Raw genomic sequence first — 57,671 nt, forward strand, 5'->3', positions numbered from 1 at the left:
TGTCGGCGAGGTCGGTCATGTCGACGGCGGTGGCGAACGTGCCGCGACGCGGGTAGGCGACGACGAGACGTTCCCGCTCGAGGCGCTTGAGCGCTTCCCGTACCGGTGTCCGGCCGAATCCGAGTTCCTCGGCGAGACGGTCGTCGTTGATCGGTTCGCCGGGCCGGATGTCCAGCATGACCAGGCGTTCGCGCACGATCTCGTACGCGCGGTCGGCGTTGGTGCCGCCGTTCGACGCCGTGTCCGCGACCGATGAATGCGCCAGGCTCATGTTCCGTCTCCCTGATTTTCCGGAGCTATTGACCTTTGTCCGGTGCTGACCTTACTCTACTTTCCAGTTGATATATCAGTTCGAAGTCAACTGACCTTCCAGAAAGGCGAACCATGACCGTGGACACCGCACACCTCACCGAGGTGGCAGCAGCGAACCCGACGCTGACTCATTCGCTCGCCGATCTCGACCCCGCCGTGCACCAGGCGATCGCGGCCGAGCTCGAGCGACAGCAGGGCACCCTGGAAATGATTGCCAGCGAGAACTTCGCCCCGCTCGCGGTGATGCAGGCGCAAGGGTCGGTACTGACGAACAAGTACGCCGAGGGCTACCCCGGACGCCGCTACTACGGCGGATGCGAGCACGTCGACGTCATCGAGCAGCTCGCCATCGACCGCCTCACCGCACTGTTCGGCGCGAAGTTCGCCAACGTGCAACCGCATTCGGGCGCGCAGGCCAACGCCGCCGCGATGTCGGCACTGCTGAAGCCCGGCGACGGCATCCTCGGCCTGGACCTCGCGCACGGCGGTCACCTCACGCACGGAATGAAGCTGAACTTCTCCGGCAAGCTCTACGACGTCGCCGCGTACCACGTCCGCGAGGACGACCATCTCGTCGACATGGACGAGGTGGAGCGTCTGGCCCGGGAGCACCGCCCGAAGCTGATCCTCGCCGGCTGGTCCGCCTACACACGCCAGCTCGACTTCGCCGCGTTCCGTCGCATCGCCGACGAGGTCGGCGCGTACCTCATGGTCGACATGGCGCATTTCGCCGGACTCGTCGCCGCCGGACTGCACCCCTCCCCCGTCCCGCACGCCCACGTGGTCACGTCGACGACGCACAAGACCCTCGGTGGTCCCCGCGGCGGTGTCGTTCTCACCAACGACGAGGCATTGGCGAAGAAGTTCAACTCCTCGGTATTCCCCGGTCAGCAGGGTGGTCCGCTCGAGCACGTGATCGCCGGCAAGGCCGTCTCGTTCAAGCTCGCCGCCGAGCCCGAGTTCCGGGAGCGTCAGGAGCGCACGCTCGCCGGTGCGAAGATCCTCGCCGACCGCCTGCTGCAGGACGATTCGCGGGAGGCGGGCATCAATGTCGTGTCCGGCGGCACCGACGTGCATCTGGTGCTGGTGGATCTGCGCGAGTCCGAGCTCGACGGTAAGCAGGCCGAGGACCGGTTGCACCGGGTGGGAATCACGGTGAACCGCAACGCGGTCCCGTTCGACCCGCGGCCGCCGATGGTCAGCTCCGGGGTGCGGATCGGTACTCCCGCGCTCGCGACCCGCGGTTTCGACCTGGACGCGTTCACCGAGGTCGCCGACATCATCAGCTACGCGCTGCGGCCGGCCACCGACGAGGCCGGGCTCGACGAACTCCGCGGCCGCGTCGACGCTCTCGCGCTGCGTTTCCCGCTCTACCCCGACCTGACGGAGGCGAACTGATGAGTGCCACCCAGCCCCCCGGCGCCCACCTGCCCGACCATCCCGACTTCCTGTGGCGTAACCCGGAACCGAAGAAGTCGTACGACGTCGTCATCGTCGGCGGTGGCGGACACGGCCTCGCCACCGCGCACTACCTCGCGAAGAATCACGGCATCACCAACGTCGCGGTCCTGGAGAAGGGCTGGCTCGCGGGCGGCAACATGGCCCGCAACACCACGCTGATCCGCTCGAACTATCTGTGGGACGAGAGCGCCAAGATCTACGAGCACGCCCTCAAACTGTGGGAGGGCCTCGAGGACGACCTCGACTACCCGATCCTGTTCAGCCAGCGCGGCGTCCTCAATCTCGCGCACAGCCTGCAGGACGTCCGCGACAGCGTCCGCCGGGTGGAGGCGAACAAGCTCAACGGCATCGACGCCGAGTGGGTCGGACCCGACGAGGTCAAGAAGCTGTGCCCGCTGGTGAACATCTCGAGCGACATCCGCTACCCCGTCCTCGGCGCGACGTATCAGCCGCGGGCCGGGATCGCCAAGCATGACTACGTGGCCTGGGGATTCGCGCGCCGCGCCGACGAGGCGGGCATCGACATCATCCAGAACTGTGAGGTCACCGGGTTCGTCACGGACGGCAACAAGGTGACCGGGGTACGCACCACCCGCGGCGACATCGCCACCGGTCAGGTCGCGCTGTGCGCGGCCGGGCACACCTCGACGCTCACCGACATGCTCGGCATCCGCACCCCCGTGCAGTCCCACCCGCTGCAGGCGCTGGTCTCCGAACTGCTCGAGCCGGTGCACCCCACCATCGTGATGTCCAACGCCATCCACGTCTACGTCTCGCAGGCGCACAAGGGTGAATTGGTGATGGGCGCCGGTGTCGACTCCTACAACGGGTACGGCCAGCGCGGCGCGTTCCACATCATCGAACGTCAGATGGCGGCCGCGGTGGAGTTGTTCCCGGTGTTCGCCCGCGCGCATCTGCTGCGCACCTGGGGCGGCATCGTCGACGTGTGCCCCGACGCCTCCCCGATCGTCGGACGCACCCCGTACGACAACGTATATCTCAACTGTGGTTGGGGCACCGGCGGTTTCAAGGCCACCCCGGGGTTGGGCTGGTGTCTGGCGGACACCATCGCGAACGACGAACCGCACGAGTTCATCGCACCGTTCAGCCTCGACCGGTTCGTCACCGGTGCCCTCGTCGACGAGCACGGCGCCGCGGCCGTCGCCCACTGATCCCCCGTCGCGCACTGAAATTCAGGAGCCACAATGCAACTCATCGAATGCCCATGGTGCGGGTCCCGTGAGGAAACCGAGTTCCACTACGGCGGCGAAGCCCACGTCCTGTATCCCGAAGACCCCGAATCGCTGACGGACGAACAATGGGCACATTTCGTGTTCTTCCGCGCGAACCCGAAAGGTCTTTTCGCGGAACGGTGGAACCACAGCGCCGGCTGCCGGCGCTGGTTCAACGCCGTACGCGACACCGCCACCTACCGATTCCACAGCGTCTACCGCTTGGACGAGCAGAAGCCGACGATATCGTGAACGCACCCTTCCGCACCCGCCAGGGCGGTCGCCTCGACCGCGACACCTCCTACACCTTCACGTTCGACGGCCGGGAACTGACCGGTCACCCCGGTGACACCCTCGGTTCGGCCCTGCTCGCGAACGGCGTCCACCAGATCACCACCAGCATCAAACTCGGCCGGCCCCGCGGCATCACCGCGGCCTGGGCGGAGGACACCGGCGGCCTCGTGCAGATCGAGGAGCCGTTCCCCGAGCCGATGCTGCTCGCCACCACGATCGAGTTGTTCGACGGTCTCGTCGCCCGCGGCATCCCCGGTCAGGGACGGCTCGCCGAGATCGCTGATTCGGCGAAGTACGACGCGAAGCACGTCCACACCGACCTTCTCGTCGCCGGCGCCGGACCGGCCGGTCTCGCCGCCGCTCTCACCGCGGCCCGGGCAGGTGCGCGGGTGGTGCTCGTCGACGAGCAGAGCGAAGCCGGCGGAGACCTGCTCGGCAGCACGGACCTCATCGACGGCGCCCCCGCCCTCGACTGGGTCGCGGCCGCGGTCGCCGAACTCGCGACCTACCCAGATGTGCTGCACCTGCAGCGCACCACCGCGTTCGGCAACTACGACGACGGCTTCGTCCTCGCGCTGCAGCGTCGCACCGACCATCTCGGTGTCGAGGCTCCCGCGGCGCTGAGCCGCCAACGGGTCTGGCGGATCCGCGCCCGGCACATTCTCGTCGCCGCCGGCGCGCACGAGCGTCCCGTCGTCTTCACCGACAACGACCGCCCAGGCATCATGCTCGCGCACGGCGCCCGCACCTTCCTGCACCGCTACGGTGTCAAGGTCGGCGAGCAGGCCGTCGTGTTCACCACCAACGACAGCGCGTACGAAGCCGCGATCGACCTGCACGACGCCGGGGTCCGCATCAACGCGATCGTCGAGGCCCGCGACGAGGCACCCGCCCGCTGGCAGCGTGAGTGCGACGAGCGAGGCATCACCATCCGTACGGCGTCGGTGGTGTCCGGCACCCGCGGCAACGGCCGGATCAGTCACGCCGTCGTCTCGCAGCGCGGCGAATCCGACACCCGGATCGGCGTGCCGCTGGCCTGCGACGTCCTGCTGGTCAGCGGCGGCTGGAACCCGGCCGTGCACCTGTTCTCCCAGGCCCGCGGCAAGCTCCGCTACGACGAGAACCTCGGTGCCTTCGTGCCCGGCGAGACCCTCGACGGAGTCTCCGTCGCCGGGTCCGCGAACGGTGTGTTCGACCTGGACGGGTGCCTGCGCGACGGGCAGACCGCAGGCCAGGCGATCATGCGCGATCTCGGCTTCACCGTTCCCGAACGCACGATCGACTCGGAACCTGCACCCGCGATCGAAAAGTCCACTCCGCTGGTGCTCTGGCGGGTGCGGGACGTCGCCGGTGAGGACACCCAGTTCGTCGACGTGCAGCGCGACGCGACGGTCGCCGACCTCGCCCGCGCGGTCGGCGCCGGGATGACGTCGATGGAGCACATCAAGCGCTACACGACCATCGGCACCGCGCACGATCAGGGCAAGACGTCCGGGGTGATCTCCTCCGGCATCACGGCCGAACTGCTCGGCAGGCCGATCGAGACACTGGGCACCACCACGTTCCGGCCGCCCTACACCCCGGTCGCGTTCGCCGCCCTCGCCGGCCGCAGCCGCGGCGCCCTCTTCGACCCCGAACGGGTGACGGCACTGCACGATTGGCACGTCGGCCGCGGCGCGGTATTCGAGGACGTCGGCCAGTGGAAGCGTCCCCGCTTCTACCCCCTCCCCGGGGAGGACATGGACGCCGCCGTGCTGCGCGAATGCGCCGCCGTGCGCCGCAGCATCGGCATCCTCGACGGCTCCACCCTCGGCAAGATCGACGTCCAGGGCCCCGACGCCGGGATACTGCTCGACATGGTCTACACGAACATGATGAGCACCCTGAAGGTCGGCATGGTCCGCTACGGCGTCATGTGCGGTGTCGACGGCATGGTCATCGACGACGGCACCGTCATGCGCCTGGCCGACGACCGGTTCCAGGTCTTCACCACCACCGGTGGCGCCGCGAAGATCCTCGACTGGATGGAGGAATGGCTGCAGACGGAATGGCCCCACCTGAGGGTGCGGCTCACCTCGGTCACCGAACAGTGGGCCACGTTCCCCGTCGTGGGGCCGCGCTCGCGCGACGTGATCGGTGAGGTCTTCCCCGACCTCGACGTCAGCAACGACGCGTTCCCGTTCATGGCGTGGCGCGACACCTCCCTCGGCGGCGTCCACGTACGGGTCGCGCGGATCAGCTTCTCCGGCGAACTCGCGTTCGAGGTCAACGTCGACGGCTGGCACGCTCCCGCGGTCTGGGCGCGCCTGATCGCCGCGGGCGAGAAGTTCGACATCACCCCGTACGGCACCGAGACCATGCACGTCCTCCGCGCCGAAAAGGGCTACCCGATCATCGGTCAGGACACCGACGGCACGGTCACCCCGCAGGACCTCGGGATGAGCTGGGCCGTGTCGAAGAAGAAGCGCGACTTCATCGGGAAGCGCTCCTTCGCCCGGGCGGAGAACCAGAACCCGCTGCGCAAGCAGTTCGTCGGGCTGCTGCCCCTCGACAAGCAGACCGTGCTGCCCGAGGGCGCACAGATCATCGAAGAGGCGTTGGACGGCATCCTGCCGCCCGCACCGGTGCCGATGCTCGGGCACGTCACGTCGAGCTACCTCAGCGCCGAACTCGGCCGCCCGTTCGGGCTCGCCCTCGTCAAGGGCGGCCGGGCCCGGCTCGGCGACACCCTGCACGTCCCGGTGGACGGAAACCTGGTCGCCGTCGAGGTCACCGGTTCCGTCCTCGTCGATCCCGAAGGAGCACGCCGCGATGGCTGACACCCTCGTCCCCCTCAGCCCCCTGCACGGCTGGGACCAGAAATTGTCCGAACTCCCCGAGTCGGTGACCATCACCGAGGAACCGTTCGTCGCCATGGTCGACCTGTGGGTCGACCCGACCGGACCGGGAGCCGCGGCCGCCGCGACGGTCCTCGGGTTCGACCTCCCCACCGCGGCGTCGACGTCCGCCGGCACCGACGCCGTCACCGCGGTCTGGCTCGGTCCCGAGGAGTGGCTGATCACCACGCGGTCACAGCCGGCGCCCGCGCTCGAATCGGACCTGCGGGCGGCGGTGGCCCCCCACGGCGGCGCCGCGATCGACGTCTCCGGACAGCGAACCACCCTGCGGCTGCGCGGCACTCACGCCCGTGACGTCCTCGAGAAGGGTTGCTCACTGGATCTGCATCCCACGGTGTTCGTCCGCAGCACTGCGGCGCAGACCATGCTCGGCCTCGCGGGCGTGATCCTGATCGCGCTCGACGAAAGGGGAACCGACTACCGGATCCTCGTGCGGTCGTCGTTCGCCCGGTACCTCGCGGAGTGGCTGATCGACGCCGCCGAGGAGTTCGGCGTCGACCCCGTGTAAGCGACAGCGCCGGTTCGGTGGACGGCACGGCGTCGTCCACCGGACCGATCCCCCCTTCTGGAAGGAGGTGCGCCCGAATGGTTCCGTTCCCGACGCTCACCGCCACCGGCCCCGGCCGACTGCTCGAGGCTCTCGCACGCGATGTTCCCCTGGTCTGCGGCATCGTCAACGTGACCCCGGATTCGTTCTCCGACGGTGGCCGATACCTCGACACCGAGGCCGCGGTCGAGCACGCCCTGTCTCTGGTCCCGGAGGGCGCCGACCTCCTCGACGTCGGGGGCGAGTCGACCCGTCCCGGGTCCCGCCCGCCGTCCGTCGCGGAGGAGATCGCGCGCGTGGTGCCGGTAGTCGCGGCACTCGCGATGTCGACGTCGGTCCCGATCTCGGTCGACACCTCGAGACCGGACGTCATGCGGGAGGCGGTTGCCGCCGGCGCGTCGATGATCAACGACGTTCGTGCCCTGCGACTTCCGGGTGCACTGCGGGCTGCGGCCGATCTCGACGTGCCCGTGTGCCTGATGCACATGCGCGGCGACCCCGAAACGATGCAGACGTCGCCGGAGTACGGCGACGTCGTGTCCGAGGTGCGCCGGTTCCTCGTCGACCGTGTCGGCGCCTGCCGGGGAGTGGGAATTCCCCTCGAGCACCTCATGGTCGACCCGGGTTTCGGCTTCGGCAAGACCCTCGCCCACAACCTTGCACTGTTGTCCGAACTTCGGCAGATCACGGATCTCGGTGTTCCCGTGATGGCCGGACTGTCCCGGAAAAGCATGCTGGGCACGATCACCGGTCGCAGCGTCCACCACCGTCAGGCCGCCTCGGTGGCCGCTGCGCTGATCGCCGCACAGAACGGGGCAGCTGTACTCCGGGTGCACGACGTGGCCGCCACCGTGGACGCGGTGTCCGTGCTCCGCGCGCTCGTATATCCTGGTCGCGCCAACGCCAGTCCCGCGTCGAATCGAGCCTCCGCACTGTGAACAGCTCCGTGTCCGCCGCCGGTCTCGCGACCATCGATACCGCTGGGGTCCAGCCGATCGGTAGTGCTGAGGCACAGCTGATCGGTGCCGGTGCACAGCTGATGGAAACGATGTATCACGATCCGCGGACCGGCCTGCGGCACGCGGAGCGTCACCTGCGACGTCTGGCCCGTTCCGCGGCCGTGCTCGGGTACGAGTTCCGGGTACGTGACGTCCGGCGCCGACTCGCGCAGCGACTGTCCGGCGTCGGCGCGGCCCGGGTCCGCGTGCGCCTGCACCGCGACGGCGGTGTGGACGTCGATATCTTCGGGCCGCCGGTCGCACCCACGTCGGTGTCTCTCGTGCTCGACGACGAGCCCGTCGACTCCCGGGACATCCTCCTCGGACACAAGACGACGTTGCGCGAGCGATACGACCGCAGACGACACCGTCACCCCGGGGCCGGCGACGTCGTGCTGGTCAACGAACTCGGGCACGTCACCGAGACCACGATCGCGAATCTCGCCGCCCGGATCGACGGCGTCTGGTGGACGCCACCGTTGGCGTCGGGGTGCCTGCCGGGTGTCGAGCGGTCCTGGCAGCTCGACCGCGGGCTGATGCGCGAACGCATTCTCACGCCGGGCGATCTCCTGGCCGCCGAGGCGCTCGCCGTGACGAGCTCACTCAAAGGCGTGCTGCCCGCGACCCTCCGGCCGTAGCCTGCGTCGTTTCCGGACGTAGTGCACACCACCTCTTGACCCGCCTCCGCACCTGACCTACTGTTATCGCACACACTGATATATCAATATCAGACCTATTGGATCACACGCGCGACTCCGCGACCACAACGCCCGACTGTCAAAGGAAAAGGCATGAGAGCTGGAAAGATTCCCTCGGATCGACGGTTCACGGCGACACACAGCTGGTTGGCCCTCGCACCGGGACAGAGGTTCTCCGACTACCCGCTCCGGGCCGGGGTCACGGACACGGCACTCGACGAGATCGAGGTGGTCGGGCTGGAACTTCCGGCAGTGCGCAGCACAATCGAGGCGGGCGCACCCTGCGCGCTCGTCTGGACGTCCGCGCGGACCGTCGTTACGGTGTTTGCGCCGATCAGCGGACTCGTCACGATGACGAATGACGACGCTCTCGCGAACCCGCAACTCGTCGCCGACGACCCGTTCCATCGCGGCTGGCTGTTCGCCGTCCTCCCCTCACCGACGTCGTCCGCCTACGGACTTCTCACCCCCGCGCAATACGCACACGAACTCAGTGAGGCGGTGTAATCCCATGACCATCAGCGTGTTCGACCTGTTCTCCGTCGGCATCGGCCCCTCGAGTTCGCACACCGTCGGACCGATGCGCGCCGCCGCACGGTTCGTCTCCGACCTCCGCGCTCTCGACGCCCTGCCCGCAGTCGCGGACATCCGCGTCGACCTGTACGGGTCGCTCGCAGCCACGGGAGCGGGCCACGGAACGATGTCCGCGGTGCTGCTCGGACTCGAGGGGTACTTTCCCGAGAAGATCGAGACCGAGGAGATGGAACGGCGTCTCGAGGAGATGCGCAGTACCCGGCACATCAGGGTCGGCGGATCCCACGAGGTCGCGCTCGCCGAGGACGAGATCGTCCTCCATCCGCTGACCATCCTGCCGCTGCACCCGAACGGGATGAAAATAACCGCGTCCACCGCCACCGGCGTCGAGATCCACAGCGAAACCTACTTTTCCATCGGCGGCGGCTTCGTCGTCACCGAAGCGGAGAGCGCGGAGCCGCCGGCCACCGCCACCGGCGGTCTGTCGTTCGGGTCCGCCAAGGAACTCCTCGACGTCGCGGCCCGCCACGGCTACGCCATCAGTGACGTGATGCTCCAGTTCGAACGCGAAACGCGGTCGACCGTGGAGATCTACGAGCGGCTCCTGCATATCCGCGACGTCATGGTGGAATGCGAGAAGCGCGGGATCGCGCGCGACGGAATTCTTCCCGGCGCTCTGCACGTGCGCCGGCGCGCACGGGACTGGTACCTGCGCCTGAATAAGGAAGACCCGCACCGTGATCCCGCATTCGCCGAGGACTGGGTCAACCTCGTCGCGCTGGCCGTCAACGAGGAGAACGCATCCGGTGGCCGGATCGTCACCGCGCCGACCAACGGGGCCGCGGGCATCATCCCCGCGGTGCTGCACTACGCCGTTCACTACACCCCGGCCGGAAAGTCGGATCGCGACGACACCGCGATCCGCTTCCTCCTCGCCGCCGGCGCCGTCGGATCGCTGTACAAGGAACGCGCGTCGATCTCCGGAGCCGAGGTCGGCTGCCAGGGCGAGGTGGGTTCCGCGGCGTCCATGGCCGCTGCCGGGCTTGCGGAGATCCTCGGCGGCACAATCGAACAGGTGGAGAATGCCGCGGAGATCGCGATGGAGCACAGCCTCGGACTCACCTGCGACCCCATCGAAGGACTGGTGCAGATTCCGTGCATCGAACGCAACGCGATCTCGGCGGGCAAGGCCATCAACGCCGCTCGCATGGCCCTGCGCGGCGACGGCACCCACCGGGTCAGCCTCGACCAGGTGATCGAGACGATGCGCTCGACCGGCGCAGACATGCTGTCGAAGTACAAGGAAACGTCGACCGGTGGTCTGGCCGTCAACGTCCCGGTCAACTATGTCGAGTGCTGACATGATCACCGACGAACTTCGCCTTCTCCCCGCCCGCGCCGCGCACTTCATCCGGCGGCACCCGGTTCCGAAGCGCGGCGACTTCGCACCCGAGACCCGGCTGTAGGTGCTCGACGTCCTCGTGCACTGCGCACCGGTCCGCGGCGACGCGTTCGTGGCCTTCCAGCTCCTCAGCCGGCGCGAGCTGCCCGGCTCGTACCTTCTCCACGTCGACGTCGTGGACGACGCGCTGTCCGCCCTCGACACGTTCGCCGTCACCGAGTACGAATGCGAGCAGAGTTTCGGCCCGAACTGGCAGGACGTCGTGCGACACGCCGTGGAAGCGGCAGCCCTCCTGCACGGGCACTTCGGAGCACTGACGCGAACGACAAGCGTCGCCGACAGCCGACGACGGCTCGGCGCCTGGGCCTGCGCACGCGATGCGGCCTGGGAAGCGGGCCGCATCAAATCCTGGTACCGCGCCCAGGACGCCGCGTGGGAACGGCACTTCATGGACGAGGCGACAGTGCGCGAGGACGAGCAACTGTGCGCGGACATCGCGACCGCGGTGCGCGACGCGGCGGCAGCGCACGCGGTGTCGGATCTCGTCGGGCGGCACGATTTCACCAGCGCACACTTCGACACCCTGCTCGCCCCGTGGCGGGTGGCCGCCGCGCACCTGCTCCCGCGGGATGACTACTGCGCGGCCGCGAGCACAGTGTCGACGAACGTCCGCGGCAGGTCGGGATGACCGTTCTCCCGCAGCGCCGACAGCGCCGCGACGACGTTCGGGCCGCCGTCGGGTAGGAACCGGATCAGCCCGTGCCGGGCGCACTCCACTGCCGCCGGCAGCAGCATCGCCTGCGCCTCGTCGCGACGTCCGGCAGCCCACAGGCACGACACGAGCAACCGGACCGCCTGCAGGCGGGCCCGGTGCCGTCCGGTCCCGTCGAGTTGCCGAACCCAGTCGTTCGCCCATTCGCACGCGAGATCCTCGTCCGCCGGATCGCCCTGCGCCGCGAGCAACGTGATGGCCGCCTCTTCCTCGAGTTGTGCCGTCGCCAGGTCGAGCCCGTTCGCCGGGGTGCGCCGGGTCTCGCGTGTGACGGGCACGAACCCGGGTGCCGGGGGCAGCCCGATCCGCACCCGCTCGTTGTCGACGGCGGCCCGCAGCCGGGGCAGGGAGAACGTCTCGGCCGTCCGCACTCCCTCGTCGAGTTGTCGTGCCGCGGCGTCGCAATCGCCGCGCACCGCCATGATCCGCGCCCTGAGGCAGTAGTGCCGGATCATGAAATCCGGTGCGCCACCGAGCGCGGCCGCGTCGAACGTCTCGTTGAGCAGCTCGTCCGCTTCATCGACCCGGCCCTGCTCGTAATGGACCTCGGCGAGTAGTGCGCGGGTGAGCCGCGCATGTTGCGACTGCGTGTTCTCCGCCTCCCGGACCAGCTGGAACGCCTTGCGGTACAGCTCCATCGCACCGCCGACATCGAGCTGCTCGAACTTCGCGAGTCCGGCGAAACAGTACCCGTACGCAACGGAGTACGGTCCCGTGTTCTGCCGGTGGTACGGGGCCGCCCAGCTCTGCCTGCGGTAGGCGTCCTCGAACCGGAATTCACACGTGTCCACGAACGTCTCGATGAGAGCGGCCATCGACACCACGAAGGGGTGGTACTCCGTGGGATGGGCGAGGCATTCGGTGACGAGCTCCCGCACCCCCTCGATGCGGTCCGCGGTCGCCTCGATGTCGCCCTGCAGGACATCCGCCTCCACCCGGAGCTGGGCGGCGCGACGCTCGGGCATCTCGCCGCTGTCGATCTGCTCGAGCGCGCGGGTTCGGGCGGCTTGCGCGAGTTCGAGTCGCTGGAGTTCGCAGTTCGCCCATCCGATGGTGAGCTGCAGCCGCGGGCTGGCGGCCACCAGGTCGGCGGGCAGTTTCCCGATCAGGCAGAGCAGCGTCGACATCTGTGACCGATCGAGGAGGTACAGGTCGTCCTCCTCGAGCAGTTCCACCGCTCGCTGCGGTTCCCCGGCCGCGAGGATGTGGTCGACGGCCTCGCCCAGCAGGTGCCGCTCCCGGAACCAGTCGTATGCCCGGCGGTGCAGGTCGGTGATGCGCCCGGGGTGGTCCCGTTCGAGGCGCTGATGGAGGATCTGGGCGAACAGGTGGTGATAGCGATACCACTGGCGGTCGTCGCCCGTCCTGCCGAGGAACAGGTCACGGGCGGCGACCTGCTCGAGTCTCGCTTGCCCGTCCTGCACGCCGCCCAGCGCCGACGCCAGGTCGCCGCACACCTTGTCGGGGACGGACGTGGCGAGCATGAAGTCGAGCAGGTCGGGTTCGAGGGCGTCGAGCACGTTCTCGGCGAGATACTCGCCGATCGCGTCGGTCCCCGTCCGGAGCTGTTCGATCAGGTTCTCCGGAGTTCCGGCTTCGCGCAACGACAACGAGGCCAACTGCAGTGCCGCGATCCAGCCGTCGGTCGATTCCCGGAGTTGTTCGATCTCGGTGTCCTTCAGTGGAACCTGCACCCGGTCCGACAGGAAGTTCTGCGATTCGCCGAAATCGAAACACAGTTCGTCGGAAGCTATTTCGTTGAGTTCGTCGAGCACCCGCATCCGGCTCAGCGGCAGCCCCGACCGGCTCCGGCTCGCCACGACGATCTTCAAGTGGTGGCAGCCGTTGTCGAGCAGGAACTTCATCGAGTCGATCGGCCCGGAGCCAGTGATGCGGTGCCAGTCGTCGATCACGACGACGAGGGCCTCCTCGCTGTCGTGAAGCCGGTTGATCAGGGACGTGAGGACGAACCGTTCGACCGCGTCCCCGTGCTCCTCCAGCGACTGGCCCAGATCGGTGACGACCTCCGGGCGTACCCGCCTGATCGCCTCGACGAGGTGGGTGAGGAACCACACCACGTTGTTGTCGTCCCGGTCCACGGTCAGCCACGCGACCGCCGTCCCGGCGTCGACCAGGTCGTCGCGCCACTGGGCGACCAGACTGCTCTTGCCGAACCCGGCCGGCGCGTGGACGAGCGTCAGCCTGCGGTCCCGGCCCGCGCGGAGGGCGGCGAGGAGCCGCCGGCGCGGCACGAGCTGCCGGGTGGTGGTGGGTGGGCGGAACTTCGTCACCGGCGCGGGCGGGGTCGGCGGCGTCCGCACGTTGTACGGGAGCCCGGGGCCCCGGGACCGGGTGGATTCGCCGGCATGATCGTGCAGCTGCTCGGGTGCCCGCCGAACGGGGATGTACATGTCGTCGACGACGACACCGTTGCGTCGCTCGACCGCCCGGAGCTCGTTGCCGAAGTCGGCGGCACCGCCCGGCCTGTCCTCGACCGTGCGGGCCATGGCATGTTCGACTGCGCTGCACACGTCGTCGGGGATTCCGGCGTCCCGCAGGTCGGGGACCGCCTGCGTGGAGATCCGCAGGAACTGCCCGACGACCTGCTCACCGCTCCGGCGCTCGTACGCCGCATGCCCGGTCAACGCGCAGAACAGGGTGGACCCGAGACTGTAGACGTCCGACTCCACCGTCGGTGGCCGGCCTTCGAGCACCTCCGGCGCGGTGAACGCCGGGGACCCGGTGATCGAGCCTGCCGTCGTCTCGAATCCGCCGGAGACGCGGGCGATGCCGAAGTCGGTCAATTGCGGTTCGTCGTATTCGGTGAGCAGGATGTTCGCGGGTTTGACGTCGCGGTGGAGCATCCCACCGCGATGCGCGGTCTCGAGGGCGCCGGACATCTTGATCCCGAGCCGCAGCACCTCCTGCCACCCGAGGGGACCCGACCGACGGATCTGCGCATCGAGGGAACCGAACGAGTGGTACGGCATGACGAGGAACGGCCGCCTGCTCCGGGTGACACCGACCTGGTAGACGGCAACGATGTTCGGGTGCCCGGACGTCCGGCCCATCGCCCGTTGCTCACGCACGAACCTCGTCACGTTGTCGGGGTCGAGGTTCGACGTCAGGACTTTGACGGCCACCGTGCGGTCGAGGTCCTCCTGCAGGCAGCGGTAGACGACTCCGAACCCGCCGCGGCCGATCTCCACGGCATCGTCGAACCCTGCCGCGGCCAGCTCGGTCGTGATCTCCGGCTGGCGCTGGGTTGCCCCCGGATCGTCGATCGTCATCGGCCCTGCACCACCTCTGGCACGCTCCACCCAGAATAGTCCGCGGAGTCCATCCGACGAGCGGAGGCGATGCGGTCAGTCGCGGGTCTCGACGGGTGCCCCGAGTCGTGCCGACACCCGCCTGCCGGATTCCGCGACCGCCCGCCCGAGCGACTCGAGCATGGACTCGGGGACCCGGAACCGTGGGGCGGACAACATGACGGCCGCGACCAGTACGCCGCGATGATCGCGGACCGGCGCCGAGATGCCGACCTCCTCGATCGACGTGCGGCCGTCGTTGACGGCGTATCCGCGGTCGCGGGTGTCACTCAGCTCGTCGAAGTACTCGCCGCGTGACTCCTGCTCATCGGGTCCGACGAGCAGACGCCGGTCGAACAGCCGCTCGGTCTCCGCCCGCGGCATCTCGGAGAGGAACACCTGGACGGACGAACTCGCATAGGTGTCGTAGCGGGTGCCCACCGCGGCGGTGTGCTTGACCTGCTTGGGACTGGGAATCTGTTCGACGACGACGGATTCGTGCCCGTTCCACACCATGAGCGCGCTGGTCTCGCCGGTGCGGCTGGTGAGTTCCTCCAGTTCCGGCTGCGCCACGCGGCGGACGTCGAGGTTGGCCAGCAGTGGCCCCGCGAGGGCGATGAGACCGAGGCCGAGCCGGTAGCGTCCGGTGCCCTCGTCACGCTCGACGTAGCCGGCTTTCTCGAGGGTGGCGAGCATGCGGGACACGCTGCTCTTGTGCAGATCGACCTTGCGCGCGATCTCGGTGACGCCGAGGACCGGCTCCGCGATCGAGAAGGATTCGAGCACCCGCAGTCCGTTGAGGAGGACCGACGGGGACGGCTTCGCGTCACCGTCGTGCTCGCCCGGTCCGTTGTCCGCGAGTCGATCGACGTCGTCCACACTCATGATCGTTGCGCTCCTTCGGTTCTGCCAACACCACCGCCGACCCTGCCACACCCGCGGCAGGGTCGGCGTACCGGTCAGACGCCGAGGATGTTGTGCTCGGGTCCGAACGGGAACCGGGTGATATTCTCCGCGCTGTCCTCGCCGACGACCAGGATGTCGTGTTCGCGGTAGCCCCCGGCGCCCGGCATGCCCTCGGGAACCATGACCATCGGTTCCATCGACACCACCATCCCGGGTTCGAGGACCGTGTCGATGTCTTCGCGCAGTTCGAGGCCCGCCTCGCGTCCGTAGTAGTGCGAGAGCACGCCGAAGGAGTGCCCGTACCCGAACGTGCGGTTCGGCAGCAGACCCTCGGCCTCGTAGATCTCGTTCAGCTCGGCCGCGATGTCCTTGCAGACGGCGCCCGGCTTGATCAGGTCGAGCCCGCGGCGATGCACCTTGACGTTGATCTCCCACAGCCGCAGGTGCTCCGCCGACGGCTCACCGTAGAACAGGGTGCGTTCGAGCGCCGTGTAGTAGCCGGCGATCATCGGGAAACAGTTCAGCGACAGGATGTCTCCGCGTTCCACGCGGCGGCTGGTGGCCCAGTTGTGGGCGCCGTCGGTGTTGATGCCCGATTGGAACCAGACCCACGTGTCGCGCAATTCGGCGTGCGGGAAGGTGGCCGCGATCTCCCGGATCATCGCGTTCGAGCCGGCGATCGCCACCTCGAATTCGGGGACACCCTCGGTGATCGCCGCACGGATGGCCTCGCCGCCGAGGTCACCGATCCGCGCCCCGTGCTTGATCAGTTCGATCTCCTCGGGCGACTTGATCATGCGCTGGCGCATCGTGGCCTTTGCGACGTCGGTGAACGTCATCCCGGGCAGAACCGCCGCGATCCGGGCCCGCACGTCGGGGGTCAGGTGGTCGTCCTCGACACCGAGGCTGCCGCGTGAGATGCCCTGCTTCGCCACGACCTGCTGCACGGCGTACTCGAAGTTGTCGCGGCGCCAGTCCGTGTAGACGACGTTCTCGCCGAACGACCGCCGCCACGGCATCCCGGCATCGATGTTGGCGGACACGGTGGTCGAGCCGTCCTGGGTGACGACCAGGGCGTACGGCCGCCCGAACGCCGTGTAGAGGAAGTCGGAATAATAGTTGATGTTGTGGTAGCTGGTAAAGAGCACGGCATCGAACCCGTTGTCCGCCATGTGCTTACGCAGAGCGACTAGCCTGCGGTCCATTTCCACCGGGGAGAACGTGGGAACGACCTTCTCGCCGTTGGGGATGCTCTTGATGCGCTCCAAGTTCATGATGTTCCTTTCGAGTTGCCGGCGGCATCGCGTGATGCCGCACTCCTGTGGGATGTACGGGTGGTCAGGTGTCGGCCAGGGGGCGCTGGGAGGTTTCGCGGGCCATGAGCATCGCCCCCATGGCGACGAGGGCCGCGGCGACGAGATACCAGGCGGGCGCGAGTGTGCTGCCGGTGAGCTCGATCAACAACGTGGCGACGAACGGCGCGGTGCCGCCGAACAGTGCATTGGCGGTGTTGAAGCTGAACGCGAAACCGCTGTAGCGGACCTGGGTCGGGAAGATCTCGGCCAGGAAGGTGGGAAGCGTGCCGTCGTTCATGGTGAGGAACGCGCACAGCACGATCTGGATGAGGACGATACCGACGATTCCGACGGCGCCGAGTGCACTGAACAGCGGGACGGTGAACACCGCGAAGCAGACCGACGCGGCAATGAGAACTCGCTTGCGGCCGAAGCGGTCCGAGAGCGCACCCATCCCGAAGATGAAGACGATGTAGCAGGCGAGAGCGATCGACGCGGCGACGAACGAGGCCGTGTGGCCGACGTTCAACACCTCCGACAGATACGTCGGCATGTAGCTGAGGATCAGGTAGAAGCCGACCGCATTGAGGCAGGTGACACCGAACGCGATGGCGATCGCGCGCCGATGGTGGGTGAAAAGGATCGACAACGGCGCGTTGGACTCCACCTTCTGTTCCATTTCCTGGAACTTCGGGGTGTCCTCGAGCTTCAACCGGATGTAGCGGCCGATCAGGCCCATCGGCGCCGCGAGCAGGAACGGCAGCCGCCAGCCCCAGCCTTCGAGCTGTTCCGTCGACAGCACCGCGGTCAGCAGTGCCGCGATCAACGATCCGAATAGCAGCCCGGCGGCCGTGGACGCGGGCACGACGCTCGTGAACAGCCCGCGCTTGCGGTCCGGGGCGTACTCGGCGAGGAACGCCGAGGCGCCCGCGTACTCGCCGGCGGCGGAGAATCCCTGCACCATGCGGACGAGCAGCAGCAGGACCGGTGCGATGTAGCCGATCTGATCGAAGCCGGGGATCAGGCCGATACAGAACGTCGACGCCGACATGATGAGGATCGACAGTGACAACGCCGTGCGACGTCCGATCTTGTCACCGAAGTGCCCCCAGACGAGTCCGCCGATCGGGCGGATGACGAACGAGATGGCGAACACGGCGAACGTGGCCAGCAGACCCGTCGTGGGCTCGGCCTCGGGGAAGAAGACCACCGCGATAACCGTTGCGAGATAGCCGTATACGGCGTAGTCGAACCATTCGACGAAGTTGCCGATGAAGCTCGCCGTGACGACCCGCCGGAGAACACGGGGCGAGGGGTTCACCGCGCCGTCCTCGTCCGATTGCGGCGGGGCTGAGGGGGAATTGAGGTTTTGGGCCATGCCCACTCCTTCTCGGGGCGTCGGCGCTTGCCGACTGCGACGAATGGCATTTGTTGCGTTGATTGCAACGGCGATTCGTTCACCGACCATATTGTGCTTGGCATCACATGTCAACGATGTTTTGCTTCTCATGACCGGACTGCGGTTGCAATGGATGAACCGAGCTGAAACCGCCGGAAACACGGACGGGCGCGGTTGCGCCACCCCGATCCGCGATTCCCAGCGATGTTCACAGGAATGCAACATCGTTGCAACAGCCGAGTCCGGGGCCGCTTTCCCGGTCACCCGTGAAAGTCAGAGCGCGCTCGCGTCGACCGCACCGCCGAGATAGAGGCGGGTCGCGAGGTGCACGGCAGCGAGACGCGGCGAACCCGTCGGATCCTCGCCGAGTAGCGCGAAGATCTGATCGAGCCGCTGATACAGCGTCTGACGCTGCACGTGCAGCCGGGCCGCCGCCTCGGTCTTGCTGCACCCGCACTGCAGGTAGACGTCCAGCGTGTCGATCAGACGGCGAGCACGTTCGGGACCGACCGCGAGAAGCGGCCCGAGCAATTCCCTGACGAACGACGTCAGCAGGGCCGGATCGCCGATCCGCCGGCCGAGGCGTTCGAGAGCGAGTTCCGCGGCGTCCACGATGGTGTCGGCGATACCCAGATCGGCCGCGAGGTCGAGCGCGAACCGCGCCTCCGCCAGCGTCTCGGGGAGCCCGAGCAGATCGGTGACCACCGGACCCACCGCAACCCGCGCCAACACCGCCTGCGGTGTCGCGCGCAGCGATTCGACCAGCGACGCGCAGGAACCGACTCGGTCGTCGGCCCGGAGCACGACGATTGCGTGCAACTCGTCGCCGGCGATGGACGACACCGTTCCGGCCGCGTACCGGTGCAGTGCCGCATCGACAGCGCCGAGCGATACCGGACCGTCGACCGAACGTCCGACAACCCCGACGTATGACGCTCCGTCGGCCATCCCGGCCGCACGCGCCGCCGCGACGAGACGCTCCGGGGCAGGATTCGGCTGGCAGGCGATCCGTAGCAAGGCCTGCGAGGCGCGGACCGCGGCCGAGGGAGGAAACGAACGCAGGAGCGAGATCGCCAGCGCTGCCGGTGCTCGCTCGACGATCGCCTCCGCGGTGACGCGATCGGCCGGGTGGGCCGCAGACACCATGAGCGTCGCCACACCGACACCCTGGACGGATACCGGCACGGCGAGCACGCCCGAACCGGTGGCAGGGGCGGCGATCTCATTCCCGAGGGCCGCGATCACGTCGCCGGTCGCGTCGAGCAGGGTCACGTCACCGGGCAAGAGTCGCGCGAGCACCTCGAGCAACTCGTCGGGTCCGCCACCGCGGGCCAACTCCTCGGACAACGCGTGCGCGACCGCGTCACCACGACGCAGTCGCTGCACCGATTCGTTGACCAGCAGGCCGTTGATCGCCTCGGCGACCTCGACGAACGGAACGACACCACGCAGTTCGACGACCGGCAAACACGCCTCCGACGCCTCCTCGACCAGCGCAGGCGGGATCTGCGGCAGTTGCGGCCCGGTCTCGATGGCCACTCCGGCGACACGGCGGGCCGACAGTTCACGCACGTACCGCCGCATTCCGGCCGGGTCGGCAGACGCGAGTGCGAACCCGCCGGTCAGCAGCAACTCGCCGCCGCGAAGAAGGTGCGCGATGTCGATGACTTCGCTCGAATGCACCCAGCGCACGGGCTGGGCCAGCAGGTCGGCTCCGGCCCGAACGACCGGGCGTCCGGCAGCGAGGCTCGGGTGTGCGAGGACGTCGGCTAACGACAGCGACATGACATTCCGTTCGTTGACAGCCCGAATTTATTGTCAAAGTGTAAATGGTGTGATGTGGGTCACGCACCGCATGATGGGAAGCCCCACATGGCCTCACAAAGGAGTCCGATGGTCACCGACACTCCCGCAGACAGTCCCCACCTGCACGACTTCGAAGAAGTACTGCAACCCATCCCCGACGAAGCACGCACGACGCGCGTGTCCGGCCAGTTCTGGATCTGGGCGGGGGCCAATATTGCGCCCATCAACTGGGTTCTCGGCGCCCTCGGCATCGGACTCGGGCTCGGGCTGCGCGACACCCTCATCGTTCTGGTCGCCGGAAACGTCATCGGCATGGCACTTTTCGGCGTCTTCGTTCTCATCGGCCAGCGTACGGGCGTCACCGGTATGGTCTTGTCGCGGGCCGCGTTCGGTCGGCGCGGCGCATACCTGCCGGCCGCGATCCAGGCCTGCCTGGCGGTCGGGTGGTGCGCGGTGAACACCTGGATCGTCCTGGACCTGGTCATGGCACTGCTCGGCAAACTGGACCTGGTCGACCCGCACGAGCGGAACCTGGCAGCGAAGATTCTCGTCGGAGCCGTCATCATGACGATCCAGGTGACCATCGCATGGTTCGGCTACCGGGTCATCGCCGCGTTCGAGCGCTGGACGGTTCCGCCGACTCTGGCGGTACTCGTTCTGATGTCCGTCGTCGCCTGGTTCCACCTCGACATCGACTGGTCCTACGCCGGGCCCACCGGCGAAGTCCTGCACGGCGGCGCCCGGATCGCGGCTATGTCCACGGTGATGACCGTGATCGGAATCGGCTGGGGAATCACGTGGTTCACCTACGCCTGCGACTACTCGCGGTTCGTGAGCCGGACGGTGTCCCGTCGCAAGCTGTACTTCGCGAGCACCCTCGGTCAGTTCGTCCCGGTGGTGTGGCTCGGAGTGCTCGGCGCCAGTCTCGCCACGACCAACGGTTCCATCGACCCGGGTGAGCTGATCGTGTCGAACTTCGGCGCGCTGGCGCTGCCGGTGCTGTTCCTCGTGATTCACGGGCCGATCGCCACCAACATCCTCAACATCTACACGTTCTCGGTCGCCGCACAGGCCCTCGACATCAAGGTGCACCGCCGGAAGCTGAACCTGCTGGTCGGCATGTTCGCCCTGGTCGTGGTCATCTTCTTCATCTTCCAATCGAGCCTTGCCACCGTACTCGAGACCTGGCTGGCGGCAATCGTGGCCTGGATCGCGAGCTGGGCAGGCATCATGCTCGTCCACTACTTCCGCCTCGACAAACGACAGATCGACGCTCGACGACTGTTCGAGCCGATCGGATCTCGCAGGCTCCTCGACGTCAACTGGACCACGATGGGATGCTTCGTCGCCGGAATCGCCGGAATCGCCGCAACGTGGCTGTTCATGTACGGCGCCACGAGCCTCACCCAGGGCTTCGCGGCTCGAGCACTCGGCGGGCTCGACCTGTCCTGGCTGGCCGGTGGCGGAGTTGCCGCCGCCCTCTATTCAGTCCTCGGCCCCCGAGCACACCGCCCCTACCGCATCACCGGCCAACCCCCGACACGATCGTCCGCGACCACCGACTCCCCCGACGTCCTCGCCGGCAACTGAACCCTCCCGACACCCCAGGAGCACACCGTGAACAACGACTTCACCTGGCCGCAGGGCCACACCGCAGCCGCCGCCTTCACTTTCGACGTCGACGCCGAATCCTGCGTCCTCGCCCACGATCCCACTTCGGCGAACCGTATGTCGCTGATGAGCCACCAGTCGTACGGGCCCCGCGTCGGTGTCCCCCGCATTCTGCGAATACTCGAACGTCAGGACGTTCGCGCAACGTTCTTCGTGCCGGGATTCACCGCCGAGTGCTATCCCGACACGGTCCGCGCCATCATCGACGGCGGTCACGAGGTGGGGCACCACGGGTATCTACACGAACCGACGAAGGGCCTCGACCCTGCGACCGAGGCACGCTACCTCGACCGGGGGCTCGACGCGCTCGAGGAGGTCGCGGGCATCCGCCCCGTCGGATATCGCGCGCCCTGGTGGGAAATGAACTGGCACACACCCGAGTTGCTCGCCGAACGCGGGTTCATGTACGACTCGAGCCTGCTCGACGGCGACAAGCCCTACCTGATGGCGACGAGCCCGGCGTCGGAACGAACACTGATCGAGATCCCCGTCGACTGGGCACTCGACGACTGGGAACAGTATGCGTTCTACCCCGGTGTCACCGGCAGTGGCGTCATCGAAAGCCCCGCCAAGGTCCTGGAGATGTGGACCCTCGAAGCGGAGGCCCACCATGCCGAAGGCGGGTGCTTCGTCCTCACGAACCACCCGTTCATCTCCGGAAGACCCTCCAAGGCAGCCGCATTGGAACGACTCATCGAGAACGTCAAGGCAATGGACGGGATGTGGGTGACCACTCTCGGGGACATCGCGGCACACGCCCAGCGCGCCTGCACCGAACCCTTCGCACACACCCGATTCGAAGTCCCCACCTTCCCCGACGTCCAGATCCGGCAGATTTCCCCGGCCCCCGTCACTGTTCGCTCCGAACGGTGAGGGATCCTCAATCGTCGACCGTCACCCCGTACTCGGTGGCGAGCATGGCGAGATCGTATTCGTACCCCTGACCCACCGCGCGGAGACGCCACTGCCCGGCGCGTCGGTAGATCTCGGCGAAATGCATCGTCCGTTCGGTCGTGCCGGCGTCCAGAACGAACGATGCGATCGTGTGGTCCGGAGCGTCGACGGTCACCGAGATCGGACCGAGTTCACCGAAGGTGCGATCTCCGCCGATCGCCGCCGATACGGACACGCACTGGTAGTCGGAGTGCAGGGCAGCCAATTCGATCCGCACTCCTTGCTCGCTGCTGCCGTCGCAGGATAATTCCACGGTGCCGTCCGAACTCGTCGGCGAGTTGTAGAAGAGGAAGTCCTCGTCGCAACCGACCCGGCCGTCTTCGCCGAGAAGAAGCGCAACCACATCCACGTCGAATGCATCGTCCTCGGTGTGGGCGCGCCAAGACGCGTTGACCGTCAGCGATGTCGTCTGTGGTGGCAGGTCGATCACCTCTCCGCGAGCGAGCAACGGCGCAACCCACTGAGAAGGCGGTCGGATCGGCTCGCGGAGCGCCCCCCGCTCGGGTGGTGCCGCCGGTTCGAGTGCGGAGTTCACATCGGGGGCGGTGAGCAGAGGCAACTGACGGGCCGACACTCGGTCCATGCGGGGATCGAGTTCACCACCGTCGAGAACGAGGACATCGGTGACTCCTGCGGAGAGATTGACCGACGGCTTGGCACCCAGCTGCACGACGCGGGAGCGCATCAGAACGGAGTCCGCATGCGAGCCACCGACAATGAGCACTCTTCTTCCGTGCCAAGGCTTCGTGGAGGGAACAGTCGTCGCAGGTCGTGGCCGCTGAACTTCGGACGGTGCCGCGGCCGCCTTCGGCTCACCCGGTGTCACGTGCAGCAACATCTCGCCGAGCCGCCGCTCGGTCAGGACAGGAATCCCGTCGGCCACCGCGCGGCGCACCTTTGCACTCGACGAGTGCGGGTCGTTGCAGACGACGACACTCGTCTGACGGCTGACCGAATTCATGACGTCCAGGCCGGCGGCGGTCAAACGTGCGGCGAGCGCAAGACGGGGAACATCCGTACTGCCGCTGATGACCAGTTTCATGCCCTGGACCAGTCCCTCCCCCGGATCCAGCCGACCCGGATTCCGCCACGGAGACTCCACGCGCGGAACCCGATCGGGGTACACCGCCCGCCGATCGGCGCAACCGACGACCGGCAGAGGAAGTCTGAGAGACTCGGCCAGCGAGGCGCTGTGCGCGAAGACCTCCGTCAGCACGAGGGCGTCGTCGTAAGCGTCGTGAGCCCGGTTCTGACGAACCTTCCAGTGCGCAGCCAGAGTGGACAACTTGTGATTGGGGACGTCGATCTCGAGGCGGCGCGACAGGGCGAGGGTGCAGAGCCTCTGCCGTGTCGGCATCGTCATCCCCGCCCGCCGTGCCTCGGCGTCGAGGAAGCCGTAATCGAATGACGCGTTGTGCGCGACCAGCGTCCGACCGTCGAGAAGCTCGAGCAGATCTTTCGCGACGTCTTCGAAACGGGGCGCCCCCACCAGACGCTGTGGCGTGAGATTGTGGATATGGACCGGCCCCGGGTCGTAGCCCGGGTTGAGCAGAGTCACCAATTCACGCTCCACCGAACCGTCTTCACGCAACGCCAACGCCGCGACGCTGAGCACTCTGTGCGTGGACGAACGAAGACCGGAGGTCTCGACGTCCACGACGACCCAGCGGTGCCCTGTCGGCAATCGCGCCGGCCGGTTCATGGTCGAGGAGGCAGATGACAGCACAGAGCGACTATAGAGCCCAGTTCTCGCCGTTCTGATCGACGACACGGAAATCTCCGGCAGATATCGTGCCCATTCTGAATTTCTCGGTAGTTTTTTGTTCAAGTACAGGTCGAGGGTTGTGTCATTCGAGTGAATGACACAGAGGGATATTGCGCCTCAACAGCTTTCGAAGTCCGTTACCAAGTGGCTACTATCCTCGTCACACCGAATGGATTGGCCGTCGTGGCATTTCTCGACCATTCCGTGGAAGCCCCACCCCACCCCTGAACGAGGTAAACATGAAGGCTCGACGGTTAGTTCTCAGCGTCCTCGGTTGTGCCGCCATTTCGATGGCGACCGCACCCTCCGCACAGGCGGCGACGATCTTCGATTTCCTCCCCCCGGAGATTGCGTCCCTGATTCCGAGCGGTTCGGCCGACGCCGTGAACCCCCTCCTGCCGCCCGCGCCCGCCGCTCCGGCAGCACCGGCACCCGCGCCGCAGGTCGCGCCGGCCCCGCAGGCAGCCCCCGCACCGCAGGTGGCTCCGGCACCGCCGGCACCCGCGCCGCGGGCGGGGTACAAGAACTGCACCGAGGCCCGCAATGCGGGCGTGACGCCGATCTACCGCGGCCAGGACGGTTACGCGTCGCACCTCGACCGCGACAACGACGGCATCGCCTGCGAGTAGGCGATCACGATCGCGCCATCCGACACGCACCCCTTCTGTGCCCCCGCACCCGTTTTCGAGCCCGAGAACGGGTGCGTCTACCGAGAACGGGTGCGTCGGTGTCTGGCAACGCCTCGCCCGACGTGCAGGTGTCGCGATTCCCCGTACGGCGCAGTGCGCTCGGCACTAAGTTCGGCGATGACGGTTGAGGTTCTACGCGAGGGGGCGGTCCGGCATGAGCAGGACACATTTCAGGGCTCTGACACTGGGTGCGGTCGCGCTGGCCGGGGGTGCCGCACTCACTGCGGGCACCGGAACGGCCGCGGCGGACGTCCTCACCGAGATCAACGGCTGCAGGATTGTGGCGAATCCTAATCCCGACGATCGCACGACCTGCCCCGGCGCCGATCTGAGTTCCGCGAACCTGGCGGGCCTGAACCTGAGCTTCGCCGACCTGTCGGGTGCGAACATGAAACGGGCGAACCTCACCGGCACCAACTTCGCCGCCGCGAATCTGTCGTACGCCGACCTGAGCGACGCGAACATCACCGGAACGAACTTCACGGATTCGCAGCGCAACGCGGTGATCCTGTACAGCACGGACATCGACATCTTCGGCACGATCGTCGGGGACATGAACATCACGACCGAACCCGAATGGTCCACCGACGCCCACGAGCGCGCACTCGCCTCGGTCGTCCCGGTGACACCCCCGTCGCCGGCTCCGTAAACCATTCCTGACCCAGTGACCCGGGCCGCGCACTGCGCGGCCCGGGTTCTTGCATGCCCAAACCCCTTGACATTGGATACCCGCACTATCCACTATTAGATAGTATCGGTATCCAACATTGGGAGGCATCCGATGACGACGATCGACCCCACCCGTTCGACGCACCACTACGACGGCGAACTGGTGGTCTTCCTGATCGGGATGACCATCAACCGACCCTGGCGACCGGACCTGTGGCTGCCCACGTTCCTCGCGATGCCGAGGATGCTGCGCGAGCTGTCCGAAGATCCGGATTCGGGTCTGATGGGCTACCGCCTGACGTTCGAGGGGCGCGGCCCGACAGTGATTCAGTACTGGAACTCCGTCGACAAGCTGTACGCCTACGCCAGTGACAGCCAAGCGAAGCATCGTCCGGCCTGGGCCGCATTCAACCGGCGGGCCCGCAAGGCACCCGGTGCGGTCGGCGTCTGGCACGAGACCTATTTGGTGGACCGCGCCGAGTCGATCTACGTCGGCACGCCGGCGATGGGCCTGGCTCGCGCCACCGCACGTGTGCCCGTCACACAGAAGTTCAGCCGCGCCCGAGACCGGCTGTCCCGCAGTAACAACACCCACGAACAGTGATCGATTCAGGAGAAGGACCATGGAACCCTTGATCGCCCTCGTTGCCGTCACTCTGGCACTCCTCGTCGCACGCGCGGCGGGTGTGCGCCGGTTCCGGCCGTGGCCCGTTGCCCTGAGGGGCGGACTCGCGGCCATGTTCACGCTGACCGGCATGGCCCACTTCGTGGGGATGCGCGCGGAACTCGTCGACATGGTCCCGCCGTCTCTGCCGAATCCCGGCCTGCTGGTGACCGTGACCGGTCTGCTCGAACTGGCCGGCGCCGCGGGACTGCTGATACGACGCACCGCGCCGTGGGCGGCGGGCTGCCTCACCGCCCTGCTGATCGTGATGTTCCCGGCGAACGTGTACGCCGCCGTGGAGGGACTCTCGACGGGACCGTTCGAAGCCCTGATCCCCCGGACACTCCTGCAGGTCGTCTTCGTGTCCGCGACTCTCGCCGTCGTGATCTCCTCCCTCCGGAGCCGTGCTACGGAATCGCCCTCCGAAGCCCACTCGCCCTCAGCACCCGACGTTGCACTCCCGCCCGCACTGCATCCTCGGACCCGATGATCCGCACGTGCTTTCGTGCCCGGGTGATCGCGGTGTACAGCAATTCGCGAGTCAGCATCGACGACGCCTCGCCGGGAAGAACCACGGACACCGTGTCGTACTGACTGCCCTGACTGCGGTGAATCGTCATCGCGTACACCGTCTGCACGGCGGACAGATGCGTCGGATGCAACAGGAACGGTTCGTTGCCCCGCACGAATGCGGCGACGAGTTCGTCGTCGTCGCGGCGCACGATCACCCCGGTGTCGCCGTTGTAGATCTTCGTTTCGTGATCATTGGCAGTCACCATCAGCGGCTGGCCCGGATACCAGCGATCCGGGTTCAGTCGCTGCCCGGTCGCCTCCCCTATCCACTCCATCGCCTGCCGCGCCCACCACTGCACGCCGTACGGACCTTCGCGGTGCGCGCACAACAGCCGGTGCTCCTCCGAATGCCGCAGCGCAGCAAGGGCATCACCGGATTCCGCGGACCCGGTGACCGCGGCGGCCGTCCCCACCACGTCCGCCCGCAGTGCGTCCAGATCTTCGGGACCGTGGAACGACACCTCAGGAAAGCCGCTCGACAGAATCTCCATGACCTCGTCCGGTTCGCCCTTCCGCACCGCGACGGCCAGCTGCGCGATGCCGCCGCCGAACCGCCGCCCGCGGCTGAGCCGCACCACTCCGCCCCGCAATCTGTCCCGTTCTCCCGCACTCAAGGCGGCTTCGAGCGGGTCGTCGGCTGCCTCCAGGTCATCGCCGACGATCCTTGCGAGCACCGGATTCTCGGTTCCCGTCACCGGCCGGGCCACGAGATCGGCCAGGACCGCGCCCGCGTCGACGGACGTCAGCTGATCGGGGTCGCCGACGAGCACCAGGCGGGTGTCCGGGCGGACGGCCTCGAGGAGACGGCACATCATCGTCAGCGACACCATCGACGTCTCGTCGACCACGATCGCGTCGTAGGGCAGGTGATTGTTCGCGTTGTAGCGGAACCGGCTACCACGTCCGCGCTGCCAGCCCAGCAGCCGATGCAGCGTCATCGCGGTCAGGTCGGGCGGCAACCCGAGTGCGTCGGACTGCTCGCGCACCGATTCCTGCAACCGCGCCGCGGCCTTCCCGGTGGGTGCGGCGAGCGCGATCCGGAGGCCCGGCCCGGGCTGCCTGGTCAGCAGCGCCAGCACCCGGGCGACGGTGTGCGTCTTGCCTGTTCCGGGTCCGCCGACCACCACCGACGTCCACTGTGTGGCGGCGACCGCGGCGGCGATCCGCTGCCGGTCCGGAGCCGGGGCCGGCGCCCCGTGGTCGTGCTGGTCGCGGAACAACGCGTCCAGCCCCTCCTGCAGCGACTGCTCGTCGACGAGGGGATGCCCGACAGCGCGGTGGTCGAGTACCCGCCGGATGGTCGCTTCCTGCCGGAAGTACCGGTCGAGGTAGAGCAGCCCGCCCTCGGCCGTGTCGACGAGCCGCAGCGGTCGCAGCGGACCCGCCGAACCACCCGTGACCAGCGGGCTCTGCCGCAGTGCCTCGACGACCGTGCCGTCGTCCGGCCACGGCAGTGCGTCGAGATCGACTTCGGACTCCTCGTCGACGGTCACCTCACGAATCCGCGTCAGGTCCAGGCACACCGAGCCGGACCGCACCGCCCGCACCGCCAGCGCCGTCGCCAGTACGACGTCTTCCGACGATTCGCCTCCGAGCGCCGACAACCGCAACGCGACGTGCACGTCCGCGGCGGCCAGCACACCGGCCTCGTTGAAGACCCGCAGCATCCCCTTGCCGCGCTGCGCCACCTGCACCTCGGTCATCGCGTCCCCTCCCGCTCGGAGGCCGACCCGGACAGCAGATCGGACAGCTCGGTGATCAGCGCGGCGGGCGGCGCCCAGTCGAAGACACCACAGCCGGGCGGGGTGCCGGGGCCGACCATTCCGCGAACGAACAGATACCGGACACCACCGAGGTGCACCGCCGGATCGTAGTCCGGTTGCCTCCAGCGCAGGTACCGATGCAACGCAACGGAATACAGCAACGCCTGCAGCGGATAGTGCGCCCGCAACATTTCGGCGGCCATCCTCTCGCGGGTGTAGTGCGCGGTGGTCAGGTCGCCCTGCGCGAGGCGATTGGTCTTGTAGTCGACCACGACGTAACGCGGTCCGGGCAACCGCAGCACGACGTCGATACTGCCGGTGAGGTATCCGCGCAGCGGGGTCGGCTCGAGTGTCTGCACGGCATCGGCGTACGACCGCAGCGGATCGTCGACGGGAAGGTGGGTGCGCAGCACCCTGCCGACGCCGTCGAGCATCACGCTGAGCGAGGGTGTGTCGCCACCGGCGAGCGGCAGTTCGAAGTCGAGCTCCGCCAGCAGGTCTGCGGGGGCGATGTCGGCGAGCGTGGGCTCGCCCCCCGCGCCGAGGGGAGTCCGCAGCACGGGCAGCAGCGCCGTCGCCAGCTGGGCGGGGTCGATGTCCGACAGCGTCGACGCGATCACGTCGCGGCAGCACCGCAGGACTTCTGCTTCCAGATCGGGTGCCGCGGTGTCGACGATCTCGAAGACGGCATGGACGAGCGTGCCGAACGTCGCGCCGCCGGGCAGTTCGTTCATCGTCGACGGCACCCCCGAAGTGACGTCGGCCGGAGCCTGCAACGGAGGCTCGTCCGGTTCGTCCGTCTTCTCCTCGACCTCGGCCTCACTGCCCACCGCGGGCGCGTCGTGCGCAGATGCGGTCAACGCCGAGTACGACGTGCGACGCCAGCGCGTGTCGAGCAGCCGCCGGAAGCGCGCGGCTTCCAGGTCTCCGCTGGGCTCACGCTGTGGTGTCCACCCGACCCGCGCGATCGGGTCGGAACCCACCGCCTCGACGGTCACCGTCTCCGGAGCTTCCGTACCCCACGCGGACAACCGTTCCGCGACAACCGGATCCTCGGGGACGGTGACCTTCGGCGGGACCTCCCGCTGCCCGGGCTGCCGCCCCAGGATCATCCGGTGCAGCGGTGCGCCCGCCGTCGTGAACGCCGGTGCCCACCACACCACGAGCCCGCACATCGCCCGGGTCACGGCGACGTACAGCAGCCGCAACTCCTCCCCCGCCTCTTCCGCGTCGTGCCGGTTCCTGCGGTCCGCGTAACCGGGGCTGCCCGGACCGCCGACGTCGAGGATGCGTCGCCCGTCGTCGTCGTGCAGCAGCAGTTTGCTCGGTTTCGAGATCTTCGCGGCGTCCCAGGCGTACGGCAGGTACACGAGCGGGAATTCGAGGCCCTTGCTGGCGTGGACGGTCGCGATCTGCACCGCTGCGGCGTCACTGTCGAGTCGCCGGCTGCGGTCCACCCCACCCGAGGACGGATCCTTCATCCGTTCGGTGAGCCAGCGGGTGACGGCCGTCAGACCGAGCGACTGCTCGACGGCGGCACCGTTGAGCAACTGCGCCACGTGCCGGAGATCGGTCAGTGCCCGCTCACCCGCTGCCACCCGAAGCAGTCTCGCCTCCAGCGCGCCGACCGCGGACAGTCGTTCGAACAGGGCCGCGAAACCGGACTGCGCGAACACCGCGCCGAGCTCGCGGAGCTGCCCACCGACCTCGGCGACGATGTCGTCGCCGCGAGCGTCGAGTTCCTCGGCCGTGTGCCCGAGCAGCGGGGTGAGCGCGGCCAGCCGCACCCGGTCGGAACGATGCGGTTGCTCGATGGCCTGCAGAATCCAGAGCCAGTGCTGCGCAGCCGGAGTCGTGAAGACGCTGGCCCCGCCGGCGAGCACGGACGGCACACCCGCCCGGTCGAGGGCGTCGTGGACCAGTGTGATCTGCGCGTTGGTGCGCACCAGGACGGCGATGTCGCCCGGTTCGACGAGTCGGGCGCTCCCCCCGACGTCGAGTGTCGCGCCACCGTCGAGGAGGGCGACGATGTCGGCGGCGAGGTCCGCCGCGATCCGCTTCCGGAGCGGCCCCACCGTGGGGTATCCCGACTTGTTGATCGGCCCGGCGCCGGTCCTCGGCAGATACCGCAGCCGCAGCGGCACGGCACCCGTCAGACGCGACTTCGGTCTCGCACCGTCGACGCGGTGCACCACGATCTCGGGATGCCCGAGCGCGGCCCCGCCGTGCAGATATTCGAGCCCGTCGAGGAGCTCCTGATCGCTGCGCCAGTTGGTGGTCAACTCCTGGTGACGGTCCGCCGACCGCACCGCGTCCAGATAGCTGAGCACCTCCGCCCCACGGAACGCATAGATGGCCTGCTTCGGATCGCCGACGAGGACCAGAGTTCCGCTGCCGTGGAACGTTCGGCGCAGAATGTCCCACTGCAGCGGGTCGGTGTCCTGGAACTCGTCGACGAGCACGACGCCGTAGCGTTCGCGGACTCGCCGGCGGGCCGCCGCACCGTGCTCGGGATCGCTGAGGACGCGATGGAGCAGCATCGGGAGATCGTCGAAGTCACGCAGACCCACCGCACGTTTGCGCCGCTCGACCTCGGCGCGCACCGCCTCGGCGAACGCCACCCGATCCCCCGCCGGGGTGCCCCGCGCATCTTCCGGGGCGAGCACGGCCTGCGGGTCGAAGATGGCCGCCCGGGCGGCCGCGGTGGCCTCCGCCGGAGTGAACGGCGCCGACTCGACTCGACTGTAGGCCCGCAGGTACAGGTCGGCGATCACCTCCGTCGTGAGGTCGTCGGCGGCCTCGACCAGCACCGTGTCGGAGTCGCGTTCGCCCGCGATGCCGAGCCCGTCGAGCATGCGCTGACAGAAGCTGTGGGTGGTGACGATGGTGGCGGCGTCGAAGTCCGACAGTGCTTGCAGCAGGCGCCGGCGCCGTAGCGTCACCTCGTCGGTGTCGGCTTCGGCGAGATGCCGGATCAGTTGATCCGCGCTCAGCCGCGCCGCCGCCGGATCGGCCAATGCGGCTGCGGCGGAACCGAACCGCTCACGGGTGCGTTCCCGCAGCTCCTGCGTGGCCGCCCGGCTGAACGTCACCAGCAACAGCTGCGACAGGTCCACGCCACCCTCGGCGACGAAGCGGGCGGCCAGACCGACGATCGCGTACGTCTTGCCGGTGCCGGCGCTCGCCTCGAGCACCGTCGTGCCCTCCGGCAGCGGACCGAGGAGGTCGAAGCCTCGCGCGCCGGTCACGGCTGCGCCAACGTCTCGGCGGCGAGCAGCGGCGCCCACAGTTGCCGGGCGTAGTTCTCGATGGTCACCGTGTCGCCGAGGACGTCGAGCCCGGGCGAAGCCCCGTACACGTATGTGATGTGCCGGTCGCGTGAGTCACCGAAGTCACTGCTCCATTCCTTCCGGGCCGCCTCGATCGCGTCCTCCATGCTGCTGCCGCCGTGGCGTCGTTCGGCATAGGCCGCCGACGCGCCCGTGGCGATCGGCAACGGCGCGTGCAGCCCCAGATCGCGCAGTTCGACGAGTCGCACCAACTCTTCCACTGCGTTCTCGGGTGCGGTGAGGGTCGAGCGCCACGCCGGGCGGCTGTACGCACCGCGGCCGGTCGTGACCGCAGTCCACTCGGTCTCGTTGTCGGACGCCGCGACCGCCAGCAACTGCGCCCAAGCGGCGAGACGGTGTTTCGGCCCCAGCTTCGAATACGTGGTGCTCGCGATCACCGACCCGTGCACACCGCCGACGGTGCCGGTGAGGCGCCGTCCGGAGCCGAGATCGACATCGACGTCCACGGTCTCCGCGCGCCCGACGTGCACGGACCCGCTGACGGCGACGAGCGACTCGACCGCGTGCTCGATTCCGCCGAGCACCGACTCCCCCAACTTGAACGGTGGCAACGTCCCTCGGCGCCACTCCGCGGCGCGGAAGTCGGCCAGTTCGACTCCCGCCAGCCTCGCGACGAGCATCCTCTGGCCAAGATCCCACCGGGCCAGCGGATCGGGCGCCACGTCCAATGCGTCGGCGAGGTCCTCGTCCACGTCGGGGACCCGCAACCCGAGCCGTTGCCGCAGAAACGCCTGCGTCGGGTGCACCAGAAACGCGATGAGGTCGGCGAGATCGACGTCCCCCAGCGGCGGCGGCACCAACGGCGCAGGCAGGAACGCGGGCTCCGGATTGGGCGGGTGCTGCGCGGCGCGGGCACCGGCCAGCGCCGCCCGGTCGAAACTGAACGGGTGCCCGGGCCGGAAGTTGCGTGCATCAAACGGCTGCAACGGATGCCGGGTCACGATGCCGGGCAGGGCATCGTTCCCGACGGTGGCCGCCACCGCGTCGAGCAGCTCGGACAGCGGGATCGCCGGCGGTCGCGACATGCCGGTGACGGGGTCGGCGCCCGTGTAGAACAGCAGGAGTTTCTCCCTCGCCGACATCACGGCGTCGAGTAGCAACTGCCGGTCCTCGCTGCGCGGATCGCGTTCACCGAGAAGGGGATTACGGGCCAGCACGTCGTCGCCGTCCACGCTCACACCCCGCGGGAACACCTCGTCGTCGAGGCCGAGGAGAACGACCACACGGTGCGGCACCGACCGCATCGGCACCATCGTGCACACCGTCAGCTCGCCCGTGCGGAAGTTCGCGCGGGTGGGGCGGCCCGCGAGCCGGGTGGCCAGCATGGCGCGCACGTCCGACAGTCGCAGAACCGCGTCGCCACCGTGTTCCATCGCCGCCCCGAGTTCTCGTCGCGCCTGCGCGAGTTGCCACGTGTCGGCGGCGCTGACGTCGACGAGGAGGTCGAGCGCCCGGGTGAGCGCGCTCGACCATTCCGCGACCGATTGCGGCCCGCCGAGCCCGCGCAGCGCGACGTCGAGCCGGTCGACGAATTCCGCCAGCCGCCCGGTGAGGTCGATGTCGTTGCTGTCGACGTCGTCGAGCGGCAGGGCCAGGGCGAGCCATTCGCCTTCGGACTCGTCGGCCGCGGCGCCGAGCAGGATTCGGTCGAGCGCGGTGGTGAACGTGTTCTGGGGGAATTCGCCGAGACCGAATGCGGCGCGCTGCCGCGGCCCGATTCCCCAGCGGGCGCCCGTCGCGGTCGCCCACTCCCGGATCCGTTCGAGGTCGTCGTCGCCGAACCGGAACCGCCTGCGCACCGGCGCGGCCGCCGACAGGTCCAGGACCTGACTCGCCGTCACCCTCGCGTCGGCGAGTTCGAGGAGCGTCGACACCACGGCGAGAACCGGATTGGTCTGGTGCAGGGCACGATCCGCAAGGCGGACCCGGAGGCGATGGCCGGGATGCCCGAGCACGTCCTGCCCGAACGCGGCCCGGATCAGCGGGGCGTACGACTCGACGTCGGGGCACATGACGAGCACGTCGCGCGGTTCGAGAGTCGGATCGTCCTCGAAGAGATGCAGGAGGCATTCACGCAGGACCTCCACCTGGCGGGCCGGTCCGTGGCACGCGTGGACCTGGACGGACGCGTCGGCCGTGCACTCGGCGAGCGCGGGCGCCCGGTCGTCCCGGACGTCCACCTGCAGGCACCCCAGCAGGGAGTCGCGGGGCGCAGGTCCCTCGTGGTGGAGGTCGTCGACGTCGAGACGGGTCAGCCTCGACTCGAGTTCGCGGACGTCCCGCGCCAGGCTCGACAGCAGCGGATGGGCGACGGACAGCGCGGTGTCGTCGTCGGCGCGTGCGAGAACGCTGGCTGCCGTGGACAGCGACGACCACATCGCGGGACTCGGATGCGGAAGCCACAGGTGCACATCACGATTGACGGCGAGGGCGGCGAGGACCGCGATCTGATCGGTCGCGAGGCGTGTCGGACCGAACAGCGACAGTCGGGCGGGGAGTTCGACGAGGTCCGGTTCCTCGCGCAGCCGGGCGCAGGCGGAGTCGAGCCGCTCGGCGGGAGCGGGGCTGCCGACATGCTCACGCAGCCGCCGCCACAGTTCGGCCTGCCAGAGAAGGTCGTCGTCGAGTGGACCACCCGCACCGTCGGTGTCGCGGCCTCCGGCCCAGTCGACCAGCATCGCCGGCCGCTGTGCGGCGTAACTGCGGAACAGATCGGTCAGGTGTGAGGCGGTGGCGTAGCGCCGGCCCGGCCGGTGATCGTCCGGGTCTCGATCCGGGAGGCCGTGGCCGAGGTGTTTCGCGAGGACGGCACACCAGGGCTCACCGAGGCAGTCGTCGACGACGCCGAGCAATGACCACAGCACGCGGGACGGATTCCACGGGTCGTCGTCGGCGGTTACCCCCGTGGCGGCGGCGAGGCATTCGTCGACGAGCCGGGTCGGGGACGGGAAGTCGATGTTCGCGGCCACCCCGTCGCCGACGTCGGGCCGGGCACCGAGCGCGGTCGAGAGGCGCTGCGTGAGCCAGCGCTCCACCCCCTTCGCCGGGACCGCGACGACCTCCCGGGCGAACGGATCGGGCAGCGGGGTCGCGAGCACGTCGCCGAGAGCCGACGCGAGAGTGGTGGAACGCTCGGCGCGATGCAGTACGAGCACGTGGCCTCCCTTCGCTCCCCAACTCCGGTCGGCTCAGACTTACCACAACCCACCGACTCGGGAGGCCCACTCTGCAGGTGAGTGGCAAAGTGTGCCGGGGCACGCTTCGCCACTCACGTCAGCGGCCGGGGCGCGCCTGGGTGAGGTGCGGGACCCAGCCATGGGTGGGCCACTTCTTCAGACCGACCTTGGCGGGGACGATGCGCTTGTTCACGAATTGGCTCTCCAGTTCGGTGTCGGGCTCGCCCGTGAACCGCCACAGCGCCGCGTCGCCCGGTCGGGCGACCGAGGACCAGGACTTGGCACGGTATGCGGCACGAACGATGTTGTCCGCGAACACGATCACCGGGATGTCGTCGGTGTTGCGGACGGCAGCGCCTGCCGCCCACGCGCCGCGGGACAGTTCGTATACCTCCTCGGGCGTCACGCCGCGCCGGGACGCGGCGGGCACCTCGAGGACGACGCAGGGAGTCGGCAGGTTCGGGACGGGTTCTGCTGCGTACTGCAACACGAGGTCGTCGACGGGCACCGCACGATGCTCGCCCGCGCCACCGGCGAGATTGCTGAGCACCGCACCCTCGTTCAGCCCCAGCGCGCCCACGATTCCGCCCCGCACCGCACCGGCGACGTCACCGGTGTCGGCGATCCGATGGGCCACGATGTAGTGCTCGACCTCGTGGCCGGAGTCGTAGATCTCGCGGATGCGGGCGATGGTCGCGGCCTTCACCTCGGCGCTGTCGGTCTCCGGATCCTCGAGCGTCTGCCGGTGCTCGTTCTCGGCCAACGCCTCCCACACGTAGCCGTACACCCGGGTGCCCCGCCCGGCGCCGACGTAGAACACCGACCTGTTGCGGGGATCGAGGAGCGCGTAGACGTAGGTGCCGAGTTCCTCGCCCACCCGCTTCGGGAACGGCTGCGGCGCGTGACGGGTCTGATACACCTCTTTCAGGATCAGGCGCAGCGCCGCCAGTTTCAACGCGACGGGGACGCCGCCGTCGATGCCGTCGAAGAGTGCGGTGGCCGCGCCCTGCACAGAGGAGAAGGTGTGCCCGATGTGACGTTCCAGCGACTTCGTGACGTCCGCGAACTGCGCGAACCGCACCCGGGGGTCGGGTGCCGCGTTGTCCAGGTCGTTGGACGCGAGGAAAGTCTGGACCTCGGAATTGTCGAGCCAGCGAGAAGTGATGTCGATCGGGATCGTCCAGACGGTAGCCATGCCCCTACCGTAAGGGAAAACCCGGGTGAAGAACTCGCACGAGGAAGGCTCGAGGAGATCCGAACCCTTTCGACGTCCTACCGAGTGCGGGAGGATGGAGTTGTACCCATTGCGACGCAGGTTGGGAGAACATTCATGACAGCGCCCAGCTACTCCACCCGCACGGCCGTCGACATCGCGGTCGGCATCCTCATCGCCTTCCGCGGATGCTCCGAGAACGACGCGTTCACCGAACTCGCGGAGACGTCCCGCAGGCACAAGGTCGCCCTCGCCCGCACCGCCCGCGCACTGATCGCGTTCATCCAGACCCATCACCACGACCTTCCCGCGTCCGACGTCACCGCTGCCGCTCTGCAGTGGAGCCATGCCACTCCGTACCGTGGCGCGTTCGGCACGGCGGCCTGAATTCGGTCGAAGTCTGAGAATTCTCTGACTTCGACGGCGCGACGCTGCCCAAACCTTCAGACTCGATGTGAGACCGAACGACCAGCGCACCGAGATACGAAGAGGTAACTGAGTTGACGATCCGCAAAATCACGGTTGCCGCGGTAGCGATCGCCGCAGCCCTCACGATGTCCGCTTGTGGTTCCGACGAGTCTTCCGGGCCGAGCGCGACCACCACGTCCACGACCACTGCAGCCGCCGAGACCAGCGCCGAACTCGAACTGCCGACCGCGGCCGACCTCAACGCCCTGCTGGCGAAGGGCCTCGACCCGGCCACTCCCCTCGAGGAGAAGATCGCCATGGTGGAGGGTTCGGAGCAGGACCCGAACCTGTTCAATCAGGTCGCCGCCGCCGCCCAGCAGGCAGGTGCGCAGGTCCAGGTACTGGACCCGGTGATCGATAACGGCGACGGCAGCGCCAGCGCGCAGCTGCAGCTGACGATCAACGGCCAGGTGCAGCAGAACACCCTGCCCGCCATCTTCGTGCCCGGCGAGAACGGGACGTGGAAATTGTCGAAGGCGACGGCATGTTCCATCGTGGCGATCGCGCAGCTGACGTCACCGGCCTGTCCGCCCGCCTGATCCGGACCTCCGCGTCACGCGCCTTCCAGGGCCTCCCCGATCTCCTGGACGGCGCGGTTGTGCTGGTCGGTGATCAGGATGTGCCCTGCCGCGATGGTCAGGGCGACCGGCCATTCGATGATCTCGACTGCGGCGAGCAAGCCGATCGCCGCGAAGAATGCCAGTTGCTCGGGACGCGGCAGCGGCACCCTGCCGAGGATCGGTAGCTGCACCGCGAAGCTGTGGGCCTCCCGCACCCGCTGGACGGCGTCGCTCTGCGATTCCGCCTCCGACGTTCGTTGGGCCATAGTTCGTCTCCCTTGTCCGTGCCGTTTCCCGGTCAGCCACCTTGATCGCGGACCGTGTCCGCTGTGCTGAGTTCCGTCGCCCAGACCGCTGCCGGTGTCTTCTCCGCAGCCGGGGACCCGTTGACCGGGGTGGTCACCCGAGTGCTCACCCCACCGCTGCGGGAGGTGTACGCCGTGCTGCTGCGGGCGGGCGTGATCGAGATCGTCGACTGATCGCCCACAAGCTTTTCGAGCAGCCCCGGTGCGAACGCGGCGGCCGCGGTCGCCGCACCCGCACAGCCGAGCGCCTGGGCCCACCCGACCGGTCCGAGCGGGGTGCAACCGAGGAGCTGACTGACACCGGGAGTACCGACCATGACGGTGAGTGCGGCGAGTGAACCGCCCGCGGTGAGCACCACGAGCGGACTCCGCGAATCGATGAGCGTCTGACCCAGCTGTGTGCCGACCAGCGCCACCAGCCCGACCGTCGACGCCCGGCGTTGCCTGCCCGTCACGCTCGCCAGCGCCCACGCCGTCGTCGCGCCCGCCGCGGTGGCGGCGCCGCGGATCGCGACTGTCCGCCACAGCGCCGCACCGTCCGGGCCGCGGCCCTCTCCCCGGGCCTGTTCGTTGGGCGGACTGACCGCGAGCGCGGCCGCGGGCAGGGCGTCCGTGAGCACGTTCACCAGCAGGAGCTGACGCGCCGTCAGCGGCGACCGTCCGGCGATCGCACTGCCGATCAGGGCGAACGCCACCTCGCCTGCGTTCCCGCCGAGCAGCACCGACACTCCCGCCTGCACCCGCCGCCACAGTTGACGGCCCTCGTCGAGGGCGTCGAGCAACGCGTCGACGCGGCCGTCGAGGAGCACCACGTCCGCGGCGCTGCGGGCCGGGTCGCTGCCGCGCGAGCTGACACCGATCCCCACGCTGGCCGCCCGGATCGCGGCCGCGTCGTTGGCGCCGTCGCCGACCATCGCGCAGACGTGACCGACACGCTCGAGGGTCTGCACGATCTGCACCTTGTTCTCCGGCGACATCCGGGCGAAGACGACGCACTTCTCGACGGCATTCTCCTGCCCCCGGTGCGACAGGGTGTCCCAGTCGGTCCCGCTGATCACCTGCTCGGACGACACCGCCAGTCCCAGCTCTTTCGTGATGGCGGTGGCCGTGACGGGATGGTCGCCGGTGATCAGCCGGACCCCGACCTGTAGCCCTTCCAATGCCGGGAGCAGTCCGGCCGCTTCGGGGCGCGGAGTGTCCGCCAGCCCGAGCAGTCCGACGAGTTGCAGCCCACTGCCGCACAGATCGTCGAGCACCGCGGTGTCGTCGGCCGCGCGACGCGCCTGGAAGGGCGTGACGGTCCGGCGGGCGACGGCGATGACGCGTAACCCGTCGGCAGCCATGCCGAGAACGGTGTCGTGGACCTCGTCCGCGTCGATTCCGGTGCACGCCGCGACCACGACCTCCGGCGCACCCTTCAACGACACCTGTGTCCCGGACAGCGAGGCGGAGTAGGACCGTCCGGACCGGAACGGAAGGTAACTGCTCCGGTCCTCCCCCTGCGGTAGCAGGTCCACTGCCGCGTCGGCGATCGCGGCGTCGGTGGCGTGTGCGGCCGGACTGCCGTCGGGGGTCACCGCGCTCCGGCCCGCGCACTCGAGCACGTCCTCGCGATCGAACCCCGACTCCGGGACGGCGGTGACGACCCGCAGTCGGTTCTCGCTCAGGGTGCCCGTCTTGTCGAAGCACACCACGTCGACGCGGCCGAGCGCCTCGACGGAACGGGGCGCCCGCACCAACGCGCCCGACCGCGTCAGTCGGCGTGCGGCGGCCTGCTGCGCCAGGGTCGCGACGAGCGGCAGACCCTCGGGAACCGCCGCCACCGCGACCGCGACACCACTCGTGACCGCCTGCCGCAGTCCGGTGCCGCGCAGGAACCCGACGGCGGTGACGAGGGCGCCGCCGCCCACACTGACGGGCAGCACCCGGTCGGTGAGGCTTCTGAGCTGCGCCTGCAGACCCACGTGCGACACACTCGCCGGGGTGAGCGCGCCCGCGCGTCCCGCTTCCGTTGTGTCGCCCACCGCGGTGACGATCGCCGTCGCCGTGCCGGTGAGGATCGTGGTCCCCGCGAACACCATGCAGGCACGTTCGCTGAGCGGTGCGCCCGGAGTCGGCGATGTCTGCTTGCTCACCGGCAGCGATTCCCCGGTGAGCGAGGACTCGTCGACCTCGACGCCGGACACCTCGACCAGCCTGCCGTCGGCGGGCACCACCTCGCCGGGACCGATCTCGATCACGTCGCCCGGCCGCAACCGCGAGGCCTCCACCTGCTCGGTCACCCGGCGCTCCGGGGACCCGGCGACGCGGTGTGCGGGCGGATCACCCGCCGCCAGCAACCGGTTCAGCAGACGTTCCGCGTGCAGCCGTTGCACGGCCGACAGCGCGGCGTTGCCCGCCAGCACCGAGCCCACCAGCACCGCGTCGATCGGCGACCCGAGCAGTGCGCTCGCCGCAGATCCGGTGGCGAGGACGGGGGTCAGCGGATCCGACAGTTCCGTCCGCATCACCCGACCGAAATCCCAGGCCAGCCCGACCGGCCACGCGGTGAGCCGCCCGATCGCCTCGACCGGGGTCAGCACCAGATTCACCGAGCGACGCCGGGAGACCGCGGCATCCTCGCCGTCGCGCGGGGGCAGCAGGCGGCGCACATCCGGCACCGGCATCTCGTGCCAGGCGTGAACCGGGGCAGCGGGTGGAACCTCGGCCCGCAGCACTCTGCGCGCGAGGGAATGCCCCGTCCACAATCCTGCCGCCGCGCCGACCGTGACGGGTCCGGGTCCGCGGCCACGCACTCCGGGCAGCATGACGAGCGCACCGAGCATCGACGCCGCCGTTGCGATCTCGACGCCGCGCCGGCTCGCCGTCCGCGCGTCCGGCAGGGCCCGCAGCACCCGCCACACTCCGACGAGATCGTCGACCAGCAGGTCCGCGCACCACGGTGGCGGGGCGTCGTCGACGAGGACACCGATCCCGACGTCGGCGGACGACAGGGCGTGCGGCGCCCGGCCGGCGATCACCGCGACCGTCGCGCCGTTCGCCTGCAATTGCGCGACGGCGTCGCGAAGGTCCGCGTCCAGTGACCCGCCGGAGGGCAGCAGATCGTCGAACGCCGAGCGGAGTCCGCCGAGCGTGTCCACGTTCACCGACACCACCTGGGCGCCCGACGTGCGAGCCTGCGCGAGCACGGCCGCCGCGCTCGGGTGGTGGGCGGGGGTCACCAGGACAGCGGAATCTTCGTCCGAGGCTGCCGCGGCGATATCGTCCGGAAGGTCGGTCAGCGCGTGCCAGCCCACCCCGAGAGCGCCTGCCTCCACGGCAGAACGCGCGGCCTCCCACACTCTCGTCCGGTCGGCGTCCCGAACCGCACGGATACCGCTCACCCGGAGCTCGGCCGTGTGCAGCACCGACGGGTCCACGACCACCGCGTCGACCCGGTCCAGGCAGCGCAACGCGCCGGGATGCAGGGCCAGCACGGTGTGGCGATCGGCCAGTCCACGGCCGAGCGTCGCGGCGAAGGTCTCGCGTGCGGTGCGCGCCGCCTTCGGCGCTGCGACCAGGGCCGCGTCCGCGGCGCCTGCGACACTTCGGGTCGCCGCGCCCACCGCGGTCGCGCCCACCCACTGCGCGATCGCCGCCCGGTCGACGTCCCGCTCGACCGGTCCCGATGTGCCGCGCGCGCGGGCGGGGCGATCCGTGTCGTCCGCGGGGTGCCGGGCCAGTTCGGGTTCGCGGCGGTGCCATACCCGCCGGCCCGACCACGCCTCCGCCGTGATCGCCGACCGCAGTGCCACGTCCACGGCGAGTGACGCAGGCGCCCGCCGCAGCACGTCGCCGACGGCCTGAGCGGTGGCGAGCAGCAGTTCGGCGGCGTCCGGCCCGAGCCGGTTCTCGACCATGCTGCGCAATCGGGGCTGATAGTTGACGAACGTGACGGCGGCGGCAGGCACCGCCGACGGCAGGGCGGGCATCGGCAGCAGGCGAAGGCCGGCGGCCGCGACCAGCCCCGTCGTGACGGCGGCCAGTGCGAGCGCGCGTTCGGCGAGTGCGACGTCGTCGCCGGGAAGTTCTCCGGGCCGGTCACGGACGGCACCGCGAGCGATCGGTCGCGCGACATCCTCCGCGCCCTCGACCACGGCACACAACGCGGCCACCGACGGTCCGTGCTCGTCGACCGTCACCACCAGCCGGGACAGCGCGCGGTTGAGTTCGGCTCCCGCCACACCGGCGGTGTCCCGGACGGCGCCGAGAACGGTCGCGGCCACGTCGTCCCCGCGAGGTCCGTCGAGTCCGCGGACCTCGATCCAGGCACGGCCGTGTCCGGAACTCGTGCGGCGGGCGGGGGTTCCTCCGAGCACCTCGGTGGCGATGTGTGTCGCGGTCCGTGCGGTGGTCGCCATCAGATCGGCAGCGACCGTGCCCCCGTATGACGCCACCCCGAGTCCGACCCCGGCGCCACGCACCGGCAGGGATGCGGTGGCGCGGAGGTATCGACCGACTCCCACGGCAGCTACTGCCTGGAACCTGCGCCGAACTGCCGCAGCACGAGCGCCGCCCCGCCCACGGTGACCAGCACCGGCCACTCGACCAGTCCCGCCGCGCCGACGGCGGCCAGGGTCAGGGCGGCGGCGGGCGTCGAATGACTGCCGCTCTCCATGCCGGACCGGGCTCCGCTCGCCGCCCCGCGGACTCCGCCGACCACACCGCCGATCGCGGCGCCGCCGACCGCACCGACCGCGCTGGTCGTCGCGTTCGCAGCACCTGACACGGCGTGCACTGTGCCGTCGACGATTCGCATGATGAACTCCCATCGGCCGTGGCCACTACCGCCGATGCGCGGCGGATCATGTCTGCGGTACCCACCTCAGGGTATTCTCAACCTCCGCGCGCCGGAACAGTTTCAGGGAACTCTCAGCGATTATCGGATGCTGTTCTGTCCCACGGGAATTCGATCACCTTGTTCGGTGCGCCAGAATTCCCAGCCGTCGTGGGTTTCGATGTCTCCGCTGATGTGACTGGCAACGGCGGTCGCCGCGGTCGTGGGGTCGGGAAACCGGCGGCCCTGCATCGGACCGCGCATGATCTCCAGAGTCTGCGTGTCGGGGTCGAACCGTCCGACCAGCCGATAACCCTCGAAGTCGGCCACGACCTCGAGGCGGGTATCGATCAGTTCCTCCAACACCGCGGTCGCTTTGGCCGGCTTCTTCCGGGCGGAGGTGCGCGCGGCGGCGTCGGCGCGCAACGTGGCCGCCGTCGTGGCGCGTTGCGCGTCGCTGTAGCGGCTGGGGTCTTTCTCCCCCGCCAGCCCGAGAAGATCCCAGCGCCCGCGACCGTGCGCGACCCGGCTCAGCGGAATCGCGTGATGTCCGGTCCGCGTGCGGCCCGGGGTGTCCATCATCCACAGATCCACCTCGGCGCGGATGTCATCGGCCACCTCGGACGAGGGCACGACGAAGAACTCCTCCGGCGAACTCGCGAGATCCACGAACACCCAGAACTGCGAGCCGGTGTCGTCGTCGTCGAGCGATTCGTCCTGTTTGCGGGCCTGCCAGTCACCGCTGAGCTTGGAGCGCACCCGCACGATGCAGCTCGTGCCGTCGTCGCCCCAGACCTGGACGGGGTTACGTCGCGAGTGGGTGAGCCGGACTGCCTTGCCGCCCCGTTCCACGACATCGGCGATGAAAGCCTGGATTCCCCGGCTGGCGGTGTCTTCCACTGTCTACGTGTCCGTCCCTGATTCTGCGTCCCGTACGCAGGTGGAGAGAGGTGTGGCGACGGGTTTGCGCAGCACGACTCGGCGTTCTTCCCCTCACCTTACGTGCCGAGCCCGGCGCACGGTGACTACCCGACCGCGCGGGCCGCTTCCGCCGCCTCGGCGAAGAACCACGACAGCACCAGGGCACCGGGGTCCACGACGCCGCGCGCCGCCTCCCCGATGTAGCTGGCCCGGCCGCGCCGCGCGGTGATGTCCGCGGTCGCCTCGGCGCCACGTGCGGCGGCGTCCGCGGCCTCGGCCAGACCTGCGGCCGGACTCTTCCCGGCCGGGGCGGCCGATTCGAGGGCAGCGACGGCCGGGTCGATGGCGTCGATCATCGTCTTGTCTCCGGGCTGCGCCCCGCCGAGTTCCTGGATCGTATCGAGGCCCGCCCGTGCCGCGGCGGCGATCGCCTTCAGATCCAGACCGTGCGGTGCGCCGGCGGCCACCCGGTAGAACTGCCGGAACCAGACACCGAACAGCGCGCCCGACGTGCCGCCCGCGTGACCGAGATAGGCGTCGGACAGTGACTCGAACACCGTCGGCGGGGAGTAGCTGTCGCGGATCCTGGGAACGTCGACGTGGTCGAGTGCAGCCGCCATGTTGGTGCCGAAGTCCCCGTCGCCTGCGCGGCGGTCGAGGTCGGTGAGGTTCGCCTCCTCGGCAAGCACCTTCTCCACGAACGCGCCGATCCACGCGCCCACCGCCGCACGGCCCAGCGTGTCGGCGGTGCCGGACACCTCCGGCTCGTCCTCACCGGAGGCGACGTTCGACCGGAAGCGCACCTCGGATTCGTCTGCGATGCCGCGGAATTCACCGGCCGGGGCGTTGGGCCATCCCGGTGCGGCGGTCGGTGCGTCCCACAGGTCGAGAAGCTGGTCGTCGCAGCGCACCAGTGTGATGGACGCGCCGTCCATGTCGAGGGCGGTGACGAAGCTGCCGACCAGCGAGCGCCGGATCACCACACCCCGCTCCGCGAGGTGGTCGGCGAGCTCACCGAACAGCAGTTGCAGCTCCAGCGGATGCGCCGCGCCGAGCCCGTTGACGATCGCGATCACCGGCTCGCCCCGCTCCGCGCCGAGCGAGGCGAGCACGGGGTCGGTGAGCCGGCGGACCAGTTCGGCCGCCCCCATCGCGTCGACCCGCTCGGTTCCGCGTTCGCCGTGGATGCCGATCCCGAGTTCGATCTGCCCGTCGGGGAGGTCGAACGACGGCGAGTCCGCCCCCGGGACCGTGCACGCTCTCAACGCGACCGCCATGCTGCGGGAATTCCGGGCGGTGCGTCGCCCGAACTCCGCGACGGTGGCGAGGTCGTCTCCGCGCTCGGCCGAAGCGCCGCAGATCTTCTCGACCGCGATCGTGGCCGCGGTGCCGCGACGTCCGGGCCCGTCCTCCTGTTCGGAGGCGACGTCGTCGTCGACGAGCACGTGCTCGACCGTGATGCCGTCCTCCGCCGCCAGTTCGCCGGCGATGCGGAAGTTGAGGACGTCGCCGGTGTAGTTCTTCACGATGTGCACGACGCCGCCGCGCGCGTCCACGGCCCGGGTGGCGGCCCGCACCTGCAGTGCATTGGGCGAACTGAAGATGAGGCCGGGGCAAGCTCCGGTGAGCATGCCCCGGCCGACGAACCCGGCGTGCAACGGTTCGTGCCCGGACCCGCCGCCCGACAGCAACGCGACCTGCCCGGCCGGCAACGGTTCCCGCCGTGTGAGATAACCCGGTTCCGGATGCCATTCGAGATCGTCGGTGGTGGCGACGGCCCCGCGGAGCGCGTCGACGACGAAGGACTTGGGCGAGTTCAGGAACTGTGGGTGCGCCATGCTCCCAGGCTAAGCGTCCGTATGTGAGTGCCGCGGCGTGCCTGAGGACACTTTGCCACTCACGTGGGAGGCGGCGGCCAGTGCTTCCTCGAACTCCCGCCGGCCCGACTGCGATCCGAGCAGCAGCGCGAGCCGGGTCAGGAATCCCTCACGGTCCGATTCGCCCGCCTGGTCGAGCGCCTCGGACAGTCCCATCCACACGTTCTCGCGCAGCAGTTCGTCCGGCGTCGCCGTCGTCTCCGTGTGCGTGGGGACGACGCCCAGCGCGGGGGCGGTTGCCGTTTTCAGGTGGTCGCGGACGTCGCCGAGCAGCGACAGGTCCCGGACCCGGCACAGGACGAGTCCGTCCGGGCGAATGACGAAGCACTCACCCGCGGACGCGCCGAGGGCCTGCGCCAACGCGCCGTCGGGGTCGTCGAGGACCATCAGGTCGGCCGCCCCGTCCACCGCCGCCCCCGGTGCCGGGACGACGACCGCCCGCACCGATTCCGGCGACAGCGCCATTGCGAGCGCGGACGCATGTGCGGCGACCATCCGAGCACCGGCCGGGTCGACTCCGACACCGAGCACCGCGAAACCCGTTCCCCGGACACGGTTCAGCGAAGACTCCACCGACCCGTCGGCGGTGGCGACGCGGACGCGCCGGTCCTCCATCGGATCCCCGGGCAGCACGCCGGTGGTCCCCTCGGCCACCGGCCACGTGAGCGGCGACAGGTGCGCGTGCGTCGCACTCGACTGCCGCGGGTTGACGAGGTGACCGAACTCCGGACGGGTCGTGGCCAGCGCCAGCACCGCGTCGCGGGTGGTGCGGTAGCCGTGGCTGCCGGGCGACATGATGAGCGTCGACTTGCCCGCGTTGTCGACGTTCTGCTGCCAGGCGGCGCGCCGTTCGACCGAATACGCCTGCAGGAGAGACTCATCCGCGGTCCCGTGGACGACGGCGGCCAGTGTCCAGGCCAGGGTCTCGGCGTCCTCCATGCCGGAGTTCAGCCCGCGGACTCCGAAGATCGGCACCAGGTGGGCGGCGTCCCCTGCGAACAGGATGCGACCGTGCGTGAAGTCGTCCAGCGCGAGCGCGTGCGCGCGGTAGAAGCCGTGCCATTCGAGGGTCCACGGCACGTCGTTCTCGAGCCAGTCGAGGTGCCGGGTGATCCGGTCGCGGATGCGGTCTTCCTGTGTCTCGAGTTCGGCGTCGTCGGCGCTGTCGAGTTGGTAGTCGATGCGCCAGATGTCGCGGGGCTGCTGATGCATGATGATCGTCGAGCCGGGGTTGCTCGGCGGGTCGAACCACACCATCCGCTCGGCGGGCAGCGTCGATTCCCAGTGGATGTCGGCGATGACGTAATTACCCTGATAGCTGTTTCCCTGCAACCGGATTCCGGCGAGTTCACGCATCCGGCTGCGACCGCCGTCGGCGGCCACCACCCAGCGCGCACGCAGGCGGCGCGCACCGAACGCGGTGTCGACGTCGAGCGTCACGTCCTCGTCCGACCGCAGCACCCCGGCGACGCTCGACGACCAGTGGAACGTGATCAGCGGGTGCGCGAGCAATGTGTCCGTCATGATCTGCTCGATCTCGGACTGCGACACGTTGACCATGGGCCCGCGGACGTCATGGTCGCCGTGCGCCATCTCGAAGTGCAGCACCGGCTCGTCGCGGTAGAAGCTGCGCCCACCCACCCAGGGGAGCACGATCTTCTCGAGTTCAGGCCCGAAGCCGAGCCGGGCGGCCACCTCGAGGCTGTGCCGGGAGATACAAATGGCGCGGCTGCCGAACGACACCTGGTCGGCGGCCTCGAGCACGGCGACGGGGATGCCGCGCTGCGCGAGGCCGAGCGCCACGCCCATGCCGACCGGTCCCGCGCCCACGACGACGACGGGCAGGGCCTCGTCGGTTGCACCGGTCGACGCGAACTCCGTCGCCGGGTACTTCTGTGGCTGAAAGTAGGTGGACATGTCAGGCGGCCTCCGCTTCCCGGCGCTTGGTGGTGGTTTCCGGCAACAGCAGGATCGAGACGAGACTGACCACGGCGATCACCACGAAGTAGGCGGTGACGGCCGTCGAGGTGCCGAACGCTTCGAACAGCCACGTCGCCATGAACGGTGCGAGCCCACCGCCGAGGATGGCGCCGATCTGGTAGCCGAGAGACGCACCGCTGTAGCGGATGTGGGCGGGGAAGAGTTCCGCGAACAGTGCCGACTGCGGCCCCGCGGTGGTGCCGAGCACCGCCGCCATCACGATCATCGCGATCAGCATGACGGGGATCGACGCCGTGTCGATGAGCGGGAAGAACACCGCGGCCACGATCACGAGCGCGATCGAACTCCACGTGTACACGCGGCGCCGGCCGAGCACATCCGACTTCCAGGCCGACACGGCCATGCCCGCCATCCAGACCGGGCACGCGACGATCAGCAGTGTGAGCATGGTGGCGCGGCTGTATCCGAGTTCCTTGGTGCCGTACGTCAGGACGTACACCATGAACACGTAGGCGATGCCGTTGGTCGCGATGAACGTGCCGGCCGCGAGCAGCACCGTCCGCCAGTTGCGGGTCAGCACTTCGACGATCGGCATCTTCACGATCGTGTCGCTCTCCTTGGCCTCCGCGAACGCCGGGGACTCGAAGACGCCGAGGCGAATCCACATCGCGACGCCGACGAGCACGGCGCTCATCAGGAACGGCACCCGCCAGCCCCACGTCTGGAACGCGTCGTCGGACAGCAACTGGGTGACGGCGAGGAACACGACGTTCGCCATGATCACTCCGGCCGGAACGCCCATCTGCGGTGCCGCGCCGTACAGGCCGCGCTTGCCTTCCGGGGCATGTTCGGTGGCCATGAGCACCGCGCCGCCCCATTCGCCGCCGACGCCGATGCCCTGGACGAACCGCAACGCCACCAGCAGGATGGGTGCGGCCACCCCGATGGCCTCGAAGTTCGGGAGCAGGCCGATGCCGACGGTCGCGGCGCCCATCATGGTCAGCGACAGCACCAGCATCGATTTGCGTCCGATGCGGTCACCGAAGTGCCCCATGACGACACCGCCGATCGGGCGGGCGATGAAGCCGACCGCGAACGTGGCGAATGCGGCGAGGGTTCCGGCGAACGTCGACGCGCCGGGGAAGAACTGCGGTCCGATCACCAGGGCTGCGGCGGTGCCGTAGATGAAGAAGTCGTACCACTCGATCGCGGTACCGACGAAGCTCGACAGGACTGCCCTGCGTGCTTCCTTGTGAGACACCGGCGGTGTCGCCTCGGTGATTGCCGTCATCGTCTGCCTTCCCGGTTCTGCTGCGCGCGCACTCATCGCGCTACCGGAAAACAATGACCCGACTCACATACATCTGAAAAGCGGGACTATCCCCACATGAATTGCAGAAAAACCGTGGAAGGCGTGAATGCGCAGCTCAGGGTGTGACGAACCGGATGAATGCCCGCGCGACCCGGCTCAGCGTCGCCTCCTGATGCCACGCCACCACCACGGCCACCGACGCCGGTTTCGGGTCGGCGATCGGTTTCACGACGACGGGCAGCCCCTCGTACGTGACATCCACCCGGGGACGCTGCAGCAGCAGCGTCCACCCCAGACCGCGTCCGACGAAGGCCCGCGCCGTCTCGAAGTTCGCGGTCCGATACGCCACCCGGGGCGCGAATCCGGCCTCCCGGCAGACGTCCATCGCATGGTTGGTGCTCGGTGGCGCGTCCAGCAGCACCATCGGGTGCTCGGCCAGATCCGCGAGCCGCACCGGCCCGTCGACACCCGCCAGCGGATGCTCCGCCCCGAGCACCACCATCGGCTCGCGGGTCATGAGCGGCACGGTCTGCCACTCCGGGGAGAGGTCGAGGTCGTAGACGATGGCGACGTCCAGTTCGCCGCCCTCGAGCTGCGTCCGCAACCGGTTCTGGGTGTCTTCCCGGAACTCCACGGACGCCCGCGGGTACTCCGCGGTGAACGCGTACAACATCGACGGCAGGATCGTCGGGCCGAGCGCCGGGTAGCAGCCGACGGCGATCGGCCCCGCCACGACACCGCCCTCCCCGGATGCGTCGGCCTGCAACTCCCCCGCCTGCTGCAACAGGGCACGCGCCCGCGACAGCACCGCCTCCCCCGTCGGGGTCAGCTGCACACCGCGGGCCCGCCGGCGCACACACAACTGCGCCTTCAGTGCCTTCTCCAGGTCCGTCACCGCCGCGGACAACGCCGACTGCGACAGGTGCATCCGCTCGGCCGCACCACTGATCGTCCCGGTCTCCGCGACCGCCACGAACGCTGCCAGCTGGCGCATCGTGTACACGGGGACGTTGTCGGGGCGGGGCATGCAAGAACGGTAGCGCGGAAAATTCAGCGTCCGGTGGCCGCCGGGACCTGCGCGAGCACCTCCCGGGTGGCGGCGACCAGCCGCGCGAGCCACGCGTCCGTGCCGACGGCTCGCCGGAGCGGCTCGTTGGGGAGTTCGATGCTCACCGGCAGGCCCGCCGGCAACGTCGACCAGATGTCGGCGAGCGGGATGCCGCCCGACCCCGGCACCAGCCGCTCTTCGCGCGCCTGACGGATCAGTTCGGCGTCGTCCGTGGGCGCAGGCACCGAGCCGTCGCACATCTGGGCGTAGTGCAGCCACTCCCGAGGGATCGCCGCCAGGTCGTCGAGCGTGGTGCTCGACCGTCCGACGTGCAGCCCGTCCACCAGCACGCTGCGCGCCGGCCCGTCGGCCTGCGACACGATCTCGACCGCGGTGGCCGCGTCGGGCACGGCCGTCCACGGCATGAACTCGAGGCTCGCGACGATGCCGCACTGCGCGCACAGTTCCGCGAGCCGGGCGTAGGAGTCGGTGAGCCGGGAACGGTCGCGGTCGTCGCCGCCGACGAGCACGGCCTTCGCACCGAGGCGTGCGCCCGCCTCGAGCAGCGGAACGTACGACTTCGGGTCGAAATCGGCTCCCAGCCGGATGATTTCGAGGTCGAACACCTCGATTGGCGAATCGTCGAGACGACGGATCAGCGCGTCGAGGGCGGCGTCGTCCTCGTGCAGCGGGTAGGCGGTGGTGCCGGGCGCGGCCGGCAGCAGCCGGATGCCGATGGTGTCGAAGCCGTGCTTCTCGGCGAGGTCCACCTGCTGCAGCGGCGCGGTGTCGAGCACGGTGAGTGCGGCAAGGCCGAGTGGGGCGGTCATCGCAGATCTCCGGTCGTCGAGGCGAGGCGACGACCGGTGAGGTAGCCGAAAGTCATGGCCGGACCGAGGTTGATGCCGCCCGACGGGTAGTGGCCGCCCATGACGCTGGACTGGTCGACCCCGACGGCGAACAGCCCGTCGATCGGCTGGTCGTCGTCGTTCAGCACCCGGGACGCCCTGTCGGTGACCAGACCGGCGAACGTGCCGAAGCTGCCGGGGACCACCTTCACCGCGTAGAACGGGCCTTCTTCGAGCGGTGCGAGGGAGGCGTTGGGCCACGGATTGTCGGCGTCCCCGGACCCGACGGTGAACGGGGTGGTGCCACGACCGAACTCGGGGTCGACGCCGTCGCGGGCGCCCTCGTTGAACGCTGCGACCGTCTTCTCCAGGCCGTCGGGGTCGACGCCGATCTTCTCGGCCAGCTCGCGCACCGTGCGGCCGCGGGTGAGGTAGCCGGACTTCAGGTACGGCCACGTGGGGATCGGCAGCGGCTTGGCCATGCCGAGCGGGAAGTACCGCAGGTACCGCTGGTCGGCGATCAACCAGGAGCAGACCTCGTCGCCGTCGGGAACCTCTTCGACCATCGCAAGAGTGTAGTCGTGGTAGCCGAGGGCCTCGTTGACGAAGCGGCGACCGTCGGCGAGAACGCCGATGGCGCCGGGTTTTCCGCGGTCGAGGATGTGCGGGAACACGCCCTCCTTGCCGTTGCGGTACCGGATGATCGACACCGGGCAGTACGCCACCGGCGATGCGACCGAGCGGTCGAGTCGGCCGCCGACCGACTCGCCGAGGGTGATGCCGTCGCCGGTGGTCGTGGACGGGGTGAGGGTCCAGTGTTCACGGCCCGTGGGTGTGCGGGGAAAGAGTTCGCGGCGCCGGTCGACGTCGCGACTGAAGCCGCCCGTCGCGAGGACGACTCCGCGGCGGGCGGACACGGAGTAGGCCCCGTCCGGGCCCTCCAGCCGGACACCGGTGACGGTGCCCGCGGAGTCGGTGGTCAGCGCGGTGGCCGCCGTGCTCACGCGGATCTCGACGCCGGCGTCGAGCGCCGACCGCAGCAGCCGGCCGACGAGCGCGGTGCCGTTGACGAGTTGCTGGCCGCGGCGTGTGGTGGCGAGGTCGAGCAGGTGCGTGGACACCCTGCGGGCGCAGTGCACGAATGCCTTCGCCGAACGCGTCGAGTGCAGGAAAGCCTGGAGGTCCGGGCCGGCCATGATGCCCATGCCGAGGAACGACGTCTCGTAGAGCTGCCGCCGGAGCAGCGCCGCGACGTCGGGGCCGAGCTTCCGGAGGCTCACCGGCTTCGGCCCGACGGAGCGGTGTCCCGTGCCCGCACCCGGAGTGTCGCCGTGGATGTCGGCGATCTTCGCGCCCGGAACGAATTGCAAGGCCGTCTTCTTCTCGAAGAACTCGACCATCTCGGGTGCGCCGTCGAGCAGGGCGTCGACCTTGGCGGCGTCGAAGTTCTCGCCGAGTCGGTGCTCAAGATAGGTGCGCGGCAGCGAGCGGTCCTCGTTCACGCCGTCGGCCTGCGCGAACAGGTTCCGCGGCGTCCACATCCAGCCACCGGACCACGCCGTCGCGCCGCCGCACGTGTCCGCCTTCTCGACGACGAGGACGGAGGCTCCCCCGTCGGCTGCGGCCACGGCGGCGGACAGACCGCCCGCTCCGGAGCCGATGACGACGACGTCGTAGGTGGCGATGGTGTGTTCGGGGGTCATAGCGTCTCCTGAGCGGATGTCGTTGCGAAAGTCGTTGCGGGCGTGAGGTCGACGACCCGGCCGGTGCGCGAAGACTCGTAGATCGCCGCGATGATCGCCAGCGAGGCGCGCGCGTCACGTCCGGTGACGGCAGGCTCGCGACCGGTCAGGACGGCGTCCGCGAAATCCTGCACCTGGAGTGTGTGGAAGTCGGCGAGTCCGGCATTGACTTCTGTGACGTCGAGATTGGCACGGACGTCGGCTGGGAACGGGGCACGGAACTCCACTTCGCCGGGGACCGTCCAGATCTCGTTGACGCCCTCCCGGCCCTCCGGGAACTCCAGGACGCTCGCAATCGCACCGGTCTGCCCTATCACGGTGACCCGGTTGCCGAGGTTGTGGTTGGCGCCGGTGGTCGCGGTGACGGAAGCCGTGCCGCCCGACGCGAACGAGACGACGGCGGACGCGCTGTCCTCGGTCTCGATGTGGTCGCCGTGTGTGTGGGTGCGGATGAAGCCGCTCACCGACACGGCCTCACCCATGAACCACTGGAGCATGTCGATCTGGTGGACGGCCTGCGTCATCAGGACACCGCCGCCGTCGGTGTCCCACCGTCCGCGCCACTCGTCGGCGGAGTAGTAGGACGACGGACGGTGGAGAAGCACCGACGCCTCACCGAGCACCGGAATGCCGATCCGTCCGTCGTCGATGGCCGTCCTGATCCGCCGTGCGGCCGGCCAGAACCGGCGCTGGAACAGCACACCGAACGTGATGCCCGCGCGGTCGGCGGCCGCGATCATCCGGTCGGCCGCGGCGACGTCGACCGCGATCGGCTTCTCGCACAGCACATGGATCCCGGCCTCCGCCGCAGCGACGACCGCCTGCTCGTGCACCGGATGCGGGGTGCAGACGGTGCACGCATCGAGGCCGAGGGCGATCAACTCCTCCACCGAACCGACGGCCCGCGCGATGTCATGCGCGGATGCGAACTCACGGGCGCGGTCGACGTCGGGGTCGCAGCACCCGACCACCTCGACGCCGGGCACCTGCTGCAGCGCCCGGGCGTGGTTGCCGGCGATCTTTCCGCAACCGACGATGCCGGTACGTAGTGCCATCAGTAGCGCTCCTCGGTTTCGACGTCCCTGGCCGCGGACTCGCCGCGGTCGAGACGGTTCAGGGCGTCGACGTCCGCGGCGGTGAGCCGCACGTCGAGGGCGGCCAGGTTCTCGGCCTGGCGCGCGGGATTCGCGGATCTCGCGACCGGCACGACACCCTGCGCGAAGTGCCAGGCCAGGACCACCTGCGCGGGGGTGCGGTCGAGGCGCCGGGCGATGTCGGTGACCACGGGCGAGTCGAGCACCTCGCCGCGGCCCAGCGGGCTCCACGACTGCGTGGACACGCCGAGTTCGTCGTTCGCGCGCCGGACGGGCAGCCGGGCGAGCGAGGGGTCCATCTGGATCTGGTTGACTGCCGGCGCTTCTCCGGTTTCGGTGACGACGCGACGCAGGTGCGTCTCCAGGAAATTGGAGACGCCGACGTAGCGGACGAGGCCGGCGTCGCGGCACGCGAGCATCGCCTCGAACGCCGCCACGTACCTGTCGTGGCGGGGCAGCGGCCAGTGGATGAGGAACAGGTCGAGCCGATCGAGTCCCAGATTCTTCAGGCTGCGCTCGACCGCGCCGCGGATGTCACCCGACACGTGATCGCTCCCCCGCAGTTTCGTGGTGACGAACAGCTCCTCGCGGGGCAGTCCGCACTCCGCGAGCGCCACACCCACAGCGTCCTCGTTGTCATAGATCGTGGCGGTGTCGACGAGCCGGTAGCCGGCCTCGATACCGGACAGCACGGCCCGGGTGGCGTCCGGGCCGGTCAGTGGCCAGGTCCCGAGACCGAGGGGCGGGATGTCCATCATGCGCTGACCTCCTCGCGAGCATCGGCGGCCGCGGTGATCTTCGCGGCGACGTCGGCTGCGGTGACGAGAGCGGCGTGGATGGAGCCGCCATCGCCACTCGCGTCACCGACCGTGTGGACGCCGAGTCGCGGTGCCAGCGCCCGCACTGAGGCGAGCAGGTCGGTGCGCGGCTCGACGCCGTGCGAGATCAGCAGTTCACCGGGAGCGTCCACCACCCGCTCGTCCCCGGCGGTCGAGATCACCACCCGGTCTTCCTCGATCCGCGTCACGATCGACGACAGATGGGTGGTGAGGTTCGCACTCGCCGCGAGCCGCGGCAGCAGCACGATCTTGCCGCGTCGGCCGACATCGTGGGCGATCGTCTCCTGCGGGCCGATCATGACCACCTTCGTGCCGTGCTGGAGCAGGTCGTCGGCGACCGCGGCCGCTTCCCGGTCGGCGCCGAAGATCGTGATTGCCGCGGGCGCAGGGTCTCCGGATTCCAGGAACTCGCGGACGTCGCGGACCCTCCGGGTGTCGACCCCGGGGAGGTCGACGTCGGGTCCGCGGCCGCCCGTCGCGAGCACGACGGCGTCGTAGTCGAGCTCCGCCAGTGCGGCGGCGTCGACCCGCGTGCCGGTGTGGCAGGTGATGTCGAGGCCGGCGATCTCGGCGACGTACCAGTCGACGATCCGTGCGTACTCGGGGTACTCGTGCAGTTGGGAGGCCAGCGCGAAATCGCCACCGAGACTGCCGCGTTCGTCGTACAGGTCGATGCGGTGCCCGGCGAGCGCGAGGTCGCGGGCGGCCGCCATCCCCGACGGGCCACCGCCGACGACGGCGACACGCACCGCCACGTCCGCCGACTTCGACGGCTGCTCGCGCTCGCGGCCCACCCACGGATTGACCGAGCACGGAACGGGTCCGGCGGCGAGGCTGTCGATGCAGTAGTTGCAGGCGATGCAGGGCCGGTACCGGCCGCCGTCCAGCGCGCGGTTCGGGAAGTCCGGGTCCGCATGCAGGGTGCGGGCCATGCTGACGAAGTCGGCCTGCCCGGATTCGATGATCTGCGCCGCGACCTCGGGTGAGCTGATCCGGCCTGCGACCCCGACGGGGAGGTCGAAGTCCTGAGTGTACTGCTCGGAGAACGGGGCGAGGAGCCCGCGCGGCCACTCGCCGGGTTGGATGATCCACTGCCCGGATTCGTAGTTACCGGCGGAGACGTCGAGGAAGTCGAGCCGGTCGGTGGCGATCGCGTCGATCCGGGCGCGGGTCGTCTCCGCGTCGAGACCGCCGTCGACGGCCTCGAACGCCGAGAATCGCAGTCCGAGAGCGATACCCGGTGCCATCGCGCGCACAGCGTCGATCACCTTGTTGACGAACAGTGCCGGATCGGCCCACTCGTCGTCGCGGTGGTTGTACGCCGGCGAGAGAAACTGGTGGATCAGATAGCCGTGACCGCCGTGCAGCGAGATCACGTCGACCCCGGCCTGCTGACAGCGCGCGGCGGCCTCACCGAAGCATTCGATGATGTGCTCGATGTCGTCGCCGTCGAGTTGCTCGGGCATTTCGCCGCCGACCACCGCGCACGGGATCGGTGACGGTGCGACGGGGACGAATCCGCTGACGGAACCCTGCGCGGTGCGGCCGCCGTGATTGAGTTCGACGCCGACAAGGGCACCCTGCGCATGAATCGCCTCGGCCATCTTCGCGATGCCCGGGATGCGTTCGTCGACGTCCACACCCATCTGCCGGACACGGCCCTTGCCGTCGGCCCGCACGTAGCTGGCCTCGGTGAAGACGAGCGCTGCGCCGCCCGCCGCACGGCGCTCGAGGTACTTGATGTACTCGTCGGTCATCGTGCCGTCGACCTCGCAGTAGTTGCGCTCCATCGGCGCCGACACGAAGCGGTTGCGCAGTCGTACGTTACCCAGGTCGAGTGGTGCGGCGAACGGACGCGCGGTCATCGGGACTCCTCGAGAACGGTCGGGGCGCACTGATCGGCGAGCAGTTCGCCGAGGTGACGTCGCATGCGGTCAGGGTCGGGCGTGACCCCGGTGAGGAGGGCGAACGTGTCGGCCGCCTGAGCGACGAGCATCTGACCGCCGTCGAGCACGTCGCAGCCGAGAGCGGTTGCTGCCGCGACGAGTTCGGTCCGCAGGGGGCGGTAGACGATGTCGGCGACCCACAGTCCGGGATGGAGCGCGCCGGTGTCGAACGGCGTTCCCGGATGTCCGACCATGCCGATCGGGGAGGCGTTGACGACGCCGTCGCAGTGCTCCAGGTTCGCTTCGATCGCGTCGGGGGGGATGGCCGTGACCCGCGTCTGTGGGAAGGCCGCCGCGAGGCGCGCGCAGACGTCCGCTGCACGGGCCGGGTCGAGGTCGGCGATCCGCAGGTCCGTCACTCCGGCGGCGGCGAGCGCGTAGGCGACGGCCGAACCGGCACCGCCCGCACCGGCGAGGACGACGCGGCCGAGCGCGGCATCGGGCAGTCCCCGGCGCAGCGCCGCGAGGAATCCGCTGTGGTCGGTGTTATGACCGATCAGCCGCCCGTCACGGACGACGACGGTGTTGACGGCACCGAGAAGTCGCGCGTTGTCGGATAATTCGTCGAGGGAGTCGACGACCACCTGCTTGCACGGGTGGGTGACGTTGAGTCCGGTGCAACCCGCTGCGACGGCCTGCCGCAGCGTGTCGCCGGAACTGTCGACGGGGATGCCCTCCGCCGCGACATCGATCAGGTCGTAGCGGTAGTCGGTCAGGCCGAGGGCGGCGGCCTCGTGTTCGTGCAGCGCCGGCGACAGGGACGTGGCGATCCCTGCCCCGACGAGGCGGATCCGGTGCCGGGTGGATACGGGGTGCATGACAATCTCCTGCAGTGAAGGGCGGGCCGTTCAGGCGTCGTTGCGGACGAGCGTCTGGTGCCGGGCGCCGACCGTCGTCGTGCCGGGTTCGCCGAGCTGCTCGGTGGGGGTGCGGTAGGTCTCGGGACCGGTGAGTGCGGCGACCGACGACAGCAGCGCGAAGCCCAGGCACATCCAGGCGACCGGGGTCCAGTTCGCGGTGTCGCCCGCCGACAGCCACTGCGCGATGGCCGGGGTGAAGCCGGCGACCAGAAGTCCGAGCATCAGGCTCACGGCCATTCCGGTGTACCGGACCTTGGCGGGGAACTGCTCGGGGAAGTACGCCGGGTACACGCCGTTGGGCATCGCGTAGAACAGGCCGATCAGAACGATGCCGGCTGCGAACACCATCGGCGCGCTGCCCGTTCCGATCGCGTGGAAGAACACGAACACCATGCCGGCGGCACCGACGGCGCCCGTCACGAACACCGGTTTGCGGCCGATCCGGTCGGCGAGCATTCCGAACAGCGGCTGGGTGAGGACCGCGACGAAGTTGGCGACGGCGATGGCCCACAGCATCGTGGAGCGTTCGAGCCCGGCGACCTGCACGGCGTACGCCAGCGCGAAGACGTTGACGATGGTGTTGATCATCGCGAACGTCGCGCTGAGGCTGATGCGGATCACGGTGCGCCAGTGCGAGCGGAACATCTCGACGACGGGGATGCCCGCCGTGTCGTCGTGTTCCTTCAGCTCTTCGAAGACCTCCGGCTCGTCGAGCTTGCGACGCAGCCAGACCGCAACACCCGTCA

Annotated in this window: 43 protein-coding genes and 2 pseudogenes (2 of these 45 cut by a window edge); 19 read left to right on the top strand and 26 right to left on the bottom strand. The window is 69.1% G+C overall.

Going from position 1 to position 57,671, the window contains the following annotated elements; all coding sequences use genetic code 11:
* Positions 1-271: the beginning of a GntR family transcriptional regulator gene (locus FND50_RS27250; protein WP_144287771.1), read on the bottom strand. It extends 401 nt beyond the left edge of the window; the window shows 271 of its 672 coding nt (coding positions 1-271); its start codon is at positions 269-271; its stop codon lies off the left edge, out of view.
* Positions 272-384: 113 nt separating this feature from the next.
* On the opposite strand from FND50_RS27250, the gene glyA reads away from it, so the two are divergent.
* The 10 genes and pseudogenes from glyA (at position 385) to FND50_RS27300 (ending at position 11,063) form a co-directional block, all read left to right on the top strand.
* A complete protein-coding gene (gene glyA / locus FND50_RS27255; protein WP_144287772.1) occupies positions 385-1,710 on the top strand; it encodes a serine hydroxymethyltransferase in 1,326 nt (441 codons plus the stop codon).
* A complete protein-coding gene (locus FND50_RS27260) occupies positions 1,710-2,945 on the top strand; it encodes a sarcosine oxidase subunit beta family protein (RefSeq protein WP_007300401.1) in 1,236 nt (411 codons plus the stop codon). The genes glyA and FND50_RS27260 overlap by 1 nt, the downstream gene beginning before the upstream one ends.
* A 33-nt stretch (positions 2,946-2,978) precedes the next feature.
* Positions 2,979-3,257 carry a sarcosine oxidase subunit delta gene (locus tag FND50_RS27265; RefSeq protein ID WP_005253973.1) on the top strand — a complete coding sequence of 93 codons (279 nt, stop codon included), beginning with the start codon at positions 2,979-2,981 and terminating at the stop codon, positions 3,255-3,257.
* Positions 3,254-6,118, top strand: a complete 2,865-nt coding sequence (locus FND50_RS27270; protein ID WP_144287773.1) for a 2Fe-2S iron-sulfur cluster-binding protein — start codon at positions 3,254-3,256, stop codon at positions 6,116-6,118. Before FND50_RS27265 ends, FND50_RS27270 begins: the two co-directional genes overlap by 4 nt.
* Complete coding sequence (locus tag FND50_RS27275) at positions 6,111-6,704, top strand: sarcosine oxidase subunit gamma (RefSeq protein ID WP_144287774.1); 594 nt, start codon at positions 6,111-6,113, stop codon at positions 6,702-6,704. Before FND50_RS27270 ends, FND50_RS27275 begins: the two co-directional genes overlap by 8 nt.
* 77 nt (positions 6,705-6,781) lie before the next feature.
* The gene (gene folP, locus FND50_RS27280) at positions 6,782-7,681 is read left to right on the top strand and encodes a dihydropteroate synthase (protein ID WP_144287775.1); all 900 of its coding nucleotides are present in this window, start codon (positions 6,782-6,784) and stop codon (positions 7,679-7,681) included.
* Positions 7,678-8,379, top strand: a complete 702-nt coding sequence (locus FND50_RS27285; protein WP_144287776.1) for an aminotransferase class IV — start codon at positions 7,678-7,680, stop codon at positions 8,377-8,379. Before folP ends, FND50_RS27285 begins: the two co-directional genes overlap by 4 nt.
* 153 nt (positions 8,380-8,532) lie before the next feature.
* Entirely contained in the window at positions 8,533-8,946 is a 414-nt protein-coding gene (locus tag FND50_RS27290) for a glycine cleavage system protein H (RefSeq protein ID WP_144287777.1), read from the top strand.
* 4 nt (positions 8,947-8,950) lie between these two features.
* Positions 8,951-10,333, top strand: coding sequence for an L-serine ammonia-lyase (locus FND50_RS27295; RefSeq protein WP_144287778.1), 1,383 nt, complete (start codon positions 8,951-8,953; stop codon positions 10,331-10,333).
* A gap of 1 nt (position 10,334) precedes the next feature.
* Positions 10,335-11,063 (top strand): annotated as a pseudogene (locus tag FND50_RS27300) (hypothetical protein).
* Here FND50_RS27300 and FND50_RS27305 read toward each other — a convergent pair.
* The 5 genes from FND50_RS27305 to FND50_RS27325 form a co-directional block, all read right to left on the bottom strand.
* On the bottom strand, positions 11,009-14,437 hold the full coding sequence (locus FND50_RS27305) for a serine/threonine-protein kinase (RefSeq protein WP_144287779.1): 3,429 nt from the start codon (positions 14,435-14,437) through the stop codon (positions 11,009-11,011). The pseudogene FND50_RS27300 and the gene FND50_RS27305 overlap by 55 nt on opposite strands.
* A gap of 75 nt (positions 14,438-14,512) precedes the next feature.
* A complete protein-coding gene (locus tag FND50_RS27310) occupies positions 14,513-15,340 on the bottom strand; it encodes an IclR family transcriptional regulator (protein WP_144287780.1) in 828 nt (275 codons plus the stop codon).
* Between the two features lie 74 nt (positions 15,341-15,414).
* Positions 15,415-16,635 carry a M24 family metallopeptidase gene (locus FND50_RS27315; protein ID WP_144287781.1) on the bottom strand — a complete coding sequence of 407 codons (1,221 nt, stop codon included), beginning with the start codon at positions 16,633-16,635 and terminating at the stop codon, positions 15,415-15,417.
* A 64-nt stretch (positions 16,636-16,699) separates the two neighbouring features.
* A complete protein-coding gene (locus FND50_RS27320; protein WP_144287782.1) occupies positions 16,700-18,034 on the bottom strand; it encodes an MFS transporter in 1,335 nt (444 codons plus the stop codon).
* Between the two features lie 294 nt (positions 18,035-18,328).
* Entirely contained in the window at positions 18,329-19,840 is a 1,512-nt protein-coding gene (locus FND50_RS27325; RefSeq protein ID WP_144287783.1) for a PucR family transcriptional regulator, read from the bottom strand.
* Between the two features lie 87 nt (positions 19,841-19,927).
* Between FND50_RS27325 and FND50_RS27330 the strand changes: the two genes are divergently transcribed.
* A complete protein-coding gene (locus FND50_RS27330) occupies positions 19,928-21,451 on the top strand; it encodes a cytosine permease (RefSeq protein ID WP_144287784.1) in 1,524 nt (507 codons plus the stop codon).
* Positions 21,452-21,478: 27 nt separating this feature from the next.
* Positions 21,479-22,405, top strand: coding sequence for a polysaccharide deacetylase (locus FND50_RS27335; RefSeq protein ID WP_144287785.1), 927 nt, complete (start codon positions 21,479-21,481; stop codon positions 22,403-22,405).
* 7 nt (positions 22,406-22,412) lie between these two features.
* On the opposite strand, the gene FND50_RS27340 is transcribed toward FND50_RS27335, so the two are convergent.
* Entirely contained in the window at positions 22,413-24,188 is a 1,776-nt protein-coding gene (locus FND50_RS27340) for a TerD family protein (protein WP_144289176.1), read from the bottom strand.
* A 302-nt stretch (positions 24,189-24,490) separates the two neighbouring features.
* On the opposite strand from FND50_RS27340, the gene FND50_RS27345 reads away from it, so the two are divergent.
* The 4 genes from FND50_RS27345 (at position 24,491) to FND50_RS27360 (ending at position 26,763) form a co-directional block, all read left to right on the top strand.
* On the top strand, positions 24,491-24,880 hold the full coding sequence (locus FND50_RS27345; protein ID WP_144287786.1) for an excalibur calcium-binding domain-containing protein: 390 nt from the start codon (positions 24,491-24,493) through the stop codon (positions 24,878-24,880).
* A gap of 214 nt (positions 24,881-25,094) precedes the next feature.
* Positions 25,095-25,589, top strand: coding sequence for a pentapeptide repeat-containing protein (locus FND50_RS27350; RefSeq protein ID WP_144287787.1), 495 nt, complete (start codon positions 25,095-25,097; stop codon positions 25,587-25,589).
* Between the two features lie 132 nt (positions 25,590-25,721).
* Positions 25,722-26,213, top strand: a complete 492-nt coding sequence (locus FND50_RS27355; RefSeq protein WP_144287788.1) for a DUF4188 domain-containing protein — start codon at positions 25,722-25,724, stop codon at positions 26,211-26,213.
* A gap of 19 nt (positions 26,214-26,232) precedes the next feature.
* Positions 26,233-26,763 (top strand): DoxX family protein, encoded by a 531-nt coding sequence (locus FND50_RS27360; protein WP_144287789.1) that lies wholly within the window; start codon positions 26,233-26,235, stop codon positions 26,761-26,763.
* Here FND50_RS27360 and recD read toward each other — a convergent pair.
* The 4 genes from recD to FND50_RS27380 form a co-directional block, all read right to left on the bottom strand.
* A complete protein-coding gene (gene recD, locus FND50_RS27365) occupies positions 26,681-28,549 on the bottom strand; it encodes an exodeoxyribonuclease V subunit alpha (RefSeq protein ID WP_144287790.1) in 1,869 nt (622 codons plus the stop codon). The two genes, FND50_RS27360 and recD, sit on opposite strands and share 83 nt — an antisense overlap.
* Positions 28,546-31,896, bottom strand: coding sequence for a UvrD-helicase domain-containing protein (locus tag FND50_RS27370; RefSeq protein WP_144287791.1), 3,351 nt, complete (start codon positions 31,894-31,896; stop codon positions 28,546-28,548). Before FND50_RS27370 ends, recD begins: the two co-directional genes overlap by 4 nt.
* A complete protein-coding gene (gene recC, locus FND50_RS27375) occupies positions 31,854-35,114 on the bottom strand; it encodes an exodeoxyribonuclease V subunit gamma (RefSeq protein WP_144287792.1) in 3,261 nt (1,086 codons plus the stop codon). The genes FND50_RS27370 and recC overlap by 43 nt, the downstream gene beginning before the upstream one ends.
* Positions 35,115-35,232: 118 nt before the next feature.
* A complete protein-coding gene (locus FND50_RS27380; RefSeq protein WP_007300381.1) occupies positions 35,233-36,330 on the bottom strand; it encodes a GIY-YIG nuclease family protein in 1,098 nt (365 codons plus the stop codon).
* A 135-nt stretch (positions 36,331-36,465) separates the two neighbouring features.
* On the opposite strand from FND50_RS27380, the gene FND50_RS27385 reads away from it, so the two are divergent.
* Together FND50_RS27385 and FND50_RS27390 are read left to right on the top strand one after the other, a co-directional pair.
* The gene (locus FND50_RS27385; RefSeq protein WP_025433084.1) at positions 36,466-36,735 is read left to right on the top strand and encodes an ANTAR domain-containing protein; all 270 of its coding nucleotides are present in this window, start codon (positions 36,466-36,468) and stop codon (positions 36,733-36,735) included.
* Positions 36,736-36,848: 113 nt separating this feature from the next.
* A complete protein-coding gene (locus FND50_RS27390) occupies positions 36,849-37,355 on the top strand; it encodes a hypothetical protein (protein WP_065491971.1) in 507 nt (168 codons plus the stop codon).
* 14 nt (positions 37,356-37,369) lie between these two features.
* Here FND50_RS27390 and FND50_RS27395 read toward each other — a convergent pair whose 3' ends face one another.
* A complete protein-coding gene (locus tag FND50_RS27395) occupies positions 37,370-37,642 on the bottom strand; it encodes a hypothetical protein (protein WP_005253947.1) in 273 nt (90 codons plus the stop codon).
* A 141-nt stretch (positions 37,643-37,783) separates the two neighbouring features.
* Between FND50_RS27395 and FND50_RS37890 the strand changes: the two genes are divergently transcribed.
* On the top strand, positions 37,784-37,855 hold the full coding sequence (locus tag FND50_RS37890; RefSeq protein WP_369691050.1) for an Rv1535 domain-containing protein: 72 nt from the start codon (positions 37,784-37,786) through the stop codon (positions 37,853-37,855).
* Between the two features lie 101 nt (positions 37,856-37,956).
* Here FND50_RS37890 and FND50_RS27400 read toward each other — a convergent pair.
* The 14 genes and pseudogenes from FND50_RS27400 to FND50_RS27465 all read right to left on the bottom strand — a co-directional run.
* Positions 37,957-42,081, bottom strand: a pseudogene (locus FND50_RS27400) (HAD-IC family P-type ATPase); the annotation flags it as partial.
* 110 nt (positions 42,082-42,191) lie between these two features.
* A complete protein-coding gene (locus FND50_RS27405; protein WP_120660553.1) occupies positions 42,192-42,479 on the bottom strand; it encodes a hypothetical protein in 288 nt (95 codons plus the stop codon).
* A 120-nt stretch (positions 42,480-42,599) separates the two neighbouring features.
* Positions 42,600-43,397 carry a hypothetical protein gene (locus FND50_RS27410; RefSeq protein ID WP_144287794.1) on the bottom strand — a complete coding sequence of 266 codons (798 nt, stop codon included), beginning with the start codon at positions 43,395-43,397 and terminating at the stop codon, positions 42,600-42,602.
* A gap of 125 nt (positions 43,398-43,522) precedes the next feature.
* Entirely contained in the window at positions 43,523-45,256 is a 1,734-nt protein-coding gene (locus FND50_RS27415; RefSeq protein WP_144287795.1) for a dihydroxyacetone kinase family protein, read from the bottom strand.
* A 9-nt stretch (positions 45,257-45,265) separates the two neighbouring features.
* Positions 45,266-47,212 (bottom strand): FAD-dependent monooxygenase, encoded by a 1,947-nt coding sequence (locus FND50_RS27420; RefSeq protein WP_144287796.1) that lies wholly within the window; start codon positions 47,210-47,212, stop codon positions 45,266-45,268.
* Between the two features lies 1 nt (position 47,213).
* Entirely contained in the window at positions 47,214-48,527 is a 1,314-nt protein-coding gene (locus FND50_RS27425; protein ID WP_144287797.1) for an MFS transporter, read from the bottom strand.
* A 136-nt stretch (positions 48,528-48,663) separates the two neighbouring features.
* A complete protein-coding gene (locus tag FND50_RS27430; protein WP_005253940.1) occupies positions 48,664-49,575 on the bottom strand; it encodes a LysR substrate-binding domain-containing protein in 912 nt (303 codons plus the stop codon).
* 23 nt (positions 49,576-49,598) lie between these two features.
* Positions 49,599-50,426: a sugar phosphate isomerase/epimerase gene (locus tag FND50_RS27435; protein WP_144287798.1), complete on the bottom strand. Its 828-nt coding sequence runs from the start codon at positions 50,424-50,426 to the stop codon at positions 49,599-49,601.
* Positions 50,423-52,147, bottom strand: a complete 1,725-nt coding sequence (locus FND50_RS27440; protein ID WP_144287799.1) for an FAD-dependent oxidoreductase — start codon at positions 52,145-52,147, stop codon at positions 50,423-50,425. The genes FND50_RS27435 and FND50_RS27440 overlap by 4 nt, the downstream gene beginning before the upstream one ends.
* Positions 52,144-53,241 carry a Gfo/Idh/MocA family protein gene (locus FND50_RS27445; protein ID WP_144287800.1) on the bottom strand — a complete coding sequence of 366 codons (1,098 nt, stop codon included), beginning with the start codon at positions 53,239-53,241 and terminating at the stop codon, positions 52,144-52,146. Before FND50_RS27445 ends, FND50_RS27440 begins: the two co-directional genes overlap by 4 nt.
* Entirely contained in the window at positions 53,241-54,038 is a 798-nt protein-coding gene (locus FND50_RS27450) for an aldo/keto reductase (RefSeq protein ID WP_144287801.1), read from the bottom strand. Before FND50_RS27450 ends, FND50_RS27445 begins: the two co-directional genes overlap by 1 nt.
* A complete protein-coding gene (locus FND50_RS27455; RefSeq protein ID WP_144287802.1) occupies positions 54,035-55,984 on the bottom strand; it encodes an FAD-dependent oxidoreductase in 1,950 nt (649 codons plus the stop codon). Before FND50_RS27455 ends, FND50_RS27450 begins: the two co-directional genes overlap by 4 nt.
* The gene (locus FND50_RS27460; RefSeq protein WP_144287803.1) at positions 55,981-56,883 is read right to left on the bottom strand and encodes a shikimate dehydrogenase; all 903 of its coding nucleotides are present in this window, start codon (positions 56,881-56,883) and stop codon (positions 55,981-55,983) included. Before FND50_RS27460 ends, FND50_RS27455 begins: the two co-directional genes overlap by 4 nt.
* Before the next feature lie 30 nt (positions 56,884-56,913).
* Positions 56,914-57,671, bottom strand: the 3' portion of a protein-coding gene (locus FND50_RS27465; RefSeq protein WP_144287804.1) for an MFS transporter. 607 nt of this gene lie beyond the right edge of the window; the window shows 758 of its 1,365 coding nt (coding positions 608-1,365); the start codon falls outside the window, past its right edge — the gene reads right to left on this strand; the stop codon is at positions 56,914-56,916.

Origin of the sequence: Rhodococcus sp. WB9, assembly GCF_007558985.1 — a bacterium.
GTDB classification, from domain to species: domain Bacteria; phylum Actinomycetota; class Actinomycetes; order Mycobacteriales; family Mycobacteriaceae; genus Rhodococcus_F; species Rhodococcus_F opacus.

What these genes read in the sequence shown, in the direction of transcription:
- glyA (WP_144287772.1), top strand. Translation starts at nt 385, where the DNA reads ATGACCGTGGACACCGCACACCTCACCGAGGTGGCAGCAGCGAACCCG.
- FND50_RS27260 (WP_007300401.1), top strand. Translation starts at nt 1,710, where the DNA reads ATGAGTGCCACCCAGCCCCCCGGCGCCCACCTGCCCGACCATCCCGAC.
- FND50_RS27265 (WP_005253973.1), top strand. Translation starts at nt 2,979, where the DNA reads ATGCAACTCATCGAATGCCCATGGTGCGGGTCCCGTGAGGAAACCGAG.
- FND50_RS27275 (WP_144287774.1), top strand. Translation starts at nt 6,111, where the DNA reads ATGGCTGACACCCTCGTCCCCCTCAGCCCCCTGCACGGCTGGGACCAG.
- folP (WP_144287775.1), top strand. Translation starts at nt 6,782, where the DNA reads ATGGTTCCGTTCCCGACGCTCACCGCCACCGGCCCCGGCCGACTGCTC.
- FND50_RS27290 (WP_144287777.1), top strand. Translation starts at nt 8,533, where the DNA reads ATGAGAGCTGGAAAGATTCCCTCGGATCGACGGTTCACGGCGACACAC.
- FND50_RS27295 (WP_144287778.1), top strand. Translation starts at nt 8,951, where the DNA reads ATGACCATCAGCGTGTTCGACCTGTTCTCCGTCGGCATCGGCCCCTCG.
- FND50_RS27305 (WP_144287779.1), bottom strand. Translation starts at nt 14,437, where the DNA reads ATGACGATCGACGATCCGGGGGCAACCCAGCGCCAGCCGGAGATCACG.
- FND50_RS27310 (WP_144287780.1), bottom strand. Translation starts at nt 15,340, where the DNA reads ATGAGTGTGGACGACGTCGATCGACTCGCGGACAACGGACCGGGCGAG.
- FND50_RS27315 (WP_144287781.1), bottom strand. Translation starts at nt 16,635, where the DNA reads ATGAACTTGGAGCGCATCAAGAGCATCCCCAACGGCGAGAAGGTCGTT.
- FND50_RS27320 (WP_144287782.1), bottom strand. Translation starts at nt 18,034, where the DNA reads ATGGCCCAAAACCTCAATTCCCCCTCAGCCCCGCCGCAATCGGACGAG.
- FND50_RS27325 (WP_144287783.1), bottom strand. Translation starts at nt 19,840, where the DNA reads ATGTCGCTGTCGTTAGCCGACGTCCTCGCACACCCGAGCCTCGCTGCC.
- FND50_RS27330 (WP_144287784.1), top strand. Translation starts at nt 19,928, where the DNA reads ATGGCCTCACAAAGGAGTCCGATGGTCACCGACACTCCCGCAGACAGT.
- FND50_RS27340 (WP_144289176.1), bottom strand. Translation starts at nt 24,188, where the DNA reads ATGAACCGGCCGGCGCGATTGCCGACAGGGCACCGCTGGGTCGTCGTG.
- FND50_RS27345 (WP_144287786.1), top strand. Translation starts at nt 24,491, where the DNA reads ATGAAGGCTCGACGGTTAGTTCTCAGCGTCCTCGGTTGTGCCGCCATT.
- FND50_RS27350 (WP_144287787.1), top strand. Translation starts at nt 25,095, where the DNA reads ATGAGCAGGACACATTTCAGGGCTCTGACACTGGGTGCGGTCGCGCTG.
- FND50_RS27355 (WP_144287788.1), top strand. Translation starts at nt 25,722, where the DNA reads ATGACGACGATCGACCCCACCCGTTCGACGCACCACTACGACGGCGAA.
- FND50_RS27360 (WP_144287789.1), top strand. Translation starts at nt 26,233, where the DNA reads ATGGAACCCTTGATCGCCCTCGTTGCCGTCACTCTGGCACTCCTCGTC.
- recD (WP_144287790.1), bottom strand. Translation starts at nt 28,549, where the DNA reads ATGACCGAGGTGCAGGTGGCGCAGCGCGGCAAGGGGATGCTGCGGGTC.
- FND50_RS27380 (WP_007300381.1), bottom strand. Translation starts at nt 36,330, where the DNA reads ATGGCTACCGTCTGGACGATCCCGATCGACATCACTTCTCGCTGGCTC.
- FND50_RS27385 (WP_025433084.1), top strand. Translation starts at nt 36,466, where the DNA reads ATGACAGCGCCCAGCTACTCCACCCGCACGGCCGTCGACATCGCGGTC.
- FND50_RS27395 (WP_005253947.1), bottom strand. Translation starts at nt 37,642, where the DNA reads ATGGCCCAACGAACGTCGGAGGCGGAATCGCAGAGCGACGCCGTCCAG.
- FND50_RS27405 (WP_120660553.1), bottom strand. Translation starts at nt 42,479, where the DNA reads ATGCGAATCGTCGACGGCACAGTGCACGCCGTGTCAGGTGCTGCGAAC.
- FND50_RS27415 (WP_144287795.1), bottom strand. Translation starts at nt 45,256, where the DNA reads ATGGCGCACCCACAGTTCCTGAACTCGCCCAAGTCCTTCGTCGTCGAC.
- FND50_RS27420 (WP_144287796.1), bottom strand. Translation starts at nt 47,212, where the DNA reads ATGTCCACCTACTTTCAGCCACAGAAGTACCCGGCGACGGAGTTCGCG.
- FND50_RS27425 (WP_144287797.1), bottom strand. Translation starts at nt 48,527, where the DNA reads ATGACGGCAATCACCGAGGCGACACCGCCGGTGTCTCACAAGGAAGCA.
- FND50_RS27430 (WP_005253940.1), bottom strand. Translation starts at nt 49,575, where the DNA reads ATGCCCCGCCCCGACAACGTCCCCGTGTACACGATGCGCCAGCTGGCA.
- FND50_RS27435 (WP_144287798.1), bottom strand. Translation starts at nt 50,426, where the DNA reads ATGACCGCCCCACTCGGCCTTGCCGCACTCACCGTGCTCGACACCGCG.
- FND50_RS27440 (WP_144287799.1), bottom strand. Translation starts at nt 52,147, where the DNA reads ATGACCCCCGAACACACCATCGCCACCTACGACGTCGTCGTCATCGGC.
- FND50_RS27445 (WP_144287800.1), bottom strand. Translation starts at nt 53,241, where the DNA reads ATGGCACTACGTACCGGCATCGTCGGTTGCGGAAAGATCGCCGGCAAC.
- FND50_RS27450 (WP_144287801.1), bottom strand. Translation starts at nt 54,038, where the DNA reads ATGATGGACATCCCGCCCCTCGGTCTCGGGACCTGGCCACTGACCGGC.
- FND50_RS27455 (WP_144287802.1), bottom strand. Translation starts at nt 55,984, where the DNA reads ATGACCGCGCGTCCGTTCGCCGCACCACTCGACCTGGGTAACGTACGA.
- FND50_RS27460 (WP_144287803.1), bottom strand. Translation starts at nt 56,883, where the DNA reads ATGCACCCCGTATCCACCCGGCACCGGATCCGCCTCGTCGGGGCAGGG.